Genomic DNA, 57,671 nt, shown 5'->3' with positions numbered 1-57,671 from the left:
CGCCAAGGAACCCTTCCAGACGGAGCCGCTGGTTATTCGCTTTGCTGCCGAGCAGGACGCCGATCCTGCCGGATTTGCCGATCGTCCGGACGACAAGCTCCCCCATCTGCGCTCCGGCGCGCTTGTTGTCCGTTCCGACATAGGCGATCCGCTTGCTGTTCGGCTCGTCCGCGTCGACGGTAATGACGGGAATGCCCTTGGCCGCCGCCTGGTCGATCAGCCGGGCGTAGCCGGGTTCGTTCAGCCCTTGAACCAGCAGCGCATCGGTGCCTTTCGCAATCGCTTTTTCCAGCAGGCGGGCCTGTTCTTCGGCGTTGATCCGAAGCGGTCCCGCGTACTCGAGATCCATGCCGTGCCGCTCGGCCGCGGACCGCGCGCCGCTTTCGACCGACCTCCAGAACGGATTGTTCAATTCCTGGGAAATCAGCCCGACCCGCAGACGCGAAGGTTCCGCCGGATCCGCCGGCTTCAACTGCCCCGCAAGCTGGCGGGTGTGCAAGGAGGTGACGCCGAAGCCCGCAAGCAGGAAGAAAAACGTCAAAGAGAGGAGAGCGATGCCCAGATTCCAGATTCGATTCGACATTCGGGGTCTCCTTAACTGTCGCTTTGGAACTTACAACTCTCATTATACAAAATAAACCCCTGCGCATGCATCGAAGCCGGGCATCGGGACGGAAAACGAGCGGCATGGGCCGCCGATACGGACCCGCGGAGCCGGAGCCGTACCGACTTGCGGGCAGCGGACGAACGCGGCGGCATCGCGGCGCCGGACAAACTGCCGCGCGTCCCGTTTGCCCTCGGCCACCTTCGGGGCTATTCCGAACGCGGGACCATGACATTGACATCCCTATAGGGGGATGTTATAAAAAAAATGAACTGGCACTCACCGAGGGAGAGTGCTAATCGTTTGCGAAAGGAGATTGCCCCATGGAAAAGAAGCAGTTTCAAGCGGAATCGAAACGGCTTTTGGAAATGATGATCAACTCCATTTATACGCAAAAAGAAATCTTTTTACGTGAATTGATATCCAACGCAAGCGACGCGATCGACAAAATCTACTACAAAGCGCTGACCGACGACAACCTCGTGTTCGACAAAGACAATTACTACATTAAAATCATTCCGGACAAAACGAACCGCACCTTGACGATTCTCGACACCGGCATCGGCATGACGAAGGAAGAGTTGGAAACCAACCTCGGCGTCATCGCGAAGAGCGGTTCTTTGGCGTTTAAGCAGGAGAACGAGATCAAGGACGGACACGACATTATCGGCCAATTCGGCGTCGGCTTCTATTCCGCGTTCATGGTCGCGGACGTCGTGACGGTCATCAGCAAGGCGCTCGGCAGCGACACCGCATACAAATGGGAATCGACCGGCGCCGACGGCTACACGATCGAACCGTGGCAGAAGGATACGGTCGGGACCGAAATCATTTTGAAAATCAAAGGCAACACCGAGGACGAAAATTACGACGAGTTTTTGGAAACGTACCGGCTGAAAGCGATCATTAAGAAATATTCCGACTTCATCCGCTACCCGATCAAGATGGACGTGACGACCTCGAAGCTGAAGGAAGGCACCGACAACGAATACGAGGAAGTCACGGAAGAGCAGCGGATCAACAGCATGGTGCCGATCTGGCGCAAAAACAAAAACGAGCTGACGGACGAAGACTACCGAAACTTTTACACGGAAAAACGGTACGGCTTCGACAAGCCGCTCAAGCACCTGCACATCAGCGCCGACGGAACGGTCGTCTATCAGGCGATCCTGTTCATTCCGGAAGCGATTCCTTTCGATTATTATACGAAGGAATACGAGAAAGGGCTGGAGCTGTATTCGAGCGGCGTGCTGATCATGAACAAATGCGGCGACCTGCTGCCGGACTACTTCAGCTTCGTCAAAGGGATGGTCGACTCCGAAAGCCTGTCGCTCAACATTTCGCGGGAAATGCTGCAGCACGACCGGCAGCTTAAGCTGATCGCCAAAAACATCGAGAGCAAAATCAAAAGCCTGCTCAAAAGCATGCTCAAGGACGAGCGGGAGAAATACGAGAAATTCTTCAAATCGTTCGGCCGCCAGCTGAAGTTCGGCGTTTACAGCGACTTCGGCGCGCATAAGGAAGTGCTGCAGGATCTGCTCATGTTCTATTCCTCCAAGGAGAAGAAGCTCGTAACCTTGGACGAGTACGTCTCGAGAATGCCGGAGGATCAAAAATACATCTACTACGCGACGGGCGAGTCGGTCGAGCGGATCGAGAAGCTGCCGCAAACCGAGCTGGTCGCCGACAAAGGCTACGAAATTTTGTACTTCACCGACGATATCGACGAATTCGCCATCAAGATGCTCATGCGCTACAAGGACAAGGAATTCAAGTCGGTATCGAGCGGCGATCTGGGGATCGAAGCGGACGACAAGAAGGAGACGGAATCCGCGAACGACGAGCACAAAGCGCTGTTCGAATATATGCAGAACCGGCTGTCGGACAAAGTGAAGCGCGTCAAGGCGTCCACGCGTCTGAAATCGCACCCCGTATGCCTCTCTTCGGAGGGCGAGGTATCGATCGAAATGGAAAAAATCCTGAACGCGATGCCGGGCAATCCGGACGCTCCGAACGTCAAGGCGGACAAGGTGCTGGAAATCAACGTCAACCATGCGGTGTTCCAATCGCTGAAAAACGCCTTCGAGCACGACAAGGAAAAGCTGGATCTGTACACGGCGCTGCTGTACAACCAGGCGCTGCTGATCGAAGGGCTGCCGCTTCAGGACCCGGTCGAATTCTCCAACGATATTTGCAAAATAATGGTGTGATCGGCCCCCAAAGCGGACAGCGTTCGCCGCAAACGGCTGAGCAGGGCGGAATAGGCCGCCGGCTCGGCCTTTTTTTTGCGCTCGGGCGGCCTTGGCTTGGGCGGCTTTCGGGAAGAGCGCTTCGCGTCGTCGTATCGGCAGGCCGCGATTGAAATTGATAATGATTATCAATATACTCAAATAAGAAAACGAAAAGCAGGAGGGAGGGACTTCGAATGGAAACCGAGCCAAGCGGCGCGCGGAACGAACCGGGCTGCCTGCATGAATGGCTGTTCAGGCTCCGGTCGGTGGAGTCCGTTAAGGGAGACGGGACCGGCGGACTCAAGCAGCAGCTCGTGTTTTCCTATGCGCTGGTCGTCGTGACAAGCGGCGAAGTTCAGCTTCTGCTGGACCGGCAGCAGGTGGACCTGGAACAGGGGGCGGTATGCGTCTGTCCGCCGGACCGGACGTTCGGCACGGCGTCCATGAGCGGGAACTCGGAGATGTACGTGTTCTATTTTGACGTTTTCGGCCGGCGGGAGGAAGCGGACGGCGGACTCGGCCCGGTCAAGGAGGCGCATTTGTTTTCCCATAGCGGCAAAATAACCGTTTATCCTTCCGACGAGCTGGTTGCGATGTGCGGCAAGCTGTTCAGCGGGTGGCGCAGCAATGATAAGCTCGGCCCCTTCCGCTGCCAGATCGATTTTCAGGAACTGCTCTACCATATCGCCCGGAACAGCCGGGCGAAGCCGGACAGCGCCCATGCGGCGCTTGAATTCGCGAAGCAATATATCGAAGAGCATTATACCGAACCGCTGACGGTCGAACGGCTCGCGCAGATGGCCGATCTGAGCCCGAAATATTTCGGCGACCTGTTCAAAAAGAAATACGGGAGAAGCGCGATGGACTACGTAGCGGAGCTGCGCCTGGCGCAGGCCAAGCGGCTGATGGCCCAATCCGATCTCCGGCTGCGCGATATCGCCCACCAGGTCGGCTACGCCGACGAATTTTACTTCAGCCGCAAATTCAAAAAAGAGATCGGCATCTCCCCGGCTGCCTATATGCGCAGCCGCCGCCGGAAGGTGGCGGTTTACAGTCCCGCGCTGCTCGGGCAGCTGCTGCCGCTTCAGATTATGCCGTTTGCGGCCCCGCTGCACCCGAAGTGGACGGAATACTACTACCGCAAATACCGCAACGAGATTCCCGTTCACATCAGCGCTTACCGGCACCATCAGGAATGGGAAGCCAACATCGAGCTGCTGCGGCAGGTGCCGGCGGATTTGGTGCTTGCCCTGGACGACATTTCGGAGGCGGAGAAGCAAGCGCTGGAGAAGATCGCGCCGGTGTTCTATCTCCCGGCCGAGGGCGCGGATTGGAAGCGGCAGTTTCGTCTGCTGGCCGAATTTCTGGGCGAATCCTGGCAGGCCGAGCAGTGGCTGCAGTGGTATGCGCACAGCATGCGGGCGGGCAAGGAACGGCTGCGGCAAGCGATGGCCGGCGAATCGGTCGCGGTCGTCCGGATGCTGAACGACAGCCTGTTCCTGTACTGCGATCGCGGCATGGCCGGCACGCTGTACCGGGGCCTGGAGCTCAAGCCGGCCTACGACTGCGGGCAGGAACTGTATGATGTGCCGGTCACGCCGGCCGAACTCGGCGACTTGAACGCCGATCATTTGCTGCTGATGATCCGCCAGGAGAGCGAAACGCTCGGCGCCTGGAAAAGGCTGCAGGACGATCCGAAATGGCAGGCGATTCCCGCGGTTCAGCGGCACCGGCTTTGCTTTCTGACCTCGGACCCGTGGCGGGAGTATTCCGCTTATGCGCACCTAAGGATGCTGAAGCAGGCCGTCCGGCTGCTATCTGCCGTTCGTCCATCTTAATTCGGGATTTTGTCCATGGCGATGCGCCTGCTCCTTCGCTATAATCAGCAATGATAATCATTATCAATAAAGAGGAGCAGGAGAAAGGGGCTTTTCAAAAAGATGAGAAAGACAGTCGCATTAGCCGTTTTGATTGCATTATTCATGCTGGTGTTGGCCGCATGCGGAGGCTCGAACAACGAGAAATCGGCCAATAGCGGTACGAACTCCGGACCGTCGGCATCGGCAACGGCAACGGCGCCGGCCTCTGCCGAGGCGCAGCCGGCCAGCGAGCAAGCGTCCCCGGCGGGCGAGCGGACGATCGAATACTTGGGCGAAACGTATACGGTTCCGGCCAACGTGGAACGGATCGTCATCACCGGCGCGATGGAAGCGATGGAAGACGCGCTTGTGCTGGACGTGCATCCGGTGGGAGCCATTACGTTCGGCGGCAAGTTCCCCGAGCGCTTCGCGCCGATTACCGATAAGGCCGAGTCGATCGGCGAGAAGACGCAGCCGAACTTCGAGACGATTCTCAAGCTGAAGCCGGACGTCATTCTCGGTTCCACGAAATTCCCGGCGGAAACGGCCGAGAAGCTGAAGAAAATCGCGCCGACGATTCTCGTCTCCCATATTGCCGTCAACTGGGAAGCGAACCTGCGGCTGCTGGGCGAGCTGACCGGCAAGCAGGAGCAGGCCGAAAAGGCGATCGCCCAGTACAAGCAGGATCTGGAAGCGGCCAAGGGGACGCTGACCGAGAAGCTGAAAGGCCAGAAGGTGCTCGCCGCCCGGATCCGCTCGGGACAGGTGTTCATTTATCCGGAGAAGGTGTTCGTGAATCCGATCCTGTACAACGACCTTGGGCTTGAACCGCCGGCGGAAGTGAAGGCCGCCAAAGCGCAGGAAGCGCTGTCGGTCGAGCAGCTTGCGGCGATGAACCCCGACTATCTGTTTATCCAGTTCGCCGATGACGAAAACAAGGAGACGCAAAACGCGCTGACCGAGCTGCTGGACAACCCGATCGTGAAGAAGATCAACGCCGTCGAAAACGACAAGGTGTTCGTGAACGCGATCGATCCGCTCTCGGAAGGCGGCCCCGCGTGGAGCCGGATTCAATTCCTGAAGGCCGCGCAGGAGCAACTGGCCAAATAATGCGGAAGCGTGAGTATTCATGCGGACGATGGCCCGTTTAAAGCCGGCGGCGCTGCTTGCGTTCGGCGTGCTGCTTGTCCCGGTCACGATTCTGCTGTCCGTGCTTTACGGCACAAAGTCCATCGATGCCGGCACCGTCTGGGATGCGCTGTTCCGCTTCGATCCGAACGACGTGGACCACCTCATCATCCGCTCGTCCCGCATCCCGCGCGTCGTCGGCGCTCTGCTCGTCGGCGCGTTCCTTGCCGTGTCCGGCGCCCTTATGCAGGGGATGACAAGAAACGATCTTGCTTCCCCTTCCATCATGGGCGTGACGGACGGCTCGGCGTTCGCCATTACGCTGTGCATGGTGTTTCTGCCGGGTCAGGCCTCCATGGACATGATCCTGTTCTCCCTTGCCGGGTCCGCGCTCGGCGCCGGCCTTGTCTTCGGCATCGCGAGGCTGCTGCCGGGCGGCACTTCCCCCGTCGCGCTGGCGATATTGGGAACGATCGTCGGGACCTTTCTGTCCGGCGTCTCGCAGGCGCTGGCGACTTACTACCAGGTGTCCCAGAACGTCAGCTTCTGGTACAACGCCCGGCTGCACCAGATGGATCCCGCCGTCATCCAACTGGCGATTCCGTTTGCCGTTGCCGGCTTTGCCCTTGCCATGCTGGTCGCCCGTCCGGTTACCACCCTGTCTCTTGGAGACGAACTGGCGGCCGGGCTCGGCATGAACGTCGTGCTGGTGAAAGCCGCGGCGATGCTCAGCGTCGTCCTGCTGACCGGAATCTCCGTGGCGATCGCCGGCAAAATCGCCTTTATCGGACTCATCATGCCGCATGTCATCCGGTTTCTCGTCGGCCGGGATTACCGGCGGATCGTTCCTTTCGCGGCGCTGTACGGCGGGCTGTTTCTGGCCTGGTGCGATCTGATCAGCCGTATCGTCAACCGCCCGTTCGAGACGCCGGTCGGCGTCGTAACCGCGCTGTTCGGCGTGCCTTATTTCCTCTATTTAATCAAGACGAGAGGAGGGGGCAAGCGTGCGTAGACTTTCGGCTTCGGCGCGGTTTTGGACAGTTTTTCTGACCGCCTGCGGGCTGGGTCTTGCGGCCATGTACGTCAGTCTGACCAACGGCACGTTCGATCTTTCGGCCAAGGATGTCTTCAAGACGCTGCTTCGGATCGATCCGACGGCCGAACGCGATCTTGTCGTTTTCGAATTTCGGCTGCCCCGCATTTTGCTTGGCGCGCTGGTCGGCTTCGGCCTCGGAATCGCCGGCGCCGCGCTGCAGGGCATTACCAAAAACGCGCTTGCGGACCCCGGTATTTTGGGCATTCACGCCGCCGCGGGAACGGCGGTCGTGCTGTATATGTTTTTCGTTCAGGGCACGGTGAAAGGGGCCGGCTGGATGGCCGTCATGACGATGCCGTTATTCGGCTGGGCGGGCGGAATCGCGGCGGTCGCCCTGCTTTACGCCTTGGCCCGGCACCAGGGAGCGCTCGACCCGCAGCGGCTCATTCTGGTCGGCATCGCGCTGAGCACCGGCTTCGGCGCGCTTACGCTCTACATCTCGCTGAAGATGAATCCGCAGGATTTCGAGATGGCGACCGTATGGCTGGCGGGCAGCATCTACAGCGCGACCTGGAAGCATGTCGCCACGACGATCCCGTGGCTGCTCGTTTTGACGCCCGTTATTTGGCGGAAGTCCGCCGTTCTCGATCTGCTGCAGCTGCACGAGACGAGCGTCAAAGGGCTTGGCGTCCGCGCGGACAGGGAGCGGAAGCTGCTGCTGTTTTGCTGCGTCGGGCTGGTGAGCGCCTGCGTGTCCGTATCCGGCAGCATCGGCTTTGTCGGCCTGATCGCTCCGCATATCGCCAGGCGCCTGGTCGGCGCGCATTACCGGCATATCGTTCCCGCCTGCGGCGCCATCGGGATGCTGATGGTCGTCGTCGCCGATTTTATCGGCAAAACGATCTTCGCTCCGGCGCAACTGGCGGTCGGCATCGTCATTTCGATCTTGGGCGTCCCGTATTTCGTCTGCTTGCTGTTTCGAACCCGAAAAAGATAACGGCGTGCGCAAGCGGAAAGGCCGTTCAAGCCAATAAGGAGGGCGTCATGATGCAGGGAACGTTCAGACCGGAGACGGTTATGGGACGAGAGCTATTCGTTTATACGCCGGTGTCTTACGAAGCGGGGGACCGCCGGTTTCCGGTCGTTTACGTGCAGGACGGCGGCGAGATGGTGAAGCAGGGCCTGAATGCGTTGGAGCATCTGGTCATGACGAAGCGGCTTCCGGAGCTGATCTTCGTCGGCATCAAGCCGCGCGACCGGAACGGCGAGTATACGCCCTGGTCGGCCAAAGCGCTCGCCCCGGACAGGCCGGATTTCGGCGGAGGCGCCGCAGACTATTTGCGGGAGCTTGTCGGCACGATCAAGCCTTTTGTCGACGGACGGTACCGCACCCTGCCCGGCAGGGAGTCCACCGGCATCGCAGGCGGATCGCTGGGCGGGCTCGTCTCTCTTTACGCGTATTATTTGTACCCGGAAGTATTCGGCAACTTCGCCTTGCTGTCCGCTTCTTTCTGGTACGAAGGTTTTCTGGAATACATGGAACGCCAGCCCGCGTCCGAATCGTCCGGGCACCGGATCTACATGTACGTCGGCGCGCTCGAAGGGATGTACAAGACGAATGTTCAGAAAGAAATGGTAAGCAGGACGAAGCGGGCTCACCGCCTGCTGCTGGACCAGGGCTTCACGGAAGACAGGCTGAAGTTCGAAATCGGCGAGAGCGGGACGCATGACGGGATGTTGTTTGCCCTAAGGTTCCCTTCGGCGCTGCAATGGCTGTTCGGAGAAAGGAGCGATAGCGTTGGAACAAAAGCTTAAACGTTCGGCGTTCACCATTCCGGGAACGGAGCAGTGGACGCTAAAGAGCCGCCGCGGCGCGGAGTACCGGATCATGGTGTTCAAGCCGGAATCCGCCCCGCCGGCCGAGGGCTATCCGGTCATCTACATGCTCGATGCCAATTCGGCTTTCGGCGCGATGGCGGAAACGGTCCGGATGCTGGGGCAGGGGCCGCATAAGGTGGGGCCGGCCGTCGTCGTCGGCATCGGCTACGAGACCGATCGGCCGCTGGAGACGGACCGCCGGTTCTATGATTACACGGTGCAGGCCGGAGCGGACGAGCTGCCGCCGCGCCCGAACGGCTCGGCGTGGCCGGAGACCGGCGGAGCGGACCGCTTTCTGGATTTTATCGAGGAGGAATTGAAGCCGCTGATCGAGCGGGAGCTGCCGGTCGACCGGAGCCGCCAGACGCTGTTCGGCCATTCGCTGGGCGGCTTCTTTGTGCTGTATACGTTTTTTACGCGGCGGGAGGCTTTTCAAACATACGCGGCGGGAAGCCCGTCGATCTGGTGGAAGAACCGGTATCTCGTTTCGCACGCCGACCGTCTGGCGGCTTCCGCGGCGGAGACCCCGCCGGAACGGGCGCCGCAGACCGGGCTTTTTATCGGCGTCGGCAGCCTGGAAAAACCGCACATGATCGAGGATGCCCGAGACCTGTACGAGCGGCTGTCCGCTGCGGGCGTTCCGGGCTTGCGGCTTGAATATCGCTGTCTGGAGGAAGAGAACCATCTCTCCGTCATTTACCCGCTTCTCGGACGCGCGGTCCGGTTTGCGCTGGAAAGCGGCAAGCCCTCGAAGGCGACGCGCTAGGCGCCGGTTCGAGGGCTTCAGGCCGCCTGGCTTGCATTCGCTTGGCATCGTGCATACGAAACAGAGCGTCAAGAAAAAAACGTTTGTCCTCGCCCAAAACAACAAGCTGGCGAATTGCTATCTTATCAAAATTTGGCAAAAAGTCCAGCGCCGTTCAGACGCCGTACAGCCGGCGGTACTCCGTCGGGGTCATCCCCTCGTTCTCCATGAACCGTTTGTTGAAATAGCTTACGCTCGGATAGCCGGCATCCGCAGCGATTTGCCCGATTTTCGCCTCTTTGCGCTCAAGCAGCCATTGCTTGGCCATCTGGAGGCGGGAGCGCGTAATGAAGTCCATCGGCGTCATCTCCGTCACGCTGCGAAACAGCTTGCAAAAATAATACGGGCTTACGCCTGCCTTGTTCGCCCATTCTTCCAGCGAGAACGGCTTGGCCGCTTCCTGCTGCATCAGCGGCAGCAGCTCCAGAATGCGGCTGTCCGATGAGCCCCCTCCGGCGCCGGCAAGGGGGACGGCCTGTTCAACGAAAACGGACAGCACTTCGTACGTCAGCGTGGACAAGCGGGCCGGAAACAGCATCCGGTGCGCCTCGGCTTCCGCAAGCAGCGTTTCGTGGGCCTGCTCCCACAAGTCGGGGCGGCGCAGCGTCCACAAAGGGCTCTTGTGCAATCCCCGCCAGGTCAAATAATCTTGCAGGCCGGCGCCGCTGCCGTAAAAATGAACCCAGCGGACCGCCCACGGATCGTCTTCGCTGCTGTAGTACCGCTGCCGCTGAAGCGGGAAATACAGCACGGCTTCCCCGGCTTTCAGCGTGTGAACGTTTCCGTCGATCTCCACGTAGCCTTTGCCGGAAACAACGAAGTGAATGTTGAAATTGTTCAGTGCGCCCGCTTCCCGGGACACGCTGTGCTCGGGGTAGTCGCGGTAAAAACCGACCGACTCGGGAAAGCAGAAGAAGGGCGTTTGCGGAAGGGTCGGCAGTAGGCACTGCCGCTGCATAGGACAAGCACCTCGATGACAATATTGTTTTAATTCGATGCAAAATATTATTATTTTAATTTTAAATAAACTTCCATATAATCGCAATATAATCATAATTCCAAACAAGCTGAGGTGGGGAGCTGCATGAGTCGAAAACTGAGATGGGGGATTTTGGGGTGCGCCGCAATCGCCAAGCGGGCGGTCATTCCCGGGCTGCGGCTGTCGGAGCTGAACGAGCCGGCCGCAATCGCGAGCCGGGATGCGGACAAGGCGAAGCAAACGGCGGAGGCGTTCGGCATTCCCGTCGCGTACGGCAGCTACGAAGCGCTGCTTGCGGACGAGTCGATCGATGTCGTTTATATTCCGCTGCCGAACCATTTGCACCGGGAATGGACCCTTCGCGCCGCGGAGGCGGGCAAGCATATTCTGTGCGAAAAGCCGCTCGCGCTGACGGCGGCGGAAGCGGCCGAGATGGTTGAAGCGGCCGAGCGTGCCGGCGTCCGTCTCGCGGAAGCGTTCATGTACCGGCACCACCCGCGTTACGACACGATCAAGGAGCTTATCGCGTCGGGCGCGATCGGGAAGGTGCGGGGCGTTCGCAGCGTCTTTACGTTCAACAACGCCGGCGACAAGGGGAACGTCCGGTTTCGCAAGGCGTGGGGCGGAGGCTCGATTTACGATGTCGGCTGCTATCCGATCAGCGTCGCGCGCCTGCTGCTGGAACAGGAACCGGAGGCGGCGACGGTGCAGGCTTTCTTTTCGCCGGAGCACGACGGGGTCGACATGATGGCCTCCGGGCTGCTTGAGTTTCCCGATTCGGTGGCGCTTACCTTCGACTGCGGCATGTGGGCGGCTCCGCGCAATACGCTCGAGGTGCTCGGCACCGACGGCCTCATCGAAGTGCCGTCGGCGTTCCTTACGCCGCAGCCCGGCAGCGGGAACTTCTATCTGACCGCCGGGGGAGAACGACGGGAAATCGCGGTGCCCGACGTCAACGCCTATGCGGCGCAAGCGGATCATCTGGCCCGATCCATCCTGGACGGAACGCCGCTGCGCTTTGAACCGGCCGACGCCGTGCGGAACATGAAGGCGATCGACGCCTGCCTTCTGTCCGCGCGCGAGCGGAGAAGAGTGGAACTCGAATCCTGACGGGGAGGCGACGGAGCGGTGGAGTACATCGAAATTCCGGGGCTCGGCAAGCCCGTGTCCCGCCTGGTGAAAGGAACGGATTATTTTTACCACGAATCGTACGGGAGAGCGGCCGCCAACCTCGACGCCTTTCTCGCGATCGGCGGCAACGCCGTCGACACGGCGCACGTCTACTGCGGGGGCCAGAGCGAGGAGGTGCTGGGCCGCTATATGAAGGAGCGGGGCAACCGCGACCGGCTGGTCATCCTGACCAAAGGGGCGCATCATGACGCGAACGGACCGCGCGTCACCCCGGAGGCCATCCGCCATGATTTGGAGTCGAGCCTGAAGCGGCTGCAAACGGATTTTATCGATCTGTACGCGCTCCACCGCGATGATCCGTCCGTGCCGGTGGGACCGATCGTCGAAGCGCTCAATGAGCCGATCCGATCCGGCAAGGTCGGGGCGATCGGCGTGAGCAACTGGACGTGGCGGCGCATTCAGGAAGCGAACGATTATGCGGCCGCGAATGGGCTGGTCGGGTTTACGTTCAGCAGCCCGAACTTGAGCCTCGCGAAGCCGAACGAGCCGTTCTGGCCGGGCTGCGTGTCGGCGGACGCCGAAACGTGCGCCTGGCACGAGCGGACGCAAATGCCGCTGCTTTCCTGGTCGTCCCAGGCGAGAGGCTTCTTTACGGGGAGATTTTCGCCCGACGTTCGCGACAACCCGGACATCGTCCGCGTATTTTACAACGACGGCAACTGGGAGCGGTTGAACCGGGCCAAGCGGCTGGCGGCGGAGAAGAACGTATCCATGATCCAGATTGCGCTCGCCTACGTGCTCAATCAGCCGTTTCCCACCTGCGCGCTGATCGGCGCCCAGTCGCCGGAAGAACTTCGCTCCTGCGATGAAGGCTCGAAGATCCGGCTGACCCGGGAGGAGCTTGCGTGGCTGGATCTTGAAGCGGAAAGAGGATAAGGGCAAAAACGGATGCGCGGCTCCGAACCATCGGGCAGCGACAGGCCGAATGAAGGCAGACCGGACGCAAGAGCCGCGCCGGCACGTTTCCTGCGCTGCGCGAAGCTCGGCCCCAATGCTCAAAAGGCTGTCCCGTATGGGACGGCCTTTCGTTTTGACGGCCTTCGCGAGCATGCACGACCGCTACGGACGATCGCGAAACGGAATGAAAAATCTATGTAAAAAACAAAAAAACGAATAAATGAAAAAGAATTAACTTGACAAAACGATAAAAAAGAATAAAGAATAAAAATAAACGATCGATTGCTTATGCTGCGGATGGCTGCCGGATTCGGGGGGATTCTCGGCAAGGGTATTCTCGGCAACGGCAAAATCGCGTGGACCCGGAATAGGCCGCTCAAGTCCCGCAATGGCCGGATTATCCTGCCGTGACCACGTTGATATTCAATGCCGTCAAGCTGTCCACGATCTCTTGGGGTGCTTTCGAGTCCGTGATGATCGTGTCGATGTCGGCGGTCTGGGCGAAAGAAGAAATCGAGCTTTTGCCCAGCTTGCTGTAATCCAGAAGCGCCACAAGCTTCTTCGCGGCTTTGGCCATCTCTTTCTTCAATTCCACTTCATAAACGTTGAAATCCGTCAGTCCGTCTTCGATCGTGAATCCTCTGGCCGAAGCGAACATCGTGTCGACATTGATCTGATTCAGGATTTGCGTTCCCAACGTCCCTTCCAATGCAAACGATCCCACCCGCAGCACGCCTCCGATCAGAATGACCGTGATGCCCGGATTTTCCCTCAATTCCAAAGCCGCATAGATTCCGCTTGTAACGACGATCAAGCGAATCGGTTTTTTCCTCAGCATTTTTGCCATTTCCAACGCGGTCGAGCTGGCGTCCAGCAGGATGCATTGGCCGTTGTCCACCATTTCCAGCGCCTTTGCGGCGATGGCCTTCTTCTCTTCAAGATTTTTCATCTGGCGCACGACAAAATTGGTTTCCGTCGGAGCTTCGGCTTGCAATACCGCGCCGCCATGCGTCCGCTGCAACAGGCCCTCCTCTTCCATCCATTGCAGGTCGGAACGGAGAGTCGCTTCGGATACGCCCAAAATTTCCGAAAGCTCCTTGACGGTCGCCCGATGCTGTTTTTTCAAATGTTCAATGATTTTATCTCTTCTTTCCGTTTTGAACATTTTTGACATTTATATCACCTTTTTTGTTTTATGCAAGCGAATTTTACGTTTAGCATACCAAAAATGATTTTCGCAATCAATCAATCGATAAAAATAAGCGGAGAAAAAGACGGCGGAAGATCGAATTTTCGCTTGCATTCAACAATATTATAACAAAAAACCAGACCTTTATTCGAAGAAATACGAAAAAAATTCGAAACAAAAAATTGACAATACGAAAATAAATGATAATATTGACTTAAATCACAATCAGGATGCGGTTCTCGGAGGTGGGGAAACGAATTGCAGGATCATCGTTCAAGTTAGCAGCGAGTAGCAGCGAGTGGCAGCGCAGTATCTTGGCAGCGTTTACAATGGATGGTCAAAAATCGTTGCGAAACCGCAACGGGACAATGGGGTGTCAAGCGTGAAAAAACGGTATGCCATGAAAACGATCGTACTGCTTGTTGTAACCGCTTTACTTGTCTTTACGGCAGCCTGTTCTTCCGGCAAATCGGGAGGCTCGGAGCCCGGCGCGACGGCATCCGGCAGCCCGGAAAACTCGCAAGCTCCCGGCTCGGAATCGGCATCGCCGGCAAACGGCTCCTTTGACTGGAAGCAGTATTCGGGCCAGGAAATCGACGTTTTGTTGAACCAGCATCCCTACGCGGAAGCGATCATCGCCCGATTGCCCGAGTTCGAGAAGCTGACCGGCATCAAAGTCAAGTATTCCATTACGCCGGAGGAAAACTACTTCGACAAGCTGACCACGGCGCTTAATGCCCGCAACGGCAACCCGGACGTGTTCATGACCGGTTCCTATCAGTTATGGGAGTATGCGCCCGCCGAATACGTTCAGGAGCTGGATTCCTTTTTGAAAGACCCTTCCAAAACTTCTCCGGACTACGATCTGAACGATATTTACAAAGGCATTCTCGACGGCGACCGTTGGGATTTGGTGCCCGGCCATCCGGTCGGAACCGGCAGCCTCTGGGCGTTGCCGCTCGGCTTCGAAACGAACGTTCTGGTCTACAACAAGCGCGCGCTGGACAGCATCGGCGCACAGCCGCCCAAAACGTTCGACGAGCTTATTGCGCTCGGCGAGAAGCTTAACGGTTGGAACGGCGACGGCTCTTACGGAGTCGCTGTCCGCGGAACGCGTTCCTGGGCCACGATCCATCCGGGTTATATGACGGCCTTCAGCATGAGCGGCGCCAAAGACTTCGAGATCCAGGACGGCAAGCTCGTATCCAAGGTGGACAGTCCGGAAGCGATCGAAATTACGAAGAAGTTCGCCGAACTGGTCAAAAAAGCCGGTCCCAAAGACTGGACCAACTACACTTGGTATCAGGCTTCCTCCGACTTGGGCGCAGGGAAAGCGGCCATTGCGTTCGACGCGGATATTTTCGCCATCTTCCAAGGATCCAAGGGCGCTTCGAAAGAAGCCGGCAACCTCGGAACGGCGCCGCCGCCGATCGTCAAGGAAGGCCAAGCGGTTGGAGCCAACGAGTGGATCTGGTCGATCGCCATGAACAACGCCTCCAAGAAGAAAGACGCAGCCTGGTTGTTCATGCAATATTTTACGGGCAAAGAGCACACGCTGTGGGGCGCAACGCAAGCCAGCGTATTTAACCCGATTCGCGCTTCCGTATGGGAGAACCCGGATTTCCTCAAACGCATTGCCGAATTCCCGGGGTATGAGGACACCTTTAAAGCCATTATTGACAACACTTCCATCAAATTTACGCCTCAGCCGGAATTCTTCAACACGACGACGGAATGGGCCGCGGCGCTCCAAGACATCGTGACCGGGAAATCCGATGCGGAAACGAGAATGAAGCAATTGGCGAAGGATATCAACAAACGCGTGGAGCGTATCCGGACCGAATAGAATAAACGATTGGACGGGGGGCGGGGGCGATGCGTAACGGCTGTCGCGACCGCTTTCCGCAACGGAAGGAGAAGGTTCATGAGTTCCATCGGCAAGTCGGGCGAAACGGTCCAGATCGCGGATCTGGCCAAAGATCGCATGGATACGTACCGGGTGCCGCCGATTCCGTTTATGCGCAAAGCGCGGCCCTATTTGATTTTGGCGCCGGCGCTGCTGCTTACGATCGGCATTCTGATTCCGTTTTTTATTTCCATCTATTATTCGTTTACGAACTATTCGTTCAAATATAAGGATTATTCGTTCGTGGGATTGGAAAATTGGACCCTGATGCTGAAAGATCCGTCCTTTTGGCACAGCGTCTGGGTAACCGGGCAATACGCGATTTTCTCTACGGGCGCGGAAATGCTGCTGGGCATCGGGGTTGCCCTCTTGCTCAATCAGGAAACTCGGCTCGCCAAAGCGCTTCGCATGGTTCTCATTTTTCCGCTCATGATTGCGCCGGTCATTGCGACCCTGATCTGGCAGCTGATGACGAACAACTCGGTCGGCGTGATCGCTCATTTTCTCCGTTCCGTCGGAATCGACAATTTCGTATGGGGAGCCGATCCCAAGACGGCCATGTTCTCGGTTGTGCTGATCGACGTGTGGGTGTATACGCCTTTCGTCATCGTTCTGGTGCTGGCGGGCTTAAGATCGCTGCCGAAGGCGCCTTTTGAGTCTGCGATGGTAGACGGCGGCTCCGCCTGGTTCACCTTCAAGACGCTAACTTTGCCCATGATCAAACCCTTGTTGGTGATCGCTTTGTTGTTCAGGACGATGATCTCGCTGCAGGAATTTTCCATTATTTTCGCTTTGACCCGCGGGGGACCGGGCGATACGTTGATGTCCTTGTCGCTCACGGCTTACAACGAGGCTTTCACGTACAAGGAGTTGGGCACGGCTCTTCCTTATATGCTGATTCTCTGGATTTTCGTCTACATCGTGAGCCATTACATGATCCGTTACTGGAGCCGCGCGCAAAAAAACGCATCCGGAAGTTGAGGGGGCCGTTTAAATGGGGAACACCAATCCGTTTTCGAAGCTTTTGAAGAACGCGGCGCTGCTGCTATACGCTCTGTTCGCATTGTTCCCGTTGTTCTGGATGATTCTGATTTCGTTCAAGCATGACCGGGAGATGTTCAACACCGTCTTTCTTTTCCATCCCACTCTGGAAAACTATAAAGTGCTGTTTTCCTCCAACGAGTATATCGGGTACTTTCTCAACAACGTGTACGTCAGCGTAGGCGCGGTCCTCGTGTCCATCGTGGTCGGCGTGCCTGCCGCGTACGCGCTGGCCCGGTTCGACTTTAAAGGAAAAGAAAATCTGGCGTTCACGTTCCTCTCATTCCGTTTTGCGCCCGAGCTTCTGGTCATTCTCCCCTTGTTCCTGATTTATCAAAAAATCGGCTTGTACGACACGTATTTCGGGTTGATCTGGGTTTATCAATTGATTTCGCTTCCTTTTATCATCTGGATTTTGAGGGGTTATTTCGAGGATATTTCACCGGAAGTGGAGCATGCGGGACGGGTGGACGGATATTCCTGGTGGCGCGTGTTTTTGAAAATCATCATGCCGTTGATCAAGCCCGGCTTGGTCGCGGCGGCGCTGCTGTCCTTCATTTTCGTATGGAATAACTTCACGTTCGCCCTTCTGCTTGCCGGCCAAGGCGTCATCACGACGACGGTGGCCTCTTTAAAATACATTTCCTCCGACACGGTGCACTACGGCCAGATGGCGGCGGCCGTCACGATCTCGGCACTGCCCGAAGTCATCCTGGCGCTGTTGATCCAGAAACATCTGGTGCGCGGTTTGAGTATGGGAGCGGTCAAAGGTTAGGAAGCGGAGAGGAGAGATGGCCATGGCGGATATCGCTCTAAAGCAGGTTACCAAGAAATACAAGCAGCATACGGCCTTGAACGGCGTCAGCATCGACATTAAGGACAAAGAGTTTTTTGTCATCTTCGGACCGGCGGGCGCCGGCAAGACGACCCTGCTGAACGTGATCGCCGGCATCGCCGTTCCGGAAGAAGGAGTCGTCACCATGAACGGCAAGGTCGTGAACTCGATAGAGCCGGAAGACCGGAACGTGGCCATGGTGTTCGAAAACTATGCCCTGTATCCTCATATGTCGGTCTTCGATAATATAGCTTCTCCGCTTCGGAGTCCCAGGTACCGCCAGCCGGAGAGCAAAATCAAGGAAGAAGTCCACCGGGTCGCCAAGATTTTGAGGATCGACTGGCTGCTTCAGCGTCTGCCTTCGGAGCTGTCCAACGGCCAAAGGCAGCGCGTTTCGCTCGGCCGCGCCTTGGTCAGAAGTCCGGAAGTATTTCTGATGGATGAACCGCTGACGCATCTGGATGCCAAACTGCGCCATCAGATGCGGGCTGAATTCAAGGAAATGCAGGCGAACCTAAACACCACCACGATCTATGTCACCCATGATTATTTGGAAGCGTTGAGTCTGGGCGACCGCATTGCGGTCCTTAACGAAGGACGGATCGAGCAGATCGGCACGCCGGACGATATTTATTACCGCCCGGCCACGGAATTCGTCGCGGAAGCGTTCGGCGAACCGGAGATTAACCTTTTGACTGCCGGCATCGTTCGGAAGGGCGGGGAATGGTATCTGAACCTTTTGGGGGACAGCGACCATTTTACCGTTCCCCGGCAAGTGAAGAGCGTCATCGAAGAGCTGCAGTTGGAAACCGTGAGGGTCGGTTTCCGTCCCAAAGATATCAAGTACAGCTTTACCGACGATTCGGCTTCCATGCTGCGCGCCGCGGTATACAGCTTCGAGCCGCTCGGTTCCAAAGCGATTCTGACGGCTCATGCCGGCGGACAATTGATCCGGCTGATCGCTCCCGCCGATTTGGAGGCGCGGCCGGACCGGCCGATTTACCTCAAATTCAATGTGGACGAAGCCATCTTTTTCGATGAACGAACCAGGCGGTTCATCGCGCGCGCCGGAGAGAAGGGAGGACGCTTCGTTGGCTGAACTGGTCATCCGGAATTTGAACAAAACGTACACCAAACAAAAAGAGTCGATTCATGCCGTCAAGTCCTTGAACTTGACGGCCAAGGACGGAGAGTTCATCGCTTTCCTCGGTCCTTCCGGATGCGGCAAATCGACCACGCTTCGCATGATTGCCGGCTTGGAGACGATCACTTCCGGCGAGATCGAAATCGGGGGGACGGTGGTCAACCGGCTGCATCCGAGCAAGCGGAATGTCGGATTGGCGTTCGAAAACTATGCGCTCTATCCGCCGCTGACGGTTTACGAGAATATCGCGTTCAACCTTCGGGCGAGGAACATGCCGGAGCCGGAGATCAAACGCGAGGTGGACAAAATTGCGGAGCTTCTCCAAATCACCCCCTTGCTCCAGATGAAACCGTCGGCTTTGTCGGGAGGGCAGAAGCAGCGCGTCAATATCGCAAGAGCCATCGTGCGAAAGCCGGCCGTTCTGCTTCTGGACGAACCGTTGTCCCATCTCGACGGCAAAATGCGCCAGAGCATGCGCACCGAGCTGAAACGGCTGCATACGGAAATCCGGTCGACCAGCATCATCGTGACGCACGACCAGTCGGAAGCGATGGCGCTGGCCGACCGGATCGCGATCATCAACGAAGGCGTCCTTCAGCAGTACGGCACGCCTCTGGAAGTGTACAACCATCCGGCGAACGAATTCGTGGCCGGCTTCATCGGGGAACCCCCGATGAACCTGTTCACGGTAACCGCCTTTACGGAGAAAACGGGCAGGAAAATGTTCCGGATCGACGGGTCGCCGATCGAGTTCGCGGTGCCGGATGCCTATCGGGATCGAGTGATAGACGGCAAGCCGTACCGGTTCGGCATCCGTCCCGGCGACATCCATATCGTCGCGGGCAGCGAACCGCACACGCTCAGGACCCGGGTGACGATTTTCGAAAATCTGGGCGAGGAGTGCCGCATCCATATCCGGATCAACGACGCGCTGCTCAGCCTGGTGACCGGAGAAAACGTGTTTTTCCAACCGGGAGATCCCATTTGTCTGCTGTTCCGCGAAGACCGCATTCATCTGTTTGACAGCCAGAACGGAAACCGAATTTAAACCATGAACGGAGGATGTACGCATGACTGCCATTCCCGAGAAAATGAGAGCTGTCGTGGCCTATGCGCCCGGAGATTACCGATTGGAAGAAGTGGACGTGCCGAAGATCGGTCCCGGAGAGATTTTGGTGAAGGTGGAAGCTTGCGGCATTTGCGCCGGCGATATTAAAGCGTATACGGGCGCCCCCAGCTTCTGGGGCGACGAAACGCAGCCCGCTTACATCAAGGCTCCCGTGATTCCGGGCCATGAGTTTATCGGCCATGTGGCGGCCCTTGGAGATGGGGTGACCGGATTCGAAGTGGGGGATCGCGTCATCTCGGAGCAGATCGTTCCGTGCTGGAACTGCCGCTTCTGCAAACGCGGGCAATATTGGATGTGCGAGAAGCACGACCTGTACGGCTTCCAGAACAATGTCAACGGCGGCATGGCCGAATATATGAAATTCACGAAGGAAGCCATCAACTATAAGGTGCCGGCCGACCTGCCGATCGAGGCCGCCATCCTCATCGAGCCGTACGCCTGTTCGTTCCATGCCGTGCAGCGCGCCAAAATCGAGCTGGGCGACATCGTGGTCATCTCGGGCGCGGGAACGTTGGGCCTCGGAATGGTCGGGGCCGCGAAGCAGGCGGGTCCCGGCAAGCTGATTGTGCTTGATCTCCATGACGAACGTCTGGAGCTGGCCCGAAAATTCGGCGCCGACATCGTGCTCAACCCAAGCAAAACGGATGTCGTCAAGGAAATCAAGGGCATGACCGAAGGCTACGGCTGCGACATCTATATTGAAGCGACCGGCCATCCGAAATCGGTCGAGCAGGGACTGGCGATGATCCGCAAGCTCGGCAGGTTTGTGGAATTCAGCGTGTTCAAAGATCCGGTCACGGTCGACTGGAGCATCATCGGCGACCGCAAGGAACTCGACATTTTCGGCTCCCATTTGGGTCCGTATTGCTATCCGCTGGTCATTGACGGCATCTCGTCGGGCAAGCTTCCGACCGAAGGCGTCGTGACCCACAAGCTGCCTTTGGAAAAGTTTCAAGAAGGCTTCGAACTGGTGAAGAGCGGGAAAAACTCGCTCAAAGTGATTTTGGTGCCTTAATGCGGAAGGGTGGTCGGAACGGTGAAGGTGGCATTGGGGAGCGACCATAACGCCTATGAGTTGAAGGAACGGATCAAAACGTATTTGGAACGACACAACCATGAGGTCGTGGATTACGGATGCTACGGCTGCGATGCCGTCGATTATCCCGATGTCGCGTTTCAAGTCTCGCTTGACCTGAAGAAGGGGAAGTTCAACCGGGCGATTTTGGTTTGCGGCACGGGGATCGGCATGGCCATCGCGGCTTGCAAGGTGCCGGGGATCCGCGCGGCGCTGTGCCACGATACGTATTCGGCGGAACGCGCCCGCAAAAGCAACAACGCGCAAATTCTGACCATGGGAGCCAAGGTCATCGGGCCCGAAGCGGCTTTGAAGGTTGTGGAGGCTTGGATCAACTCCGAGTTTGAAGGGGGAAACTCCGGCCGCAAGGTCGAAAAAATTATGGAGAAGGAACAGGAGTTTATCAGGAGGGGCGAATATGAAAAAGTTGATCAACCATCCGGCGGCAGTTGTTGAAGAAATGCTCGAAGGCTTTGTGGCGGCCCACTCCCGTTACGTGCGGCAGCTGCCGCATAACAAACGGTCCATTGTCAGCACCAATACGGTACGGCCCGGCAAAGTCGGCGTCATCTGCGGCGGCGGCTCCGGTCACGAGCCCTCGTTCCTGGGGTTAATCGGCAAAGGAATGGTGGACGGCGTTCCGGTCGGCAATATTTTTGCGTCCCCGCCGCCGGATCCGATTCTGGAGGTTACCAGGGCGGTAGACGCCGGCGCGGGCGTCATCTACCTCTACGGCAATTATGCCGGAGACTGCATGAATTTTGATATGGCTGCCGAATTGGCAGGAATGGAAGGCATTCGCGTCGAAACGGTGAGGATCACCGACGATGTCGCTTCCGCTCCGAAATCGGAAGAGGACAGAAGACGCGGCATCGCAGGCGATTTCCTGGTGTTTAAAGTGGCGGGCGCGGCGGCCGATCAGGGTTACAGCTTGGATGAAGTGGTCCGGGTAACATCCAAGGCCAATCAAGTGACCAGAACGATGGGCGTTGCCTTGAGTCCGTGCTTTAATCCGCAAACGGGCCGTCCGAGCTTCGAGCTCGGACCCGACGAGATGGAAATCGGCCTGGGAATTCATGGCGAACCCGGCGTGCAGAAAGGCAAGATCAAACCCGCCGATGAAGTGGCCGGCGAGCTGTTGGACCGGATTCTCGCCGACATGCCCCTGTCCCGGGGGGACCGGGCGGTCGTTCTCGTCAACGGATTGGGATCCACGACCTACATGGAGTTCTTTATCATGTATCGCCGAACGGCGCAAATATTGGCCGAAAAAGGCGTCGAGATTCACCGTTCTTATGTCGGCGAGTATGTCACTTCGCTGGAGATGGGCGGATGCTCGATCACCCTCATGAAGGTGGACGATGAATTGGCGAGGTTAATGGATCATCCGGCCGATTGTCCCATGTTCGTTCAGATGTAAGGAGGATGCCCATGAAACTGACCAGTGCGGATTTCATTCAAGCGCTGCGCAAGATCGCCGACAGGATCGAGCAAGAGAAGGATTATTTGTCCGAGCTTGATCGCGCCGTCGGAGACGGAGATCATGGCGTGACGATGTCCATCGGCTGGCAGGCCGTCAAGGCCAAGCTGGAGGAATTTGACGGAAACAGCACTTGCGGCGAGATTTGCAAGGCCGTCGGGATGACGTTCCTGAATGCCGTAGGCTCATCCGTCGGCCCGCTTTACGCGACGGCTTTCATCCGGGGAAGCGCGGTTCTGCAAGGCAAAACCGAATTGAACGAAGATGACATCGTGCAATTTTGGATAGCCGCCGTGAACGGGATATTGGAACGCGGCAAAGCGCAGCCGGGAGAGAAAACGATGGTGGACGCGTGGCACCCGGCGATGGCTGCGCTGAAAGCGAGCCGCGAAGCGGGGAAGGATTTGGCGGCCAGCCTGGAAGACGCGGTAAAAGCGGCGGAACAGGGCATGAAATCGACGGCGGAAATGCTGTCGCAAAAAGGAAGATCCAGCCGCCTGGGCGAACGTTCGTTGGGTCACCAGGACCCTGGCGCGACATCCGCCTATATGATTTTGGACAGCTTCACGCATACGATCAAATCGCTTCAATCGCTGGCAAGCTGACCGGCGCGCTATTAAAATCGCGGCTTGCCGCAATAGACGGCGGAACAGGAGCAGCCCTCCTGTCCCGCCGTCTTCGATTATGCAACCGGATGATTTTCGTTCAAGCCCCGCTGTTGCCGCGACAAGAAAAAAAAGGGGCCAAGCCCCGCAAGTAACGTATCCGGGAAGAATTTCACGGACGGACCCGCTCGGGGTCGTGCAAGGTTTCAAGAAAATGCGCTTTTCTGTCCGTACCGTTGAGGAACAGCGTGTGCGTTGCGAGCGCGCCGGACCGGTTCCGGACGCCTTTCAGCAACATTCCGTCCGTAATGCCGGTTGCCGAGAAGATGCAATGATCCGATCCGACCAAACGGTCCATGGGCAGCGCGGCATGCGGATCGGTCAAGCCCATTTCGGCGCACCGCTTGTAATCCTCCTCTCCGGCAGGCAGGAGCTTGGCTTGCATCTCTCCTCCGAGACATTTCAGCGCGACGGCGGACACGACGCCTTCCGGCGCTCCGCCAATGCCGACGAACATATCCGCCTTCGAGGCGTCCAATGCGGGAACAATCGCATAGGTTACGTCGCCGTCGTCAAACAGTTGGACGCGTCCCCCGACCTCCCGAACGGTCTGAATCATCCCGAGGTGCCGGTCGCGCCGCTGGATGACGACCGTCAATTCGGACAACTTCTTTCCGCTCGCGTCGGCGACGATCCGCAAATTATCAATGAGAGGGGCGCGGATATCGATTTTGCCGGCTGCCTGGGGTCCGACAGCCATCTTCATCATGTACATATCCGGCGCGTGCAGGAGGGTTCCTTTGGGAGCGGCGGCAATAACGGCGATCGAACCGCTTTGTCCGTTCACGATCAGGTTGGTCCCTTCAAGCGGATCGACCGCGATATCGACTTCCATTCCTTTGCCGGTTCCGACCTTTTCTCCGATCCGCAGCATGGGCGCCTCGTCCATTTCCCCTTCGCCGATCACGATGGTGCCGTCGATGTCAATCTGATTCAGTTGGTTGCGCATGGCCGTCGTGGCCGCTTCATCGGCATCGGATTTTCTGCCTCTTCCCACCCAGAAGCAGGAAGCTAAAGCCGCCGCCTCGGTGACGGACACGAAATCCAGCGTTAGCGATTTCATTGCAAGCGCCTCCTTTTTCAATTGCAGAACCTGTCGGGTTTCCCGATCGCTGCGCCGCTGTTCAAAAATTCCTTTTCCCGGGCGATGATTTGCCGCACTTTGGGGGCGGACCGGCTGTTTTCGTCAAAGGATACGTTCAAATAAGCCTCGGCAATTTTCTTGGCCGCCTCGTGCCCGATGACTTGGGCGCCCATCGTGATGATTTGCGCATTGTTGCTCAGTTGCGCCCGTTCCGCCGAATAGGTGTCATGGGTGGTCGCGGCCCGGATGCCGGGATATTTGTTGGCCGCAATGGCCACCCCGAGACCGGTGCCGCAAATCAGGATTCCGCGGTCATGCTTTCCTTCGCTGATTCCTTTCGCCACTTCAAACGCGACGGCGGGGTAATCGACCGCATCGCGCGAGTGGCAGCCGTAATCGGCAACCTGATAACCGAGATTTTCCAAATGCTTCTTTATTGCTTCTTTCATCTCAAACCCGTTATGGTCCGATCCGATCGCAATGTTCATCCTTGCTCACCCTTTCCGATGTTTTTAAATCTACGCGTTTTTTATCGATTAAAAAGAAAACGAAAATTATTTTGTATTTCAATTTTATCGTTTATTTTCGTTTCGTCAAGATTTTATTTGTTTTTCTGAAGAAGATTTTCTTTGTCGATACGGCTTGTTCAGGTAGTAGAGGCGGTTTGAAGAACGGATTCGCTGTCACGGCAAGAAGGATTTGTGCGGTTTGTTTTTTTGCAAATTCGCATAAGAAAACGAAAAAATAATTTAATAAAACGAAAACAATCAATAGAATTAATCGGCCGTTTCCCGCCTGCACGCTGATCGTCGCCCAATCGCCGGAAGCGTTTCGCTCCTGCGGCGAAGGCTCGAAGATCCGGCTGACCCGAGAGGAGCCTGTTTGGCTGGATCTTGAAGCGGGAAGCGTATAAGGGAAAAGAATAAAGGAGACAATCTCGTTGATCGTCCGGCAGCGATAACCAACTTTTGCGATGTACCCAGGCTAGATCAGGCGACAAAAGTCGACATTTTGTTGACATTGGGGCTTTCGGCCACTAGATTTATAGTTATAGTCACCTTTAAGAGGTATGAGAGGAGAAGAAACAGACGACATGAAAAAATGGACCGCACTTACGATCGTGCTTCTGCTTCTGGCCGCGGTGATCTCCGCTTGCGGCGGCAACAACGCCAACAAGCCGGACGATGCGGCTAAAAGCGGCGGCAATACGGCGACGGCGGAAGGGCCGAAGAAACGGGTCGCGCTCGTCACGCCGGAGAAGATCGGAGTGAACCAGTTCTTTACGCAAATGGTCGAAGGGTTGGAGAAGGCCGGTTCCGAATTCAATCTCGAAACCAAAGTGATCGAATCGACGGATCCGACGCAAGTGGAGCAGAACCTGCGCGCAGCCGTTGCCGAGAAATACGATCTGATCATTACGGCGGCGTTTTCCGCGGCCGATGCGCTGAAGAAAGTCGCGGCGGAAAACCCGAACCAGTCTTTCGCGATTATCGACACCGTGGTCGATGCGCCTAACGTCCGCAGCATCGAATTCCGCGAACACGAAGCGGCTTACCTGCTCGGCGCCGCGGCGGGGCTGTCGACGAAGACGGGGAAAGTCGGAGCGGTCGTCGCGATGGACGTGCCGCTGCTGAGCAAATACACCTCGGGCTTTGAGCAAGGGCTCAAATCGGTGAAGCCGGACGCCACGCTCCTGATCAACTATGTCGGAAGCTTCACCGATCCGGCGAAGGCTAAAGAGCTTGCGCTTCTGCAGCATTCGAAAGGCGCGGACTTTATCGCCGGTTTCTCGGCGGTCGGCGATTCCGGCGTGTTTGAAGCGGCGAAGGAGAAGGGCTTCTATACGTCCGGCCAGGATACCGACCGTACGGTCGAGGATCCGGAGCATGTCGTGCTGTCCCAGTTGAAAGAAACCGACACCGTTACGTACGAAACCGCAAAAGATTTCGCGCAAGGCAACTTTACCTTTGGATCGGTCAGCTATGGCCTGAAGGAAAACGGCGTCGGCCTTACGTTCGTCACCGCCGATTCGCCATCTCCGTTGAGCCCGTTCATCGGACAAGAAAACGTGGACAAGCTTAAGAAAATCCGCGACGATATTCTGTCCGGCGCGATTGTGGTCAAGAACCCGTTGGCGCCATAATACGTTCGTATCCGAGAACCGAACCGGCTGCCGATCAGCACCGGTTCGGTTCTCGTGTCTTGAGATCCGTTCCGGTGACGCCCGGGTGCCGGAAATTCTCCACCTTGGAACGAAAGGGGAACGTTATGCTGCTGCAAATGGAAGGGATTACAAAACGGTACGGCAGCCTGATCGCCAACGACCGCGTCGATTTTTCGCTTCAGGAAGGCGAGGTGCATGCGCTGGTCGGCGAGAACGGGGCCGGCAAATCGACGTTGATGCGGATTTTGTACGGCGAGGAGCAGCCGAGCGAAGGCCGAATCATCGTCGGCGGGCGGGAGCGGGTGTTCGCGACTCCTTCGGATGCGATCGCCGCGGGCATCGGCATGGTTCACCAGCATTTCATGCTGTTTCCGTCCTTTACGGTAGCGGAAAATATCGTCATCGGGCGCGAGCCGAAGGCCGGCGTGAAGTTCGATCGCAAAGCCGCAGCGGAGCACGTGAAGACGTTGTCGGAGAAGTTCGGCATGCCGGTCGATCCTTGGGCGAAGGTCGCGGATTGTCCGGTCGGCGTTCAGCAGCGCATCGAAATTTTGAAGGTGCTGAATCAGGGCGCAAAAATCATTATCCTGGACGAACCGACCGGCGCGCTGACCCCGCTGGAGGTCGAATGGCTGCTCAAGGCGATCAAACGACTTGCGAAGCAGGGGATCAGCTTTATTCTGATCAGCCATAAGCTGAACGAGGTGCTCGGTTCGGCCGACCGCATTACCGTATTGCGCGACGGTAAAGTCATCGGCTCGGTGAAGGCTTCCGATACCGATGCGGCGGCGCTGTCCCGAATGATGGTCGGCCGGGAGCTGGCGAAGTTCGAGCGGAAGCCGGTCGTGCCGGGCGAGGCTATCTTGACGGTGGACAACGTGACGGTTCTCGGAGACAGGGGAACCAAGCCGCTGCTGGACCGGGTCAGCTTGACCGTGCGGGCGGGCGAGATTGTCGGGATCGCCGGCGTATCCGGCAACGGACAATCCGAACTGCTGCAAGTGGTGTCCGGTCTGCGCCGCGTCCATTCCGGCAAGGTGACGCTTGGCGGCAAGGACGTGACCGGTCTTTCGGCCGGCGAATTCCGCAGGGCCGGGTTGGCGCATATTCCGGAGGACCGCTATTTATGGGGCTCCGCAAAGGAAGAAAGCGTGGCGGACAATGCGATCATGGGGCACTTGGCTTCGCTTAGCAAGGGCGGTATTTTGCGCAAGCGGCTGATTCGGGAAAAGGTAGCCCGGTGGATCGACGCGTTCCGGGTGAAGACGGGTTCGCTGGAGACGAAAGCGAAGCATCTGTCGGGCGGCAACATGCAGAAGCTGATCGTCGCGCGGGAGATGGCGCACGGCACGCCCTTCGTCATCGCGGCCGAGCCGACACGGGGCGTGGATATCGGCGCGATGGAGACGATCCACGAAGCGCTCTTGAAGCGCCGCGACGAGGGGGGCGCGATTTTGCTGGTTTCCTCCGAACTGTCCGAAATTCTGAAGCTGTCGGACCGGATTCTTGTCCTATATGAGGGAAGAGTCGCGGGCGAACTCAGCGCCGGCGACGCAACGGAAGAGAAAATCAGTTTTCTCATGGCAGGAGGAAGCGGCAATGAAACGCATTAACTGGACGGCATACGCACAGTCGCTCGCCGCTCCGCTTCTGGCCGTTGGCGTGGGGCTGCTCGTCGGCGCCATCGCGATCTGGGCCGTCGGCGGATCGGTGGGGACAACCTATGCCGAAATGTGGAAGGGCGCTTTCGGCAGCTTTTATTTCACGGCGAGCACGCTTACGCGGGCCACGCCGATCATTCTGACGGCGCTCGGCGTATCCCTTGCGTTTCGCGCCGGATTCTTCAATCTCGGCGCGGAGGGGCAAATGGTTTTCGGCGCGCTGGCTGCGGCGCTCGCCGCCCTGTATGTGCCGGGCCCCGGGCCGGTGAAGATGCTTGCGGCCGTGGCGGCCGGCATGCTCGCCGGCGGTTTATGGTCGTTGCTGGCCGGTTGGCTCGATACGAGGTTCCGGATGAACCTGCTGATCACGACGCTGTTGCTGAACTATATTGCCGTCTACACGGCCGGTTATCTGGTCGCCTTTCCATTGAAGGAAAAAGGCGGGACCGGCGGCGCGCAGACGGCCATGCTGGACAACAGCGCCTGGCTGCCCAAGCTGTTTGCCGGCACGACGCTGCACGCCGGCTTTATCGTAGCGATTGCCGCAGCGGTTCTTTTGGCGCTGTTTCTCACTTTTACGACCAAAGGGTACGAAATTCGGATGCTGGGCAGCAACCCGCTGTTCGCCGCCTACGGAGGCGTGAAGCGCGGACAGCTCATGCTGGTGAGCATGCTGCTGAGCGGCGCGCTGGCCGGACTTGCCGGCACTTTCGAGGTGCTCGGCACCCAGTACCGCTATATCGACAACATGCTGACCTCTCCGGGTTACGCCTGGTCGGGCATTATGGCGACGCTCCTTGCCGGTTCGAATCCGATCGGATCGGTGCTTGCCGCCATATTGCTCGCCGCGTTGCAGACGGGCGGCATGGGCGTGGAACGCAATACGGAAGTGCCGCTCGAAATTTCAAGCGTCATCCAGTCCAGCTTGATCCTGTTCGTATCGGCGCGGATTACATTCTCCTTTATCAAACGGCGGAAGGCGAGGGCTGCGAATGGGAACGCTGCTTGATTGGTCGCTGCTAAGCGCGACGTTATGGAAAGTGGCGCCGCTTTTGCTCGCGGCGCTGGCAGGGGCGTTATGCGCGCGGGTCGGCATCTTTAATGTCGCGCTCGAAGGCATGATGCTGATCGGCGCCTTTACCGCGATATTGGGTAACGACCTGTTTGGCAACGTGGCGCTGGCCGTGCTGTTTGCGTGCTTCTGCGTCGGATTGGTGTCCTTGCTCTTCGCGTATCTGACCATCGGCCTTCAAGCCAACGCCATTGTCGTCGGGATGGCCATCAATTTTCTGGCAAACGGCTTGACCGCCTTTTTGCTTTATGCGATCTTCGGCGTCAAGGGCCAATATCGCGACAGCACGATGAGCGGGCTGCCGCAATGGCATATCCCCGTCATTCAGGACATTCCGGTCGTCGGCGAACTGCTCTCCGGCCATACGCCGCTTGTCTATTTGGCTTTCGTACTCGTCGCCGTGCTGCAGTTTGTGCTGTTCCGGACGGTGATCGGTTTCCGTCTGCTAGCGGTCGGCGAAAATCCGGCAGCGGCCAAAAGCCTGGGTCTGAAGATCCGGGGCTACCAATATGGCGCGGTCGTCTTCGGCGGCGTGTTGTGCGGGCTTGCGGGCGCGCAGCTTTCGTTGGGCCAGGTGACGCTGTTCACGGAGAATATGACGGCCGGCCGCGGCTTTATCGCGCTGGTCGCGACGATGCTGGGCCAGAGCAACCCGCTTGGCGTCATGGCTTCCAGCCTGTTGTTCGGATTCCTGGATACGGTCAGCACCCGGCTGCAGGGTTCCTCGATTCCGACGCACTTTACGATGATGTTTCCTTATGTCATGACCATTGTCGTAATGCTGTTTTTTAAGGACAAAACCTATTTGCGGCAGTCGGGGCGGCTGGACGGCAAATAAGAAAGGGGATGCGTCATGCACAACAAAGCCGAACGGCTCAAGAAATCGAAAGCGCCGCAAGCGCCGGTCGACGAATGTCTGAAACATCGGCTTCCGCCGGGCCAAATGTTGACGGACCGATTCCCGATTCTCCACGAGGGCGAGGTGCCGGTCTATGATATGGCGAAGTGGAGGCTAAAAGTCTTCGGCGCAGTCGAAACGCCGCGCGAATTTACGATGGACGAGCTGCTGGAGCTGCCGCAAACGAGCGTCGTTTGCGACATTCACTGCGTGACCCGATGGTCCAAGCTCGACACCCGTTGGGAAGGCGTCCGGTTCCGCGATTTCGCGAAAATGCTCGATATTCGGGCCGATGCGAAGTATGTCATGTTCCACGCCGACCCTGATTACGAGACGAACGTGCCGCTCGAGGATCTGATGCGCGACGATGTGCTGCTTGCTTTCCGCTATGACGGCAAGCCGCTGACCGACAAGCACGGGTATCCGCTTCGCCTGATTGTGCCGCACCGGTACTTCTGGAAGAGCGCCAAGTGGCTGCGCGGCATCGAATTTATGACCGAAGACCGGCCAGGCTTCTGGGAACGCAACGGCTTTCACAATGACGCCGATCCGTTCCTGGAACAGCGCTTCTCCGGCGAAGCGCTTCCCATTCCGGAAGACGAGTGGACGCGAAAGGAGTTCGATTAACATGGCGTTGATGCCGATTTTGCGGGTCGATCCGCAGGATATGCCTTCGTTTGCCATTGTCTGCGGCGACCCGTTCCGCGCGGCGGCGATCGCCGAACGGCTCGAAGGGGCGACCGAACTGGCCCATGCGCGGGAATACCGCACCTTCAAGGGCACCTACAAAGGGGTGGAATTGGCGGTGGTCAGCCACGGCGTCGGCGGTCCGGGCGCAGCGGTATGCTTTGAGGAGTTGATCAAAGCGGGCGTGACCACGATTATCCGCGTCGGCACCGCAGGCTCGCTCGCGGGCGATTACCGGGCAGGCAGCCTCATTGTCAGCACGGCCGCGGTGCGCGAGGAAGGGTTGACGCGGCAACTGGTGCCGCTCGCCTATCCGGCCGTAGCGGACAGCCAAGTGACCGATGCGCTTTATAAGGCCGCGCTTTCGGCCAATCCGCCCGGCCCTGTCGGAAAGGGCGTTACCCTGACGGTCGACGCGTTCTTCACCGGGGTCGTGGATACGCCGCATGCGACCTATGAGCGGGCCGGAGTCCTTGCGGTGGAAATGGAGATTGCCGCGTTGTATGTTATAGCCTCGCTGCGCGGCATCCGGGCGGGAGCGATTGTCGCGCTCGACGGCGATTCCAAGTCCGTGGATGAAGAATACGATCCGCACCGCAGCATCGTAGCGGAAGCCGTTGATGCGGAAATTCGCGCCGCGCTGGAGGCGGTCGCCGCGCTGGCGCAAGCGGAGTCGAATGAACGCGAAATATGAGAGCCAAGCGAACCCTGTGTTGTCCGGGACAACACGGGGTTATTTTTCGGCGACTGACCCCTTGGCCAGTACGCTAGATCGCCCCCGTCCGCGGTGCCCAGCCTCCAAGAACTCCGCCCAGTACCCTACATCGCCACAGCCCCGAGCAAGCTATACCCGAGCGCCTATATTGGATTTTGTGCAGGATACCGGCGCCTTTCGCCCATTTTTGGAACGTATGTTGAATTTTCTGCAATGAAACGGCCCGAGAGCCCTGCGGATTCGGCTTCTGCGGTTCAAAAGACTGGATTTATCCGACATAGACCGGCTTCCGGCGCCTGAACGGCGTATTTGGTTGGAACGGCCGCTGCGTCATCCGGGGCGACTTCGGCCTCTGCCCGCTTGCCGTTTCCGATTTTCTTTTCGGGTACAACGTGAATTATGGGCAAGGGCGTCATCCAAAAGTCATCCAAACCTCCGTCAAGCCGCCGTTTTTTTGGTTTCGGAGCGGCGGACCGGCACCAAGTCTGAATAAAGGGAAAATGTAGAAGCATGATAAAGATGGAACGTTTTTGCTTTGACACGATTCAAGCTTAAGGCTTCAAGCGGAAGGAGACCCCATGCGACGGATAAGGCAAAGAAACGGAAAGCCGAACAGCGAGTCGACCGGTGCGGAAGTCGCCGACCAGGGATTGGCGAATATCGGAGACGAACGGATCAGCGGCAACGTGGAAGAGACGATCGCCCGGATTCGGGAAAAACTGGGGGAAAACGACGATTTTACGATGCGCCGGTTCCAAGTGTTCGGGCGTTATCCGGCTGCCATGTTTTATTTTTCCAGCATGATCGATCAAGCGATCGTCAACCGGGACATTCTAAAGCCGCTGATGTATATGCCCGCCTATTTGGAAGACAAGCCGATCGAACAAGACCGGTTAAAGAGCGTGCTGCTCGACGAATCGCTGCACCATAGCGAAGGAAAATCGGAAGACCGTCTCGCCAAGCTGATCGGAGGGATCGTCCGCGGGCAAACGATCGTCGCCGTCGAAGGGTTGGACGCGGCTATCGTCGTCAACACGCGGGACGTCGACAAGCGGTCCATCGACACTCCCGCAACGGAACAGGTGATCCGTGGACCGCGCGAAGGGTTCATCGAGATTTTAAACACCAATATCGCCCTGCTGCGCTACCGCTTGCAAACGTCGGATCTTCGGGTCCGGTCGATGGAAATCGGACGAAAAACCGCGTCCAAAGTTGCGGTTTGCTATATCGACGGCGTTACGAACTCCGATCTGGTCAAGGAAGTGCAGAAGCGCCTTTCCAACATCGATATCGATGCCGTGCTTGACGCGGGCTATCTGGAGCAGTTTATCGAGGACAACCACATTTCGCCTTTTCCGCAAGTGCAATACACCGAGCGGCCGGATAAGGTCGTGGCCAATCTGCTTGAAGGAAGAGTCGCGATTCTGGTCGACGGCTCGCCTCTGGCGTTGGTCGTTCCGACCGTCTTCAGCCAGTTCTATCAGTCGGTGGAAGATTATACGGAACGGTTTCTTCTCATGAGCGCGGTCCGGCTGGCCCGATTTGTGGCGCTCATTTTTTCGCTGGTCTTTCCGTCGCTGTATGTTGCGATCATCTCCTACAATCCGGAATTGATTCCGACCGAATTTGCGGTTGCGGTGGCCGGCGGGAGGGCGGGCGTTCCGTTTCCGGCCGTGATCGAGGTGCTGCTGATCGAAATCTCGATGGAGGTGCTGCGGGAAGCGACGATCCGTTTGCCGCAGCAGGTCGGCGGCGCGCTGTCCATCGTCGGCGTGCTTGTCGTCGGCCAGGCGGCGGTGGCTGCCGGCTTCGCGAGCCCGATCACCGTCGTCATTATCGCGCTTACGACGATCGGCTCCTTCGCGACTCCCGCCTTCAATGTGGCGCTCGCCCTGCGGCTGTTGCGCTTTCCGCTCATCATCATGGCGGGAATTTTCGGGCTATACGGCGTGATGATCGGGCTGATCCTCATCGCCAACCATCTGCTGGCGCTGCAGTCGTTCGGGGTTCCGTACCTGAGCCCGCTGATTCCCTCCGACTACCAGGGGCTGAAGGATCTGCTCGTTCGCGGACCGCTGTGGTGGATGAGCAAAAGGCCGGAGTTTCTCTATCCGCGGGACAAGACGCGGGTCAGCCCCGACACGATGGCTCAAATCAAGTCGCCTCCCGACAAGGTTCTGAATCCGGCCAATCAAAGCGAAAAGGAGCGTTGAGGATGGAACAACCCCCTCGTCAAATAACGGCCATTCAGGCTGCGGCCACGCTAACCAGCACCAATATCGGAGTCGGCGTGCTTGCGCTCCCGCTTTTTACCGTACAGGCGGCCAACTCCGGCGCGCCGCTCGTGACGCTTCTCGGCTTTCTGCTGGCGTTTGTCGGCTTTGTGCCGTTAGTTTTGCTCGGGATGCGCTTTCCCTCCCAATCGTTCGTGCAATACAGCGAGGCGATTATCGGAAAGTGGCCTTCCTGGATCGGGAGCGCGTGCGTGATCGCCTTTTTTGCCGTTCTGACCGCCTTTACGTCCCGCGAGTTCGGAGAAGTGGTGATTACGGCGGTCCTGACCCGGACGCCGGTCGAGGTGACCGTCATCGTGATGCTGCTGCTGGCCGCCATTTCGACGCGCAAGGACATCACGACGTTCGCGTACATCCACCATTTTTATTTTCCGCTGCTGCTCGTCCCGGTTCTGCTTATCGGCGCGCTATCGCTCAAAAACGCCGATGTGATCAATCTTCTGCCTATTTGGGGCAACCAGCCGACCTTCATGCTGGAGGGCATCCTGACGACAGCCGCGTTATTCGAAGGTTCGTTCGTCATAGCCGTGGTCATCCCCGCGATGAAGCGTCCCGACTATGCGCTGAAAGCGAACTTCTGGGGCATGCTGGTCGGAGGGGCGCTGTACGTCATGATCGTCGTGGCGACGGTCAGCGTATTCGGGGCTGAGGAAACCTCCAATTTGCTGTGGCCGACGCTGGAGCTCGCCAAGGCAACCTCTTTGCCCGCCAACGTATTGGAGCGTCTGGATGCGGCGTTTTTGGCCGTATGGGTGACAACCGTCTTTACGACCCTGCTGTCCAGCTACTTTCTTACGGTCACCGAATTGCAAAAGCTGTTTCGGCAGCGCGAGCATAAAATGTTTTCTTTGTTTATGCTGCCCTTTGTTTTTTTCATCGCCATGCTGCCCCAGAACATTTCGCAAATGTACGCCACGATCAAAATCGTCGGCCGGATCGGCCTGATTGTGACGATCGTCTACCCGACTTTGCTGCTTGTCATCGCCATCATCCGGAATAAAAGAGGGGAGCACGCCGATGCTCAGCAGATGGGCAAAAACGATTAAATTGCCGCTCGTGATCCTGATCGTCTTTCCTCTGCTCTCGGGTTGCTGGGATCGCCTGGAGCTGGAGGAACGGGCCGTCGTGCTCGGGATCTCCATCGATACGGCCGAACCGGAAGAGGTGCAGCAGGAAGGCGCGATCACCTTTCACAGCGACAATGTTTCCTTTCCCAAAAAAGATTTGATCAGCGTCAGCGTGCAGATCGCCATTCCCGGGAAAATCCAGCTCGGTCCGAGCGAAAACAGCGGTTCCGGAAAAGGCGGGACGGTGCAGTCGGTTTGGGTCGTTAAAGTGGTCGGCTACACGCTGGACGACGCGCTCGTGAATTTGCAGCAGCAGATTTCGGGCCGGCTTTTTTACGGCCATCTGCGCGTCATCGTGGTCTCCGAAGCCGTGGCCCGCAGAGGAATGGAAAACATCAACGATTTCCTTCGCCGCAATTCGGAGGTCCGAAGAATGGCCTGGATGCTGATCTCGCGCGGAAGAGCGGAAGAGCTGATGAAATCGAAGCCGCAGCTGGAACGGGTTCCGACCCTGTATTTGATCTCCACGATGGACAGCGCCGTCCGCATGGGGAGGTTTCCGCAGAATTACATCGGCATGTTCTGGAGCAATATGTCGAAGAAGGGCCAGGAAGCGTTTCTCCCTTATGTCGAAATGAAAAAGGAACAGAACATCGAGCTCAAGGGCCTGGCTTATTTTCGGAACGACAAAATGGTAGGCGCGACCCGTTCGCTCGAAATGGGAACCTATATGTCGCTGAAAGGCGTCAATCCGGCCGGCTACAGGGGTTTTGTCCAGATCGGCAATCCGCCCGGCACGGTGACCGTGTATGCGACTTCCCGCAGAGCTTCGGTCAGCGTTCGCATTATCGACAACGTCCCCCATTTTCAAGTGAACGTATTTACGGAGATCAATGTAGAGGAGAAGTTCAGCGATACGTTTGCCTTGAACAATTCCAGGGTTCTGGAAGAAATCCGGAAGGAAAACCGGAGACAGCTTTCCGAAGCGGCCGAAAGGCTGATTAAAGAAACGCAGCGGGCGGGATCGGACATTTTCGGATTCGGCGAGTACTTGCGGGCCAAACGTCCGGGATTTTGGGACCGGCGCGTCAAGACGAAGGAACGTTGGCAGGAGATGTACAAAACCGTATCCGTGGACGTCAAAGTGGATTCCCGGGTCCGCAGAATCGGCATGAAAGCGAAATGACAAACCGCAACGGCACGGGAAGGAGGCGAAACGAATGTTCCAGGTTGGGTATGCGAGTTCGCTGGGGTACGTCGTCGCCATATGGTTCCTGACCGGATTTCTGATTTTGCTGTTCGACCGGAAGGAACTGCGGAAGAAGAAGTTGAAAAAAGAAGAAAGGGTCGCCGCCGTTCTCGGCTGGCTTAACGTATCCCTCGGCATTTTGCTGTGGATCGGGAACTGGGCGCTGCAAAGATTGGGGTAAACGTGAAGCAACGATGCCGCTTGCCGGCTCCGCGACGGCGCCCGGAATGCGGCGCGAACCTGTCCGTGCATAGCTCCGGCGTCCTTTCATTGTCCGCAGGAAGGACGCCGGGTCAACGGAAAAGGACTGCTTCGTCCGCTATGGTGGGGTAGCGGACGAGCAGTCCTTTTCGAATCTATATATGGATAAAAAGGGGGTGTGAAGATAGAGTAGCCGTACAGGCTGAACGGCAGGTGAAGGAAAGCTTAAATTTTCATTAAAATAACCGCTTGACAGAACGGGATTGCAGCCGTAAAAGTGGTATATACACGATTGAAAGCGATTGCACAAGCTTGATTTAGCCAAAGGAGCCGATCTGGTGAAAAAAGGATTCATCGTTTTGATTATCGCTTGCTGCGTTGTGCTTTTCGGATTTACGCTGTCTTCCTTTATCCGGATTTTCCAGTACGATCTTTCCGTTCCCCGCGAGATGCAGGGCCAAAGCACCGGCTACCGGATCGTGCTGATTACCCGGGAAATGGACACGCCGTTCTGGAACAAGGTGGAGCAGGGAGCGGCCGAAGCCGCGAGCCGGTACGGAGCGGAGCTGGCGGTATGGGGGAGCTACGGCACCAATCAGGAGGATTTTCTGCGGAATATGGAGATCGCGATCGCCTCCAAGGTGGACGGCATTATCATCCAGGGGATGGACACGGACGAGTTCAACCATCTGGCGACCGTGAAGGCGGCCGCCAACGGCATTCCGATTTTTACGATCGCCAACGACGTCTCCTTCAAAAACAGCCTGCGCCGCACGTACATCGGTTCCGATCATTACAAGGCCGGCCGCATGATCGGCGAGCAGCTGGTCAAGGATATGGGGCCGAAGGGCAACGTCGTGCTGCTGGTGTCGGACCGCAAGGAGGATTATTTGACCAAGCGGTCGGAGGGCATCCTCGACGTTCTGAAACGCTACCCCGGCATTCGCCCGATCGTCGCCGCGGCGGGGAATACGCGCGAGAAAGTGATCAGCCGGACGAACGACATCATGAACAAGGTGCCGGATATCGACGCGTTCGTGGCGGTCTGGGCGGGCCATGCGAGCGCCATGGTTCAGGAAATATCCAAAAGAGCGCATTTGGGCCAGTTCTACGTCTACTCGTTTGACGACAATTCGGAGATTACGGCGCTGCTTCACGAAAAAAAGATGAACGCCATCATCGAGCAATCGCCGGTAGAAATGGGAGAGCTCAGCGTGAAGCTGATGGTGCAATGGCTGACGCGGGAGGCGTTCCCGCTCGATTACGAAGGGTATTACACCGATATTCGGCTGCTGAAGGCGGATGACGCGGCATGAACACCATCCAGCGCAAAATCTTGCTCGTAATCGCGCTTGTCGTCTTGATTATGGCGGCAATCTGGATCATTCTGACGTACTATAACCAAAAGATGCAGGACCAGTACAACGGCATTTTGCAGCGGTATTTGCAGATGAACGAAGCGCCCGCCTCCAGCCATCAGCTTATTACGTCCCTCAACGACTACGTGCAGTCTCCTTCCGCCTCCAAGCTTTCCAACCTGGAAGAGGGCAAGCGCCGGCTGATCGAAACCCAGCGGAGGATCGCACAGCTTCGCAACGACGCCAACGACTTTACGCTGACGAATTATTTGAACCTGATCGACAGTCTGGTCGAATCCGTCAACCGCACGATCCGCTTTATCGGCGAGGTCAACAAGGAGGAGGCGCTGAACGATTTTACCGAGGCGGCGAGGCTGTCGGAATACATTTCGGAGATGACCTTGACGTTGATGGATACGGAATTGAAGGCCTACGACCAATTTTACCGGGACATGATCAAGCAATCCAGCGAGCTGAAAAAGCTGGGCATCTGGATGCTTGCCCTTATTACGTTCGTGCTGCTGCTGTTGACCTATTGGTTTTCGCTCGGCATTACCCGGCCCATTCAGAAGCTGGCTCACGCGGCGCGCGAATTGTCGCGCGGCAGGTTCGACACTCAAATCGACGTGGCCGGCAGCGACGAAATCGCGTTTCTAGCCCGCACGTTTGACCGGATGCGGATCAACATCAACAATCTGTTCTCCGAAATCCAGCAGAAGGCGCAGCTTGAAAGCGAGCTGCAGAAAAACCGGCTGCTGCTTCAGGAGAGCCAGCTGCGAAGCCTGCAAAGCCAGATCAATCCGCATTTTCTGTTCAACACGCTCGATATGCTGTCCAAGAAAGCGTATTTGGAAGGGTCGGAGGAAACAAGCGACCTGCTGGCCAGCGTTGCCGGGCTGCTCCGCTACAACCTGAAGCGGCTCGACCGGCCCGTGACGCTGTACGACGAGGTCTGCGTGCTTCGGGAATACATCGGCATCCAGAAGACGCGGTTTACGGACCGCCTGCGATTTGTGGAGGACGTGGACGAGTCGTGCCTGTTCATCCAGCTGCCGGGGCTGACGCTGCAGCCGATCGTCGAAAATGCGGTCATTCATGCGATCGAGCCGCTGGAGGACGGGGGAACGATCGTCTTTCGGGTTCGAGACAGCGGGGACAGGGTGATGGTGGAAATCGAGGATGACGGAACGGGGATGCCGGAGGAACGTGTCAGGCAAATTATGGAAGAACAAACGGCCGCTCAATCCGGCGGCGGTCATTCGACGGGCATCGGCTTCGGCAATGTAGTCCGGCGTCTGCGGTTGTTCTATAACCGTCCGGACGTGATCGACATTGTAAGCGCCGAAGGCGAAGGGACCCGGGTGACGCTGCTGCTGCCCAAAGTCCGCGAGAATGCGGAACGGCCCGGCGCGGCGGCTGCGCCTTAAGTTTCGGCATTGAAAAAAGGCGAAAGGTTGTGAACGCGATGAAGCTGCTGGTTGTGGACGACGAGCAGATTGAACGGGAAGGCATGCTGGCGATCTTGCGCAAAGGGTTCCCCGATGCGGAGCTTGCGCAGGCGAAGAACGGCAAGGCGGCCGTGGAGCTCGTCGCGGAGTATCGCCCGGACCTGGTTCTGATGGATATCAAGATGCCCGGCATGAGCGGGCTGGAGGCGGTCGAGCGGATCAGCGCCCAATATCCGGAGACGAAATTCATCATGGTGACGGCGTACGATACGTTCGACTATGCGCTCCAGGCGATCAAGCTCGGCGTGAAGGATTATTTGCTGAAGCCCAGCAAGGCGGCCGAGATCACCGAGACGGTGGCGAAGGCGCTGCGGGAAATCCAGATGGAGCGGGAAGCCCGGCAAAGCAGCATCCGCGACCGGAACACCGTCGAGAAAATGATGCCGGTCGTCGAGGCCGACATTGTGACGCAGCTGCTGTTCGATCACGTTCATGAAGTGCATTTGGACGAAATGGTCAGCCTGCTCGGCCGGCAAACGACCAAAGAGGCGTTTGTGCTGGTGATCGATTTGCGCCGGGCCCCGTCCCCGGAATCGTATTATGCGGCGGTGAAGGAGAAGCTGCGCCAGTTGGGCAACGGCTGGGTCGGAGCGATAAGCTGCCGTCACATTCCGCTTGTCGTTTTCCTCGAGGAGGGCAAATCGTACCGGGCCCAGGCCGCGTCGATGGCACGGCAATTGCTCGATTTGGCGGAACGGGCTCCGCAGACGGAATGCTTTATCGGCATCGGCAGCGCCTATTCGTCTTTGGACCGGATTCGCTATTCCTATCGGGAAGCGCTGCTTGCTCTTTCCGAGCACGCGCTGCCCGCCAGGCACCGTTTCTACGAGGATGTGCCGTCTGCCGCCGAATGGCTTTCGTCCGATTTTCCCGGAAAAGAAAAAGAAATGCAGCTGCTGGACCACGTCCGGCTGGGGCAATGGGAGCGCGTCCGGGAGACGGTCAAGCTGACGATCGAACGGCTGGAGACGGCGGGAACGGAGCTGAATCTGGCGCAGCAGCGCGTGCTCGAGACGGTGTGGCTGGTCTCCCGGCTGCTGACCGATATGGGCGTCGAAACCGAGCCTCCGTATTTCTCGTTCCGGGTCGGGGACTTCCGGCAGCTGCGCGCGGAGGCCGACGGCCTGATCGGCAAGCTGCAGCAGGCGGCGGAACGGCACAGAAGCCGGATCGAGCCCGATGTCGTCCAGAAGGTGAAGATGTATATTCTCGAGTTTTCGCATTTGGACCTGTCGCTGGAAGCCATCGCCGAGCAGGTGGGGCTGAGCCCGTTTTATTTGAGCAAATTGTTCAAGGAGCAGCTTGGCGTCAACTATATCGATTTTCTGACGGAATGCCGCGTCGAGCGCGCCAAGACGATGATGGCCGATCCCAAACTCAGCCTCAAGGAAATCGCGTACGCGGTCGGGTATCGCGATCCGAATTATTTCAGCAAAGTGTTCCGCAAAATGTGCGGCGTCCCGCCGACCGACTACCGCAAGCAGCTGCTCGGCAGGAAAGGCTAGTTTCGGGAACAGCCGCCTTGAAGCCTTCAAAAAAATCCAGATCGAAGCAAGAGATTCCAGAAATCCGCTTCTCCCCGCGCGCGCTCCGCATGGTAATCTCAGCAATGTAAGCATTTACATTTTAGGTTTACATTTTAGGATGGAAAAAGGAGAGACGAAAGATGAGAGGTTTGCGTAAAAGCGGGGTTATGGCGCTTGTTCTGGTCTTGGTCATCGCGTTGTCCGCATGCGCCAAGAACGGAAATAGCGGCGGCAACGGCGGAAGCGGCGACGGAGGCGGGGCGGCTTCTCCTTCGGCGTCGGGCCAGGCGAAATCGGACGATAAAATCAAGATCGGCTTCTCGCTGGATACCCTCCAGGAGGAACGCTGGCAAAAGGACCGCGATCTGTTCAAGGCGGCTGCGGAGAAGCTCGGCGCCACCGTCGACGTCCAGGCGGCGAACAGCGACGACGCCAAGCAGATCGCGCAGGCGGAATCGCTCATCTCGCAAGGCGTCGACGTGCTCGTCGTCGTGCCGCACAACGCCGAAGCGACGGCGGCCATCGTCGAAAAGGCGCACGAAGCCGGAATCAAGGTGCTCGCCTACGACCGGCTGATCAAAAACTCCGACGTCGACCTGTACGTGTCGTTCGACAACGAGAAGGTCGGGGAAATGCAGGCGGAAGCGATCGTCGCCAAGGCGCCGAAAGGGAAATACGTCTATATCGGAGGCTCGGAAGCGGACAATAACGCCCACCTGTTCAAGCAAGGCGCGATGAACGTGCTGCAGAAGTATATCGACAGCGGCGACATTCAAATCGTGTACGACCAATGGACGAAGGATTGGAGCCCGGCTGCGGCGCTCGCCAACATGGAAAACGCGCTTACCGCGAACAACAACCAGATCGATGCGGTCATCGCCGCCAACGACGGCACGGCGGGCGGGGTCATTCAGGCGCTCACGGCGCAAGGTCTGGCGGGCAAAATTCCGGTGTCCGGACAGGATGCGGAGCTCGCCGCCGCCCAACGGATCGTGGAAGGGACGCAGACGATGACGGTGTACAAACCGATCAAGTCGCTCGCCGAGAAAGCCGCCGAGCTTGCGATCCAGCTTGCGAAAGGCGAGGAAATCAAGACGGACAAAACGGTCAACAACGGCAAGATCGACGTTCCGTCCGTTCTGCTCGAGCCGATTGCGGTGACGAAGGACAACATCGACGAGACCATTATCGCGGACGGCTTCCACTCCAAAGAAGACGTCTACAAAAATGTCAAGTAACCGGCGGAGGGAACACCGATGACAGCCGCTCTGGAAATGCGCAACATCACGAAGACGTTCCCGGGCGTCAAAGCGCTTGACAATGTGACGTTTACGGTTCGCAGGGGCGAAATCCATGCGCTGTGCGGGGAAAACGGGGCGGGCAAGTCCACGCTGATGAAGGTGCTCAGCGGTTTGTATCCGGCCGGCAGCTACGAGGGCGAAATCCTGATCGACGGCGAGGTGAAGCGGTTCCAGGGAATCAAGGACGCCGAGCAGGCGGGAATCGCGATCATCTACCAGGAGCTGGCTTTGGCGAAGGATCTGTCGATTGCGGAAAACCTGTTTCTCGGCAAGGAGCGGGCCCGGTACGGCATCATCAACTGGGAGCGCGTGTTCAAGGAAAGCGAGAAATGGTTGAGAGAGGTGGGGCTGACCGACGTCAGCCCTGAAACGCCGACGGGCCAGCTCGGCATCGGCAAGCAGCAGCAGGTGGAAATTGCCAAGGCGTTGTCGAAGAACGCGAGCATTCTGATCCTGGACGAGCCGACGGCCGCCTTGACGGAGCAGGAGGTCGCGATTTTGCTGGGGATTTTGAAGGAATTCCGCCGGCGCGGCGTGACCTGCATCTACATCTCCCACAAGCTGAACGAGGTATTCGAAATCGCCGATACGATCACCGTCCTGCGGGACGGCCAAACGGTCGGCACCTATCCGACCCGGGAGCTCACCGAGGAGAAGGTGATCTCGCTGATGGTCGGGCGGGAGCTGAAGGAGCTGTATCCGCGAATCGAGAGCAGGCCGGGCGACGTCGTGCTCAAGGTGGACCGGTATTCGGTCCTGCACCCGACCATTGCCGGCCGCAAGGTGGTCGACAACGTTTCGTTCGAGCTGCGAAAGGGCGAAATTCTCGGCATCGCCGGCCTGATGGGAGCCGGCAGGACGGAGCTGGTCATGAGCCTGTTCGGCTCGTATCCCGGTCCGAGCGAAGGACGGGTCGAAATCGACGGCAAGCCGGTGAAAATCCGCAGCACCAGCCACGCGATCAAAGAAGGCCTGGCGCTCGTATCGGAGGACCGGAAAAAATACGGGCTCGTACTCGGCATGGACATTAAAAACAACGTGACGCTGGCCAGCTTAAATCGCGTCTCCTCCTGGGGCGTCATCGACCTGAACCGGGAGGTGGCGAGCGGCAACGAATATATCCGTTCGCTCCGGATCAAGGCGAATTCGGCCGAGACGATCGTCGGTACGCTGAGCGGCGGCAATCAGCAGAAGGTCGTCCTGAGCAAGTGGCTGATGACCAGACCCAAAGTGCTGATCCTGGACGAACCGACACGCGGCATCGACGTCGGGGCCAAATTCGAAATCTACAACATCATGAACGAGCTGATCCGTCAAGGCGTATCGATCCTGATGGTCTCTTCCGAGCTGCCCGAGCTGCTGGGCATGAGCCACCGCATCATCGTCATCTCGGAAGGCAAAATGACCGGCGAATTCCGGGCGGAGGAAGCGACTCAGGAAGCGATTATGCTGGCGGCAACGGGAGGGTTAGGAACATGAGCGCACAAACGGAAGCGATGCCGGCGAAAGCGTCCCGCGGCGCGAGCTGGTTCAAGTTCGACGCGCGCGCTTACACGATGATCGGCGCGCTCCTGTCGATCTGGGTGTTGTTTTCATTGCTGCATGAACGTTTTTTGACCGCTACGAATTTATCCAACCTGTTTTTGCAAATGTCGGTCACGTCCATTTTGGCGATCGGCATGGTCCTGGTCATCGTGGCCGGGCACATCGATCTTTCGGTCGGATCGCTTGTCGGCTTGACCGGGGGCATCGCCGCCATATTGAACGTCTGGTACGACTGGAACACGATTCCGGTGATCGTGGTGACGGTTGCGATCGGCGCTGCCGTCGGCTTCATTCAGGGATGGATTATCGCCTACAAGGCCGTCCCCGCATTTATCGTGACGCTCGGCGGGATGCTCGTGTTCCGCGGCATTCTGTTCGGCATTAGCGGAAGCGTGACGATCGCGCCGCTGTCTCCGTCCCTGAAGTCGATCGGCCAGTCGTATACGTCCGATCCGATCGGCTGGGCGTTCGGCATCGCCGGACTGCTGCTCGTGGGCTTTCTCGTGCTGCGCAAGCGGGCTTCCCGCCTGCGCTACGGGTTTGAGGTCGAGCCGCTCGCGGTCAGCCTGCTGCGGATGGCGGTCATCGGGGTGCTGATCATCGGCTTCGTCGCCGTCATGAACAGCTACAAGGGCATCCCCGTTCCGTTCGTCATGGTCGTCGTGCTGGCGCTGCTCTTTACGTTCATTTCCAAGAACACGACGTTCGGCCGCCAGATCTACGCGATCGGGGGCAACCAGGAGGCGGCGCGGCTGTCCGGCATCAACATCAGACGGCGCGTGCTGATGGTCTTCGTGCTCTGCAATACGCTCGCGGCGATCGCGGCGCTCGTGCTGACGGCGCGGCTTAATGCGGCGACGATGAACGCGGGGCAGAACTACGAGCTGGATGCCATCGCCGCCTGCGTCATCGGCGGCACGAGCCTCATCGGCGGGTCCGGCACCATTGCCGGCGCGCTGATCGGCGCGCTGGTCATGGCCAGCCTCGACAACGGCATGAGCCTGATGAACATGGAATCGTTCTGGCAATATATCGTCAAGGGCGGCATCCTGGTTCTCGCGGTGTATGTGGACATCTACAGCAGAAACCGGAGGAGGGCGTAACGCGCCCTCCCCTTCGGCTCGCACGCGGCGGAAACGGACTGCCGGGCATTCGCAAGCCGGCTTGAAAGCGGTTCGGTTTTGGGACTGGAAAAAATATGTTACACTATGAGGTGTCAGAGGTACCCAAATTTTGCAAAGGAGTCGAACGGGATGGCCCTGATCACCTGCCGTTTTTATTCGGAAGCGCTGCAGCTCAGCACTTCGATGACCGTTCTGCTGCCGCAGGAAACGCGAACGCAGATCGGCATGGAAGGAAGAAAGCTTGACGGCGCCCATCCGACGCTGTATTTGCTGCACGGCCTGTCCGACGACGATTCGATCTGGCTCCGCCGCACCTCGATCGAGCGGTACGTGTCCGGGCTCGGACTGGCGGTGGTCATGCCGCAGGTGCACCGCAGCTTTTATACGGATATGGCGCACGGCAACCGGTATTGGACGTTTGTCAGCGAGGAGCTTCCGGCGCTTGCCCGGTCCTTTTTCCCGCTGTCTCCGAAGCGGGAGGACAATTTCGTCGCCGGCCTGTCCATGGGCGGCTACGGGGCGTTCAAGCTGGCGCTTCGCCATCCGGACCGATTCGCGGCCGCAGCGAGCTTGTCCGGTGCGCTCAACATCGCGGGCGGATTGCGCGAGCGGCTCGGCGGCGAATACGAACTGATTTTCGGCGATGCGGACGCGGCCGGCACCGAGAACGACCTGTTTTGGCTGCTGGAGCAGCGGGACAAGGAAAACGGGCCGAAACCGAAGCTTTACCAATGCTGCGGAACCGAGGATTTTCTGTACGACGATAATCGGAAGTTTTTGGAGGCGGTTCGGAAAACGGGCTTCGATCATACGTACGACGAGGGACCCGGCGCGCACGAATGGGGATATTGGGACGCCCAGATCCGGAAGGTGCTCTCCTGGCTGCCGCTGCGGAACCAAGGTTAATCGTCCGAATCGATCTTATGGTTACGGTTGTATACTGCGCTAACGGATGGCAAGGAGAGCATGCGAACGCCAACGCATGACTCTCCCTTTGCGTTTCGAGCTCCTTTCGGCCTGCGCCGCTGCGGGCTTCCTTTTGCCCGATCGGACGATTGGCCGAATGGGAACGATGCGGCTTCCATAAACTAACATCGCTTTGCGAGTTTTTCCATCAACGGAACAAGAACGGAGGGAACAGGATGTCTTACCGGATCGAAAAGGACACATTGGGGGAAATCAAAGTCCCCTCGGATAAGCTTTGGGCCGCCCAGACGCAGCGCAGCTTCGAAAACTTCAAAATCGGCACGGAGAAAATGCCGCTTCCGCTCATTCGCGCGTTCGCCGTATTGAAGAGAGCCGCGGCGAAAGTGAACCGGGAGCTCGGGCTGCTGGACGAGGACAAGGCGGAGGCGATCATCGCGGCGGCGGACGAGGTGAGGACCGGCGTCTGGGACGATCACTTTCCGCTTGTCGTCTGGCAGACGGGCAGCGGCACGCAGACCAATATGAACGTCAATGAAGTGATCGCGAACCGGGGCAATCAAATTTTGCTGGGAAAGGGCATCGAAAAGCGCATTCACCCCAATGACGACGTCAACCGCTCCCAAAGTTCGAACGACACGTTTCCGACGGCGATGCACATTGCGGCCTATACCGCTATCGTGGACGAGGTGCTGCCGGCCGTCGAGCTGCTGCAATCGACGCTTGCCCGGAAAAGCGAGCAGTTCAAGGACATTATTAAAATCGGCCGCACGCATTTGCAGGACGCCACGCCGATTACGCTGGGGCAGGAGATCAGCGGCTGGGTGCGGATGCTGGAGAAGTCCGGAGGCATGATCCGCCAGAGCGCCGAACAGCTGCGGGAACTGGCGCTGGGCGGAACGGCCGTCGGAACGGGGATCAACGCGCATCCGAAGTTCGGCTTGCTGGCGGCGGACGAGATCGCCAGGCTTACCGGCAAGCCGTTTGTGACGGCGGCCAACAAGTTCCACGCGCTGACGAGCCACGACGAGCTCGTTCACGCGCACGGGGCGCTCAAGGCGCTCGCGGCGGACCTGATGAAGATCGCCAACGATGTCCGCTGGCTGGCGAGCGGTCCGCGCAGCGGCCTCGGGGAGCTGACCATTCCGGCAAACGAGCCGGGCAGCTCGATTATGCCGGGTAAAGTGAACCCGACCCAGAGCGAGGCGATGACGATGGTCGTCTGCCAGGTGATGGGAAACGACGCGGCAATCGGCTTTGCGGCAAGCCAGGGCAACTTCGAGCTGAACGTGTTCAAGCCGGTCATTATTTACAACTTCCTGCAGTCGGCGCGGCTGCTTGCGGACGTCATCCGCTCGTTTAACGACCGGTGCGCGGTCGGCATCGAGCCGAACGTCTCCGTCATTCGCGAGCATCTGAACCGCTCGCTTATGCTGGTTACCGCCCTCAACCCGCACATCGGCTACGACAACGCGGCGGCCGTAGCCAAGCTGGCGCACAAGGAAGGCATTTCGCTGAAGGAAGCGGCTTTGAGAAGCAACCTGCTGACGGAGGAACAATTCGACCGTATCGTGCGTCCGGAGCGGATGATCGCCCCGACGGAGGATGACGCATAGTGCGGCAAGCGCTTGGCATGCTCTTTGCGGAAGGCCGCCGGGGTTCTCTTCGGGAGAAGAACCGGGTGTGCAATCGGCTTTCGTTTTTTGTATCATCATTTTAGAGAGCGGAAAAGCACATTAAAACAAAACGGGCGGTATGCGGCCCAGACAAAAGGAGGAAAAAACGGTGGAACTGATCTATCACGGACATTCCTGTTTGCAGATCGTAACGGAAGGAAAGTCGCTCGTCATCGATCCTTTCCTGCGCGGCAACGAACTGGCTGTCACGAAGCCCGAGGATATTCAGGCGGATTACGTGCTCCTCACCCACGCGCATACCGATCATATTCTGGACGCGGAGCCGATCGCCCGGGCGAATGACGCCCAGATCGTCGCCGCCGTCGAGCTCGCCGATTACTTGTCCTGGAAAGGACTGAAGACGATCGGCATGAACATCGGGGGAACGATCGATCTCGGCTTCGCCAAGGCGACCATGGTTCAGGCCGTTCACAGCTCCGGCATCGAACTCGAAGACAAGAAAATCATTTACGGCGGTCTTGCGGCGGGATATGTCATTCGCGCGGAAGGCTTGACCATCCTGCATACGGGGGATACGGCGCTGTTCGGGGACATGCAGCTTATCGGCAAGCGCTATAATCCCGATGTCGTCTTCCTTCCGATCGGCGATCATTATACGATGGGGCCGGACGACGCGCTGCAAGCGGCGGAGTGGTTCGGCGCCAAGTGGACGGTGCCCGTGCACTACAATACGTTCTCCATTATCCGTCAGGATGCCGAAGCGTTCGTCAAGCGGTTGGCGGAGAAGGGGCTGAAAGGCAAAGTGCTGGCTCCGGGCGAACGTTTCAGCCTTACGGCGTAGCAGGGGTTCGCTTGCTTCTAGCCGGCACCCTGCCTTATCATCCGGTACCTGCATCGACGAAACGATCCCAAAGACTGTTGCCGAAAAAAGGCGTCGCCTAATCTCGCAACAGTCTTTTTCACGCAAGGGGGTTCTGCGGGCAAGGACCGTTACGGAGCCTCGCTTGCTTGAATCCGAGTATGTAAGGCCCCGATCCAAGTGCCGAAAAGGCAACTGCATTGCGCTTTTCGCCCGACGAGGCGGGGGAGGAGCGGGGCACGATGGGCCGAATATGCAAGCATAACGGCTGTCCATAAGCCTTCCATCCGCTGGCCGAGGGCGGGGCGGAACGCAAACGTACGGGAAGGAAGGTGCGCCGCTAAAAGCGCCGAATAAAGGCGGTTGACGGTTTGCGGTCGCCTGCTTGACGGTAGAGCAGGGCGGCAGTTGAAGCGGGTTCAAAAGGCACGATCAACGCGAAAAGGAAGTCGATCGGCAATGTGGAAAGCGGATTCTTGGCTGGAAGCCCAATACGGGGAGGCGGTTCGGGCGCACGAGGCCGCGATGCGGACGCAAAGCCCGGAAGAACGGAGAAACGGGCTGATTCGGGCGCTGCGCGAATCGCTCGGAGAGTTCGCTCCGAACCCGGACTTTGAGCCGACGCTGCTGGAGCGCGTTCCCTGCGACGGCTATATTCGCGAGCGCGTGGAGCTGTCGGCGACGCCGGGGCTGTCGTTCGCCGCGTACGTGCTGATCCCGGACGGCGCGGACGGTCCGGTGCCGGGCGTGCTTGCGCTGCACGGGCACGGCTACGGCAGCCGGGAGATCGTCGGGCTGAAGCCGGACGGATCGCCGGATACGGGCAAGCCGACTGCGCACCGGCATTTTGCGCTGCAGCTGGTCCATCGCGGGCTTGCCGTCATCGCCCCCGACGTCGTCGGTTTCGGCGAGCGGCGGCTCGACGCGGACTTGCGCGGCAATCCGGATGCGCCCAACTCCTGCTACCGCTTGGCGACGCAGCTCATGATGCTCGGCAAAACGCTGACCGGGCTCCGCGTCGCGGAAGCGAGGCATGCGCTGGATTATTTGCTTAAGCGGCCGGAAGTGCGCGGGCGGAAGGTCGGGGCGATGGGATTCTCGGGCGGAGCCCTGATCGCCGGCGCCGCGGCCGCGTTGGACGGACGGATTGCCGCGGCCGTGCTGACCGGCTTTCCGAATACGTTCAAGGACAGCATCTTCGCCGTCCATCACTGTATCGACAACTATACGCCGGGCTTGCTTCTGCACGCCGAATTGCCGGAGCTGATCGCGCTCGCCGCGCCGCGGCCGCTGTTTCTGGAAGCGGGAGAACGCGACCCGATCTTCCCGCGAGAGGGCTTCCTCAAAGCGGCGGAAGCGGTCCGGCGGGCGTACGAGCGGTACGGCGTTCCGGACCGGTTGGCCGTCGACCTGTTTCCCGGCGCGCACGAAGTCGGCGGCCGCAAGGCGTACGACTGGCTGCGGGAGGCGCTGCTTGCGGACTAAGCGCCGCGGGTCCGTCTTGAATTGACGCCGTCAGACCGTTGTTTTATGCTTCAAACTGTGCAATAACAATAGGCGGTTTTATCCAGGCTCTGCGCTACCGCTCGGAGCAATCGAAGGAGAGAGATGCAAATGGTTCGATTCGGCGTGATCGGAACGAATTGGATTACGGACGCTTTTATTCAGGCGGCCAAGGAAACGAAAGATTTCAAGCTGACGGCCGTTTATTCGCGCACATTGGAGCGGGCGCGCGAATTTGCGGACAAGCACGGGGCGGAGAACGCTTTTGACGATATCGCGGCCATGGCGGCGAGCGGAACGATCGATGCGGTTTATATCGCCAGCCCGAACCGTTATCACGCCGAGCATGCCATCGCCTGCATGCAGCACGGCGTGCACGTGCTTTGCGAAAAGCCGCTCGCGTCCAACGCGGCCGAAGTGCGGAGGATGGCGGAAGCGGCGGAACGTCACGGGGTCGTCTTGATGGAGGCGCTCAAATCGATCTTTATGCCGAACTTCGGCGCCATCCGCGACAGCCTGGCCAAAATCGGCAAGGTGCGCCGGTATTTCGCCAGCTACTGCCAGTATTCCTCCCGCTACGACGCCTTCCGGGCGGGGACCGTGCTGAACGCGTTTAACCCCGCTCTTTCGAACGGCGCGTTGATGGATCTGGGCATCTATTGCCTCTACCCGGCGGTTGTGCTGTTCGGCCGGCCGCAGGAGGTGAAGGCGAACGGAGTGATGCTTTCGTCCGGCGCCGACGGCGAGGGGAGCCTGCTGCTTCGCTATCCTGAGATGGAGGGCGTTATCCAATACTCGAAAATATCGAATTCCTCGCTGCCGAGCGAGATTCAGGGGGAAGACGGCACGATCGTGATCGACCAGATCAGCCAGCCGTCCCGCGTCGAAATCCGCTACCGCGACGGCCGCGTCGAGGAGGCGAGCGTCCCGCAGACCCCGTATGCCATGACGTACGAGGCGCAGGCATTCATCGAACGGGTTCAATCGGGCAAGCGGGAATCCGACCCGTATTCGCCGTCCGTCTCTTTGACGGTCATGGAGCTGATGGACGAAGCGCGCAAGCAGATCGGGCTGAAGTATCCGGCCGATTCGGAATAATTGATTTTGTATAAAGGCAGGAACAAAAAAATGAATCAAGTGCAAATCCCGAATACGGAGCTGCGCGTTTCGCAAATCGGCCTCGGATCGGCGCTGTTCGGAAGCGCCGTTTCCAAGGACGACGCCTTTCGCCTGATGGACCGCTATGCGGACCTTGGCGGGAACATGATCGATACGGCGGAAGTGTACGCGAACTGGCTGCCGGATGTGGAGACGAGCGTCAGCGAGAAAACGATCGGCGAGTGGATGAAGGAAAGAGGCAACCGGAACCGGCTCGTCGTGACGACCAAGGGCGCTCATCCCCGGATGGATACGATGCATATTCCGCGCCTCTCGAAGGCGGAAATCCGCGAGGATCTGGAAGGAAGCCTGCGCGGCTTCAGGTCGAAGCGATCGATTTGTATTGGCTGCACCGCGACGATGCGTCGCGCGAGGCCGGGGAAATCATCGAGACGATGAACGATTTTGTCCGCGAAGGCAAAATCCGCTATTTCGGCTGCTCGAACTGGACGGCGGAGCGGATGCGGGAAGCGCAGGCGTATGCGGCCGAACGCGGCCTGCAGGGCTTTGCCGCCAATCAGATGATGTGGAGCCTGGCGGCGGTCGACAAGGCGCAATTGTCCGATCCGACGCTTGTGCCGATGGACGGCGAAATGTACCGCCTGCACCTGGAGTCGAAGCTTGCGGCCGTTCCGTATTCGTCGCAGGCGCAAGGGCTGTTCAGCAAGTGGGAAAAGGGTACGTACGACGAACAGGACGAGCGGATCGCGCCCCAATACCGAAGCGGGGAAAACGTGGCACGCTGGAAGCGAAGCCGCCGGCTTGCCGCCGAGCTGTCGCTGTCGGTCAACCGGATCGTGCTCGGCTATTTGATCAGCCAGCCGTTCCCGACGATCCCGATCGTCGGCCCCAACAACGTCGAGCAGCTGCTCGACAGCATGAGCGCGGCGGAGGTTAGGCTGACGCCGGAGCAGCTCGCGTATTTGGAAGAGGGAGAAGAAACCGGATGAGGGGGCAAGCCTGCCGGCGCGATGGCCGGCTTGCCGATTGCGGCCGTTCAGTCAGAGGGTTATCGGACTAATCTAAAAAGGAACCTCCAATCCCGCTTGTCGCAGCGGGGTTGGAGGTTCGTCCGTTTTGAGGCGGGGACGGGCTTTTCGGGCCTACCCCTTATGGGACAGCCCCATGCGCACGCCGGCGCTTCATCATTTGGGCTGCCGTTTTTGAATCCAGGCGGCAATATCCTCGATCAGTTCGGCCGACACGTTGGCTGCGCGGCTGTATTCCGTTCCGACGGAGAGGTTGTCGTACTCGGTGAGCAGATGGTTCATTTTCGGGTACGATTTGTACTCCACGTCGGTGCGGTTTTTCAGCGCCTCCTTCCAGCCCTCGAACTGCTTCATCGACACCTGCCAGTCGTTCTCGCCTTGCAGGATGAGCAGCGGGCGCTGCTGCGTCTTGGCCGTTTCCGCCGGCACGTAATCGCGGATGTCGTACCACCAATAGGCGGGCTGCAGCGGAAACCGGTCCGGGGACGGCAGGTTCGCGGCCGAGAATTGAGGATCGTTCAGCACGCTCACGATGCCCGCCATGGACGCCAAAGCCTGTTCCTGCTGGGCCAGCGTCTCCTGCGGGAATCCGAGCAGCTTCATCCGCTCAAGCGCAATCTGCTGCTGCTCGACCAGAATGTCCCCGAATTTGCCGCTCGGGCTGGAGAGCAGAACGGCTCCGGCCACGCTGCCTTCCGCGTCGAGTTCGATCAGCTTCGGCACCGCGAAGCCGCCTTGGCTGTGGCCGACGACGAAGATCCGCCGCGGATCGATGCCGTCCGTTTCTTTCAGCAGCTTGACGGCCTTCAGCGCGTCGTTCACCGTCTCGTCCTCGATGCTGAAATTCGGCACGATCGAGGATTTGAGCGTATGCTCCAGCGTGACTTTCTCGTAACGGAGCACCGCAATGCCCTTGCCGGCGAGGCCGACCGCCAAATCCCGGAACGGCTTCGCTCCGCCGATCGTCGAATCGCGGTCGTGCGGCCCGGAACCGTGCACGAGCACGACCGCCGGGAACGGGCCTTCTCCCTTCGGCATCGTCAACGTGCCGGGAAGCGCAAACGTTCCTTCGCCGATAACGACTTCCTTTTCCGTATATTTTTCCGCATGGTCGTAGGCCGGGGCCCGATACGGCTCCGCGGCCGAAACCGGTGAGAACGCCAAGTCGTCGACCCGGCCTTCCGAATCGAAGCGGACCGTAATCTCGAACGGCAGCGCCGCACCCTCATATGTAAGCCGGACATTCGTATGGACCGCGTTCGGCTCGACGGTTGCGGACGATTGGTTGGGCGTAACGCCGTAGCCTTGGACCAGGCTGGGCCAGAGCGTCTGCAAGGCGGCGGCTGGCAGTGCGGGCTTCACGGCGGGACTTAAAACGGCGGCCGCCGCATCCGCATTGCCGTGGATCAGCTCGTACACGAACCGGCTGGCCAGCGAGACATAGTCGTCCTTCGGAATGACGACTTTTTGGTTGGCTTCGTCCCAGCCGAGCCGGCTGCCCAGCGCCGCGTTCAGGAAATCGAGCGCAACATACGTTTTGCCGCCGATCGTCTGTACCGCAAGGCCGATGTTCTGCGGTTTGCCGTTTACCAGAGCGGTCGTACCGCCGACCCGAAGCTCAATGGCAGACGAGCCGCGAGCGATGCTGATGTTGCCGCCGCCCTTCCATTTGACGGAGGCGCCTACGGTTTCGGCGACGACGCGCAGCGGCACGAGCCGGCTGTCGGCTTGCGGGCCGTTGCCGGCGGTCTGCGTCGGTACGGCCTGCGCGCCGGCACTGGAAGCCGCGGAGGCTGCGAAGGGCACATTCAGCGTCAGAGCCAGAGCCGCCACCGTAATGGCGTAGCGGACGGTTGCCGATTTTTTCATTCCATTCCCTCTCCCCTTTGAAATTAAGTCTTTTGTATAATTAGATAAATATCTAAATAAAGATTAACCGAAAAAACCGGCGCTGTCAATCGAAACCAAATCCGCTTGCTCGTCGTATAGACTCCATAATCACGACAAAAACGAAAGAATAGGTTTTGACAAGCAACCGGAATCGTTATAACTTAAAACGGTAAGGTCTAGCAGCACAGGAGGCGCAAGGAAATGAGAATCGGTGCGATCGAAGCGGGCGGCACGAAATTCGTCTGCGGGATCGGGAATGAAAACGGTGTCATCGAAGATCGGGTGCAATTCCCGACCGAGTTGCCGGAACAGACCCTGAGCAATGTGATTTCGTATTTTCGGGACAAAAAAGTTGACGCGATCGGGATCGGCACGTTCGGTCCGATCGACCTCGATCCGTCCAGCCCGCGTTACGGTTACGTCACGACGACGCCCAAGCCGGGATGGTCGGATTATCCGTTCCTGCCCGTGCTGAAGCGGGAGTTCGACGTGCCGTTCGGATGGGATACGGACGTGAATGCGGCGGCGTTCGGAGAGGCGACCTGGGGCGCGGCCAAAGGGCTGGACAGCTGCGTCTACTACACGATCGGCACGGGCGTAGGCGTCGGCGTGTTTGCGGAAGGCAAGCTCGTTCACGGCCTGACGCATCCCGAGGGCGGCCATATTCCGCTGCGGCGGCATCCGGACGACACGTTTGAAGGCTGGTGCCCGTATCACGGCGACTGTCTTGAAGGGATGGCGGCCGGTCCCGCGCTGGAAAAGCGGTGGGGAGTCAAAGGCAGCGAGCTGGCCCCCGACCATAAGGCTTGGGAGCTTGAGGCTTATTATATCGCGCAGGCGTTGTCCGGCACGATTTTGCTGCTCTCTCCGAAAAAAATCATTCTCGGCGGCGGCGTCATGCATCAGTTTCATCTGTTCCCCCTCATCCGGCAGCAAGTCAAAGACTACCTGAACGGCTATGTCCGCGCGAGGGAAGTATTGGAGGGCATAGACGATTACATCGTGCCGCCCGGATTGGGAGACAACGCGGGCTTGTGCGGCGCTTTGGCGCTCGGGCTGCAAGCGTTGCAGTCGGCGGGGAAGGCGCAATAACCGGCCGCTGATGCGCTGGCGGTCTGGGCCGCGTTCGGCTCGCTTTGCGGCTTCGGCGGCAATCAATGGGCCGGGCTGCGGCGCCTTTTCAGCCGCGTTTGCGGTACTCGCGGGGGGCAACCCCCGTTATTTTTTTGAACAGCGAGTTAAAAAAAGGAAGGTCATGATAACCGACCGCGGACGCGATATCGGCGATTTTGCGGTCGGTTGTTTTCAGCAGCCGGCACGCTTCGTTGATTCGGACGTTCTGGACGTATTCGGTCGGGCTCATGCCGGTGTGCTTGCGGAACAGGCGGTGGAACTGGCGCTCGCCGACGCCGGCCAAAGACGCCAGCGCCCGCACGCTGACCGGCCGGCTGAATTGCGTATGCAGCGCGTGCAGCGCGGCCTCCATGCCGCCGCTTGCGCCCGCAGCTTTCTCCGGCCCGGGCTCGGCATCGCCGCGGAACAGAAACAGCAGCAGTTCAAGCAAAGCGATATAAAGCGCGGTCTCGCGTCCCGCACGCTCGGATGAATACTCGTAATGCAGGCGCTGGAACAAGCGGTGGAATTCCCCGTAGCGGTCGCGGTAGCGGCGGATTTCCTTGTGTTCGAGCAGGCGCGCGATCGGTTCGCCGCCCGGAAAGGAGCGCAGCAGCCGGTCTGCGGCTTCTTCCGCGAACACGCAGTTGTACACGATCAAGGGCTTCGCTCCGGAAGCCGAGGCGGGACGGAACACATGGGATTGGCCGACGGGAATGAGAAAGATGTCGCCCCGCGCGACGGGCAGCGAGCTGCGGCCGTAATGGTGCGTTCCGGTTCCTTCGCTGACGTAGCTGATTTCGACGAACTCATGCCGGTGCTCCGCCAGGTCGAACGATTCCACCGCCCGGTTTACGTAAATCGGCAGATCCCGCCGATAAAACCATTCTCCCTGAAACAATCCGATCGGCCGCTTGATGGCCATTTTCCAGCCTCCCTTTTGTACCGGCTGCCCCTTTTTGCTTCGGATTAGTCTGTATCACCCTATATAAAAGTCCTGATCACCACAATATTATAAGCGTTTGGAGGCTTATGATGAAGGAGGAAACGAACAAGCGAGGAGTGAAGGGCGAATGGGCGAACTGCTGGTGAAAGCGTTGACAATCAACGGGAAAACGAATCCGCTCGGGACGGACGGCGCCGCTCCCCGATTCGGCTGGAAGCTGGAGTCGGAGCGGCGGGGAACGATGCAGACCGCTTACCGGATACAGGTGGCCGGAGCGGACGGCGATTTCGGCAAGCCGGTCTGGGATTCGGGCCGGGTCGAGTCGGACCGGTCGATCGAAGCGGCGTATCGCGGACCGAAGCCGGCTTCCCGAACCCGCTACCACTGCCGTGTAAAGGTATGGGACAACTTCGGACGCGAATCGGATTGGAGCGAAACGGCATGGTGGGAGACGGCGCTGCTGTCCGCGGACGAGTGGAAGGCGAAGTGGATTACCCCCGATCCGGCCGGCATCGATCCGCTGGCCGAGCCTGCGTTTTTGCTGCGCAAAAGCTTCGAGCTTAGGGGGAAGGTGCGTTCGGCCCGTATTTATGCGACCGGGCTGGGCGTATACGATCTGTATGTGAACGGGGACAAAGTCGGCGACGATCTGCTCGCTCCGGGTTGGACCAGTTACCGCAAACGCCTGCAATTTCAAACCTACGACGTGACCGGCAAGCTTCGGTCCGGGCCGAACGGGATCGGCATCATGCTGGCGAACGGCTGGTACAAGGGGGAGCTGACATGGCTGAACAAAAAAGAGCTCTACGGCAACCGCAGGGCCGCGCTCGTGCAGCTTCACGTGTCGTATTCGGACGGTACGGAAGAAGTGGTGGCCACGGACCCGACGTGGACCGCAACGACCGGTCCGATCCTTTACTCCGAAATCTATCATGGCGAAACGTACGATGCGCGCCTGGAGCTTCCCGGCTGGTCGAAAGGGAATTACGACGCATCGGATTGGAAGCCGGTCGTTCCGGTCGATTTGCCGCTGTCCGTGCTCGTCCCGCAGGAAAACTGGCCGACGCGCGTGACGGAGACGATCCGTCCGGCCGCGTTCATCCGGACTCCCTCCGGCGATGCCGTGCTCGACATGGGGCAGAACATGGTCGGCCGCATCCGCCTGACGGTCGAGGCCCCCGCCGGAACGCGCATCCGGCTGCAGCACGCGGAGGTGCTGGACAAGGACGGCCATTTCTACACCGGCAATCTCCGCTCCGCGAAGCAGACGGTCGAGTATATCGCCAAAGGGGAAGGGACGGAGTCTTACGCGCCTTATTTTACGTTTCAAGGCTTCCGTTATGTTAAGGTGGAGGGTTATCCGGGAGACGGGGCCGAGCTTCCGCTCGACCGTTTTGTCGGCGAGGTGATCCATTCGGATATGCCGCGGACCGGCGAATTCGAGTGCTCGCACGAGCTTGTGAACAGGCTGCAGCGCAACATCGTCTGGGGGCAACGGGGGAATTTCCTCGACGTGCCGACCGACTGCCCGCAGCGGGACGAACGGCTCGGCTGGACCGGGGACGCGCAGGTCTTCGTGTGGACGGCGGCTTTTAACTACAATGTCGGACCGTTTTTCCGAAAATGGCTGCGCGATCTTGCCGCCGATCAGAAGCCGGACGGCGGCGTGCCGTTCGTGATCCCGGACGTGCTGGACGGCGACCATTCGTCGGCGGCGTGGGGGGACGCGGCGGTCATCGTTCCGTGGGCGATGTATAGGATATACGGAGACAAGGAGCTGCTGGCCGAGCAGTTTGACAGCATGAAGGCATGGATCGACTATATCCGCGCGCAGGGCGAAAACGAATTTTTGTGGAATACGGGCTTTCACTTCGGGGATTGGCTGGGCCTCGACGCCAAGGAGAACAGCTACGTCGGCGCGACGCCGCGCGACTTGATCGCCACCGCCTTTTTCGCCTATTCGGCCCGGCTGGTGCGCGATGCGGCGGTCGAGCTGGGCAGGGCCGAGGACGTGCGCACGTACGGCGAGCTGCATCAGCGCGTTGTCGCCGCCTTCCGCGACGAGTTCGTCACGCCGTCCGGCAGGCTTGCCGCTCCGACGCAGACCGCGCATGTGCTGGCGCTTA

General features: G+C 58.7%; 48 protein-coding genes and 1 pseudogene (2 of these 49 only partly in view). 42 read left to right on the top strand and 7 right to left on the bottom strand.

Annotation, left to right across the window (positions count from 1 at the left end; genetic code table 11):
- On the bottom strand, positions 1-583 hold the 5' portion of the coding sequence (locus tag F560_RS0102975) for a sugar-binding protein (protein ID WP_019004222.1). Its footprint begins 527 nt before the window's first position; 583 of the gene's 1,110 nt are visible here — the first part of the coding sequence; it begins with the start codon at positions 581-583; its stop codon lies beyond the left edge, outside the window.
- Between the two features lie 344 nt (positions 584-927).
- On the opposite strand from F560_RS0102975, the gene htpG reads away from it, so the two are divergent.
- From htpG to F560_RS0102935, 7 genes are all read left to right on the top strand, one after another.
- Entirely contained in the window at positions 928-2,814 is a 1,887-nt protein-coding gene (htpG, locus tag F560_RS0102965; protein WP_019004220.1) for a molecular chaperone HtpG, read from the top strand.
- A gap of 215 nt (positions 2,815-3,029) precedes the next feature.
- Positions 3,030-4,673, top strand: coding sequence for an AraC family transcriptional regulator (locus F560_RS0102960; RefSeq protein ID WP_019004219.1), 1,644 nt, complete (start codon positions 3,030-3,032; stop codon positions 4,671-4,673).
- A 102-nt stretch (positions 4,674-4,775) separates the two neighbouring features.
- A complete protein-coding gene (locus tag F560_RS0102955) occupies positions 4,776-5,804 on the top strand; it encodes an ABC transporter substrate-binding protein (RefSeq protein ID WP_019004218.1) in 1,029 nt (342 codons plus the stop codon).
- A 19-nt stretch (positions 5,805-5,823) separates the two neighbouring features.
- A complete protein-coding gene (locus F560_RS0102950) occupies positions 5,824-6,834 on the top strand; it encodes a FecCD family ABC transporter permease (protein WP_019004217.1) in 1,011 nt (336 codons plus the stop codon).
- The gene (locus F560_RS0102945) at positions 6,827-7,855 is read left to right on the top strand and encodes a FecCD family ABC transporter permease (protein ID WP_019004216.1); all 1,029 of its coding nucleotides are present in this window, start codon (positions 6,827-6,829) and stop codon (positions 7,853-7,855) included. The genes F560_RS0102950 and F560_RS0102945 overlap by 8 nt, the downstream gene beginning before the upstream one ends.
- Positions 7,856-7,902: 47 nt before the next feature.
- Entirely contained in the window at positions 7,903-8,673 is a 771-nt protein-coding gene (locus tag F560_RS0102940; protein ID WP_245554799.1) for an alpha/beta hydrolase, read from the top strand.
- Positions 8,657-9,502 (top strand): alpha/beta hydrolase, encoded by an 846-nt coding sequence (locus F560_RS0102935; protein WP_019004214.1) that lies wholly within the window; start codon positions 8,657-8,659, stop codon positions 9,500-9,502. Before F560_RS0102940 ends, F560_RS0102935 begins: the two co-directional genes overlap by 17 nt.
- A 154-nt stretch (positions 9,503-9,656) precedes the next feature.
- Here F560_RS0102935 and F560_RS0102930 read toward each other — a convergent pair whose 3' ends face one another.
- Positions 9,657-10,499 carry a helix-turn-helix transcriptional regulator gene (locus F560_RS0102930; RefSeq protein WP_019004213.1) on the bottom strand — a complete coding sequence of 281 codons (843 nt, stop codon included), beginning with the start codon at positions 10,497-10,499 and terminating at the stop codon, positions 9,657-9,659.
- Between the two features lie 126 nt (positions 10,500-10,625).
- On the opposite strand from F560_RS0102930, the gene F560_RS0102925 reads away from it, so the two are divergent.
- Complete coding sequence (locus F560_RS0102925; protein WP_019004212.1) at positions 10,626-11,630, top strand: Gfo/Idh/MocA family protein; 1,005 nt, start codon at positions 10,626-10,628, stop codon at positions 11,628-11,630.
- Positions 11,631-11,648: 18 nt separating this feature from the next.
- Complete coding sequence (locus F560_RS0102920) at positions 11,649-12,587, top strand: aldo/keto reductase (RefSeq protein ID WP_019004211.1); 939 nt, start codon at positions 11,649-11,651, stop codon at positions 12,585-12,587.
- 418 nt (positions 12,588-13,005) lie between these two features.
- Here the strand turns inward: F560_RS0102920 and F560_RS0102910 are convergent, their stop codons facing one another.
- Entirely contained in the window at positions 13,006-13,773 is a 768-nt protein-coding gene (locus F560_RS0102910) for a DeoR/GlpR family DNA-binding transcription regulator (protein ID WP_019004209.1), read from the bottom strand.
- A 406-nt stretch (positions 13,774-14,179) separates the two neighbouring features.
- On the opposite strand from F560_RS0102910, the gene F560_RS0102905 reads away from it, so the two are divergent.
- From F560_RS0102905 to dhaL, 9 genes are all read left to right on the top strand, one after another.
- On the top strand, positions 14,180-15,643 hold the full coding sequence (locus F560_RS0102905) for an ABC transporter substrate-binding protein (protein WP_019004208.1): 1,464 nt from the start codon (positions 14,180-14,182) through the stop codon (positions 15,641-15,643).
- Between the two features lie 78 nt (positions 15,644-15,721).
- Complete coding sequence (locus F560_RS0102900; RefSeq protein WP_019004207.1) at positions 15,722-16,684, top strand: carbohydrate ABC transporter permease; 963 nt, start codon at positions 15,722-15,724, stop codon at positions 16,682-16,684.
- Between the two features lie 13 nt (positions 16,685-16,697).
- Entirely contained in the window at positions 16,698-17,519 is an 822-nt protein-coding gene (locus F560_RS0102895) for a carbohydrate ABC transporter permease (protein WP_019004206.1), read from the top strand.
- A gap of 22 nt (positions 17,520-17,541) precedes the next feature.
- Complete coding sequence (locus F560_RS0102890; protein WP_019004205.1) at positions 17,542-18,678, top strand: ABC transporter ATP-binding protein; 1,137 nt, start codon at positions 17,542-17,544, stop codon at positions 18,676-18,678.
- Positions 18,671-19,771, top strand: coding sequence for an ABC transporter ATP-binding protein (locus tag F560_RS0102885; protein WP_019004204.1), 1,101 nt, complete (start codon positions 18,671-18,673; stop codon positions 19,769-19,771). Before F560_RS0102890 ends, F560_RS0102885 begins: the two co-directional genes overlap by 8 nt.
- Positions 19,772-19,793: 22 nt before the next feature.
- Positions 19,794-20,867 carry an erythritol/L-threitol dehydrogenase gene (locus tag F560_RS0102880; protein WP_019004203.1) on the top strand — a complete coding sequence of 358 codons (1,074 nt, stop codon included), beginning with the start codon at positions 19,794-19,796 and terminating at the stop codon, positions 20,865-20,867.
- A 21-nt stretch (positions 20,868-20,888) separates the two neighbouring features.
- Positions 20,889-21,383: a ribose 5-phosphate isomerase B gene (gene rpiB / locus F560_RS0102875; RefSeq protein ID WP_033395722.1), complete on the top strand. Its 495-nt coding sequence runs from the start codon at positions 20,889-20,891 to the stop codon at positions 21,381-21,383.
- A complete protein-coding gene (locus tag F560_RS0102870) occupies positions 21,346-22,347 on the top strand; it encodes a dihydroxyacetone kinase subunit DhaK (RefSeq protein ID WP_019004201.1) in 1,002 nt (333 codons plus the stop codon). Before rpiB (F560_RS0102875) ends, F560_RS0102870 begins: the two co-directional genes overlap by 38 nt.
- An 11-nt stretch (positions 22,348-22,358) precedes the next feature.
- Positions 22,359-23,012, top strand: a complete 654-nt coding sequence (gene dhaL, locus F560_RS0102865) for a dihydroxyacetone kinase subunit DhaL (protein WP_019004200.1) — start codon at positions 22,359-22,361, stop codon at positions 23,010-23,012.
- A gap of 172 nt (positions 23,013-23,184) precedes the next feature.
- On the opposite strand, the gene glpX is transcribed toward dhaL, so the two are convergent.
- Positions 23,185-24,135: a class II fructose-bisphosphatase gene (gene glpX, locus F560_RS0102860; protein ID WP_019004199.1), complete on the bottom strand. Its 951-nt coding sequence runs from the start codon at positions 24,133-24,135 to the stop codon at positions 23,185-23,187.
- Between the two features lie 17 nt (positions 24,136-24,152).
- Positions 24,153-24,644, bottom strand: a complete 492-nt coding sequence (gene rpiB / locus F560_RS0102855) for a ribose 5-phosphate isomerase B (RefSeq protein WP_019004198.1) — start codon at positions 24,642-24,644, stop codon at positions 24,153-24,155.
- 605 nt (positions 24,645-25,249) lie between these two features.
- Between rpiB (F560_RS0102855) and F560_RS0102850 the strand changes: the two genes are divergently transcribed.
- From F560_RS0102850 to F560_RS26565, 22 genes and pseudogenes are all read left to right on the top strand, one after another.
- Entirely contained in the window at positions 25,250-26,299 is a 1,050-nt protein-coding gene (locus F560_RS0102850) for a BMP family lipoprotein (protein ID WP_019004197.1), read from the top strand.
- Between the two features lie 125 nt (positions 26,300-26,424).
- Positions 26,425-27,933: an ABC transporter ATP-binding protein gene (locus tag F560_RS0102845; RefSeq protein WP_019004196.1), complete on the top strand. Its 1,509-nt coding sequence runs from the start codon at positions 26,425-26,427 to the stop codon at positions 27,931-27,933.
- A complete protein-coding gene (locus tag F560_RS0102840) occupies positions 27,920-28,990 on the top strand; it encodes an ABC transporter permease (RefSeq protein WP_019004195.1) in 1,071 nt (356 codons plus the stop codon). The genes F560_RS0102845 and F560_RS0102840 overlap by 14 nt, the downstream gene beginning before the upstream one ends.
- Positions 28,974-29,891, top strand: coding sequence for an ABC transporter permease (locus F560_RS0102835; protein ID WP_019004194.1), 918 nt, complete (start codon positions 28,974-28,976; stop codon positions 29,889-29,891). The genes F560_RS0102840 and F560_RS0102835 overlap by 17 nt, the downstream gene beginning before the upstream one ends.
- Positions 29,892-29,906: 15 nt before the next feature.
- Positions 29,907-30,578, top strand: a complete 672-nt coding sequence (locus F560_RS0102830; RefSeq protein WP_019004193.1) for a sulfite oxidase-like oxidoreductase — start codon at positions 29,907-29,909, stop codon at positions 30,576-30,578.
- A gap of 1 nt (position 30,579) precedes the next feature.
- Positions 30,580-31,332, top strand: coding sequence for a nucleoside phosphorylase (locus tag F560_RS0102825; protein ID WP_019004192.1), 753 nt, complete (start codon positions 30,580-30,582; stop codon positions 31,330-31,332).
- A gap of 599 nt (positions 31,333-31,931) precedes the next feature.
- On the top strand, positions 31,932-33,566 hold the full coding sequence (locus F560_RS0102815; protein WP_019004190.1) for a spore germination protein: 1,635 nt from the start codon (positions 31,932-31,934) through the stop codon (positions 33,564-33,566).
- Positions 33,567-33,568: 2 nt separating this feature from the next.
- On the top strand, positions 33,569-34,693 hold the full coding sequence (locus F560_RS0102810; RefSeq protein WP_019004189.1) for a GerAB/ArcD/ProY family transporter: 1,125 nt from the start codon (positions 33,569-33,571) through the stop codon (positions 34,691-34,693).
- A complete protein-coding gene (locus F560_RS0102805; RefSeq protein WP_019004188.1) occupies positions 34,665-35,900 on the top strand; it encodes a Ger(x)C family spore germination protein in 1,236 nt (411 codons plus the stop codon). The genes F560_RS0102810 and F560_RS0102805 overlap by 29 nt, the downstream gene beginning before the upstream one ends.
- 34 nt (positions 35,901-35,934) lie before the next feature.
- Positions 35,935-36,144 (top strand): CLC_0170 family protein, encoded by a 210-nt coding sequence (locus F560_RS0102800; RefSeq protein WP_019004187.1) that lies wholly within the window; start codon positions 35,935-35,937, stop codon positions 36,142-36,144.
- 358 nt (positions 36,145-36,502) lie between these two features.
- On the top strand, positions 36,503-37,480 hold the full coding sequence (locus F560_RS0102795) for a sugar ABC transporter substrate-binding protein (RefSeq protein ID WP_019004186.1): 978 nt from the start codon (positions 36,503-36,505) through the stop codon (positions 37,478-37,480).
- Positions 37,477-38,949: a sensor histidine kinase gene (locus F560_RS0102790; RefSeq protein ID WP_019004185.1), complete on the top strand. Its 1,473-nt coding sequence runs from the start codon at positions 37,477-37,479 to the stop codon at positions 38,947-38,949. The genes F560_RS0102795 and F560_RS0102790 overlap by 4 nt, the downstream gene beginning before the upstream one ends.
- Positions 38,950-38,987: 38 nt before the next feature.
- Complete coding sequence (locus F560_RS0102785; protein WP_033395720.1) at positions 38,988-40,535, top strand: response regulator; 1,548 nt, start codon at positions 38,988-38,990, stop codon at positions 40,533-40,535.
- Positions 40,536-40,696: 161 nt separating this feature from the next.
- On the top strand, positions 40,697-41,794 hold the full coding sequence (xylF, locus tag F560_RS0102780; protein WP_019004183.1) for a D-xylose ABC transporter substrate-binding protein: 1,098 nt from the start codon (positions 40,697-40,699) through the stop codon (positions 41,792-41,794).
- 18 nt (positions 41,795-41,812) lie between these two features.
- Positions 41,813-43,336, top strand: a complete 1,524-nt coding sequence (locus tag F560_RS0102775) for a xylose ABC transporter ATP-binding protein (RefSeq protein ID WP_019004182.1) — start codon at positions 41,813-41,815, stop codon at positions 43,334-43,336.
- Positions 43,333-44,505 carry a sugar ABC transporter permease gene (locus F560_RS0102770; RefSeq protein WP_019004181.1) on the top strand — a complete coding sequence of 391 codons (1,173 nt, stop codon included), beginning with the start codon at positions 43,333-43,335 and terminating at the stop codon, positions 44,503-44,505. The genes F560_RS0102775 and F560_RS0102770 overlap by 4 nt, the downstream gene beginning before the upstream one ends.
- Positions 44,506-44,655: 150 nt before the next feature.
- Positions 44,656-45,432, top strand: coding sequence for an alpha/beta hydrolase (locus F560_RS0102765; protein ID WP_019004180.1), 777 nt, complete (start codon positions 44,656-44,658; stop codon positions 45,430-45,432).
- Between the two features lie 236 nt (positions 45,433-45,668).
- Positions 45,669-47,066, top strand: a complete 1,398-nt coding sequence (gene fumC / locus F560_RS0102760; RefSeq protein ID WP_019004179.1) for a class II fumarate hydratase — start codon at positions 45,669-45,671, stop codon at positions 47,064-47,066.
- A 169-nt stretch (positions 47,067-47,235) separates the two neighbouring features.
- Positions 47,236-47,928, top strand: a complete 693-nt coding sequence (locus tag F560_RS0102755) for a metal-dependent hydrolase (RefSeq protein ID WP_019004178.1) — start codon at positions 47,236-47,238, stop codon at positions 47,926-47,928.
- 477 nt (positions 47,929-48,405) lie between these two features.
- Entirely contained in the window at positions 48,406-49,431 is a 1,026-nt protein-coding gene (locus F560_RS0102750) for a dienelactone hydrolase family protein (RefSeq protein ID WP_019004177.1), read from the top strand.
- Positions 49,432-49,560: 129 nt separating this feature from the next.
- Complete coding sequence (locus F560_RS0102745; RefSeq protein ID WP_019004176.1) at positions 49,561-50,547, top strand: Gfo/Idh/MocA family protein; 987 nt, start codon at positions 49,561-49,563, stop codon at positions 50,545-50,547.
- A gap of 30 nt (positions 50,548-50,577) precedes the next feature.
- A pseudogene (locus F560_RS26565) lies at positions 50,578-51,557 on the top strand (aldo/keto reductase).
- Positions 51,558-51,752: 195 nt separating this feature from the next.
- Here F560_RS26565 and F560_RS0102735 read toward each other — a convergent pair.
- Positions 51,753-53,465, bottom strand: a complete 1,713-nt coding sequence (locus F560_RS0102735; protein WP_019004175.1) for an alpha/beta fold hydrolase — start codon at positions 53,463-53,465, stop codon at positions 51,753-51,755.
- Positions 53,466-53,687: 222 nt separating this feature from the next.
- Between F560_RS0102735 and F560_RS0102730 the strand changes: the two genes are divergently transcribed.
- Entirely contained in the window at positions 53,688-54,578 is an 891-nt protein-coding gene (locus F560_RS0102730) for an ROK family protein (RefSeq protein ID WP_019004174.1), read from the top strand.
- Positions 54,579-54,666: 88 nt separating this feature from the next.
- Here the strand turns inward: F560_RS0102730 and F560_RS0102725 are convergent, their stop codons facing one another.
- Positions 54,667-55,524, bottom strand: a complete 858-nt coding sequence (locus F560_RS0102725) for an AraC family transcriptional regulator (RefSeq protein ID WP_019004173.1) — start codon at positions 55,522-55,524, stop codon at positions 54,667-54,669.
- A gap of 148 nt (positions 55,525-55,672) precedes the next feature.
- Between F560_RS0102725 and F560_RS0102720 the strand changes: the two genes are divergently transcribed.
- Positions 55,673-57,671, top strand: the 5' portion of a protein-coding gene (locus F560_RS0102720; protein ID WP_019004172.1) for an alpha-L-rhamnosidase. Its footprint extends 677 nt past the window's final position; only the first 1,999 of its 2,676 coding nucleotides appear in the window; its start codon is at positions 55,673-55,675; its stop codon lies off the right edge, out of view.

The sequence above is a fragment of the Cohnella laeviribosi DSM 21336 genome, assembly GCF_000378425.1.
Classification (GTDB): Bacteria; Bacillota; Bacilli; order Paenibacillales; family Paenibacillaceae; genus Cohnella; species Cohnella laeviribosi.
Note: the sequence above shows the minus strand (reverse complement) of the source record. Positions and strands in the feature narration are given on the sequence as shown.

Coding starts and splice junctions, on each gene's coding strand:
- htpG (WP_019004220.1), top strand. CDS start 928: ATGGAAAAGAAGCAGTTTCAAGCGGAATCGAAACGGCTTTTGGAAATG.
- F560_RS0102960 (WP_019004219.1), top strand. CDS start 3,030: ATGGAAACCGAGCCAAGCGGCGCGCGGAACGAACCGGGCTGCCTGCAT.
- F560_RS0102955 (WP_019004218.1), top strand. CDS start 4,776: ATGAGAAAGACAGTCGCATTAGCCGTTTTGATTGCATTATTCATGCTG.
- F560_RS0102950 (WP_019004217.1), top strand. CDS start 5,824: ATGCGGACGATGGCCCGTTTAAAGCCGGCGGCGCTGCTTGCGTTCGGC.
- F560_RS0102940 (WP_245554799.1), top strand. CDS start 7,903: ATGATGCAGGGAACGTTCAGACCGGAGACGGTTATGGGACGAGAGCTA.
- F560_RS0102930 (WP_019004213.1), bottom strand. CDS start 10,499: ATGCAGCGGCAGTGCCTACTGCCGACCCTTCCGCAAACGCCCTTCTTC.
- F560_RS0102925 (WP_019004212.1), top strand. CDS start 10,626: ATGAGTCGAAAACTGAGATGGGGGATTTTGGGGTGCGCCGCAATCGCC.
- F560_RS0102910 (WP_019004209.1), bottom strand. CDS start 13,773: ATGTTCAAAACGGAAAGAAGAGATAAAATCATTGAACATTTGAAAAAA.
- F560_RS0102900 (WP_019004207.1), top strand. CDS start 15,722: ATGAGTTCCATCGGCAAGTCGGGCGAAACGGTCCAGATCGCGGATCTG.
- F560_RS0102895 (WP_019004206.1), top strand. CDS start 16,698: ATGGGGAACACCAATCCGTTTTCGAAGCTTTTGAAGAACGCGGCGCTG.
- F560_RS0102890 (WP_019004205.1), top strand. CDS start 17,542: ATGGCGGATATCGCTCTAAAGCAGGTTACCAAGAAATACAAGCAGCAT.
- F560_RS0102880 (WP_019004203.1), top strand. CDS start 19,794: ATGACTGCCATTCCCGAGAAAATGAGAGCTGTCGTGGCCTATGCGCCC.
- F560_RS0102870 (WP_019004201.1), top strand. CDS start 21,346: ATGAAAAAGTTGATCAACCATCCGGCGGCAGTTGTTGAAGAAATGCTC.
- dhaL (WP_019004200.1), top strand. CDS start 22,359: ATGAAACTGACCAGTGCGGATTTCATTCAAGCGCTGCGCAAGATCGCC.
- glpX (WP_019004199.1), bottom strand. CDS start 24,135: ATGAAATCGCTAACGCTGGATTTCGTGTCCGTCACCGAGGCGGCGGCT.
- rpiB (WP_019004198.1), bottom strand. CDS start 24,644: ATGAACATTGCGATCGGATCGGACCATAACGGGTTTGAGATGAAAGAA.
- F560_RS0102850 (WP_019004197.1), top strand. CDS start 25,250: ATGAAAAAATGGACCGCACTTACGATCGTGCTTCTGCTTCTGGCCGCG.
- F560_RS0102845 (WP_019004196.1), top strand. CDS start 26,425: ATGCTGCTGCAAATGGAAGGGATTACAAAACGGTACGGCAGCCTGATC.
- F560_RS0102840 (WP_019004195.1), top strand. CDS start 27,920: ATGAAACGCATTAACTGGACGGCATACGCACAGTCGCTCGCCGCTCCG.
- F560_RS0102835 (WP_019004194.1), top strand. CDS start 28,974: ATGGGAACGCTGCTTGATTGGTCGCTGCTAAGCGCGACGTTATGGAAA.
- F560_RS0102830 (WP_019004193.1), top strand. CDS start 29,907: ATGCACAACAAAGCCGAACGGCTCAAGAAATCGAAAGCGCCGCAAGCG.
- F560_RS0102825 (WP_019004192.1), top strand. CDS start 30,580: ATGGCGTTGATGCCGATTTTGCGGGTCGATCCGCAGGATATGCCTTCG.
- F560_RS0102815 (WP_019004190.1), top strand. CDS start 31,932: ATGCGACGGATAAGGCAAAGAAACGGAAAGCCGAACAGCGAGTCGACC.
- F560_RS0102810 (WP_019004189.1), top strand. CDS start 33,569: ATGGAACAACCCCCTCGTCAAATAACGGCCATTCAGGCTGCGGCCACG.
- F560_RS0102805 (WP_019004188.1), top strand. CDS start 34,665: ATGCTCAGCAGATGGGCAAAAACGATTAAATTGCCGCTCGTGATCCTG.
- F560_RS0102800 (WP_019004187.1), top strand. CDS start 35,935: ATGTTCCAGGTTGGGTATGCGAGTTCGCTGGGGTACGTCGTCGCCATA.
- F560_RS0102790 (WP_019004185.1), top strand. CDS start 37,477: ATGAACACCATCCAGCGCAAAATCTTGCTCGTAATCGCGCTTGTCGTC.
- F560_RS0102785 (WP_033395720.1), top strand. CDS start 38,988: ATGAAGCTGCTGGTTGTGGACGACGAGCAGATTGAACGGGAAGGCATG.
- xylF (WP_019004183.1), top strand. CDS start 40,697: ATGAGAGGTTTGCGTAAAAGCGGGGTTATGGCGCTTGTTCTGGTCTTG.
- F560_RS0102775 (WP_019004182.1), top strand. CDS start 41,813: ATGACAGCCGCTCTGGAAATGCGCAACATCACGAAGACGTTCCCGGGC.
- F560_RS0102770 (WP_019004181.1), top strand. CDS start 43,333: ATGAGCGCACAAACGGAAGCGATGCCGGCGAAAGCGTCCCGCGGCGCG.
- F560_RS0102765 (WP_019004180.1), top strand. CDS start 44,656: ATGGCCCTGATCACCTGCCGTTTTTATTCGGAAGCGCTGCAGCTCAGC.
- fumC (WP_019004179.1), top strand. CDS start 45,669: ATGTCTTACCGGATCGAAAAGGACACATTGGGGGAAATCAAAGTCCCC.
- F560_RS0102750 (WP_019004177.1), top strand. CDS start 48,406: ATGTGGAAAGCGGATTCTTGGCTGGAAGCCCAATACGGGGAGGCGGTT.
- F560_RS0102745 (WP_019004176.1), top strand. CDS start 49,561: ATGGTTCGATTCGGCGTGATCGGAACGAATTGGATTACGGACGCTTTT.
- F560_RS0102735 (WP_019004175.1), bottom strand. CDS start 53,465: ATGAAAAAATCGGCAACCGTCCGCTACGCCATTACGGTGGCGGCTCTG.
- F560_RS0102730 (WP_019004174.1), top strand. CDS start 53,688: ATGAGAATCGGTGCGATCGAAGCGGGCGGCACGAAATTCGTCTGCGGG.
- F560_RS0102725 (WP_019004173.1), bottom strand. CDS start 55,524: ATGGCCATCAAGCGGCCGATCGGATTGTTTCAGGGAGAATGGTTTTAT.